50 protein-coding genes (1 of these 50 running past the window's edge) are annotated in these 57,671 nt (G+C 26.2%); 19 read left to right on the top strand and 31 right to left on the bottom strand.

The window, feature by feature from the left end:
- Window positions 1-270: 270 nt before the first annotated feature.
- Window positions 271-1,356: a hypothetical protein gene (locus tag BRSU_RS13335; protein ID WP_048596077.1), complete on the top strand. Its 1,086-nt coding sequence runs from the start codon at window positions 271-273 to the stop codon at window positions 1,354-1,356.
- 182 nt (window positions 1,357-1,538) lie between these two features.
- Window positions 1,539-1,916, top strand: a complete 378-nt coding sequence (locus BRSU_RS13330) for a hypothetical protein (RefSeq protein WP_048596076.1) — start codon at window positions 1,539-1,541, stop codon at window positions 1,914-1,916.
- Window positions 1,917-2,019: 103 nt separating this feature from the next.
- Here the strand turns inward: BRSU_RS13330 and BRSU_RS13325 are convergent, their stop codons facing one another.
- Both BRSU_RS13325 and BRSU_RS13320 read right to left on the bottom strand, forming a co-directional pair.
- Window positions 2,020-4,197, bottom strand: coding sequence for a peptidase U32 family protein (locus BRSU_RS13325; RefSeq protein ID WP_048596075.1), 2,178 nt, complete (start codon window positions 4,195-4,197; stop codon window positions 2,020-2,022).
- Window positions 4,198-4,529: 332 nt separating this feature from the next.
- Window positions 4,530-5,498, bottom strand: a complete 969-nt coding sequence (locus BRSU_RS13320) for an HTH domain-containing protein (protein ID WP_048596074.1) — start codon at window positions 5,496-5,498, stop codon at window positions 4,530-4,532.
- A 148-nt stretch (window positions 5,499-5,646) separates the two neighbouring features.
- Between BRSU_RS13320 and BRSU_RS13315 the strand changes: the two genes are divergently transcribed.
- Window positions 5,647-6,240, top strand: a complete 594-nt coding sequence (locus tag BRSU_RS13315; RefSeq protein ID WP_048596073.1) for a thymidine kinase — start codon at window positions 5,647-5,649, stop codon at window positions 6,238-6,240.
- Window positions 6,241-6,645: 405 nt separating this feature from the next.
- Here BRSU_RS13315 and BRSU_RS13310 read toward each other — a convergent pair whose 3' ends face one another.
- The gene (locus BRSU_RS13310) at window positions 6,646-7,707 is read right to left on the bottom strand and encodes an NAD(P)-dependent alcohol dehydrogenase (RefSeq protein WP_012671365.1); all 1,062 of its coding nucleotides are present in this window, start codon (window positions 7,705-7,707) and stop codon (window positions 6,646-6,648) included.
- A 214-nt stretch (window positions 7,708-7,921) separates the two neighbouring features.
- On the opposite strand from BRSU_RS13310, the gene BRSU_RS13305 reads away from it, so the two are divergent.
- Window positions 7,922-8,893, top strand: a complete 972-nt coding sequence (locus BRSU_RS13305) for a CobW family GTP-binding protein (RefSeq protein WP_048596072.1) — start codon at window positions 7,922-7,924, stop codon at window positions 8,891-8,893.
- Between the two features lie 600 nt (window positions 8,894-9,493).
- Here the strand turns inward: BRSU_RS13305 and BRSU_RS13300 are convergent.
- From BRSU_RS13300 to BRSU_RS13235, 13 genes are all read right to left on the bottom strand, one after another.
- Entirely contained in the window at window positions 9,494-11,125 is a 1,632-nt protein-coding gene (locus BRSU_RS13300) for a Na+/H+ antiporter NhaC family protein (RefSeq protein WP_048596071.1), read from the bottom strand.
- A gap of 290 nt (window positions 11,126-11,415) precedes the next feature.
- Window positions 11,416-12,246 carry a hypothetical protein gene (locus BRSU_RS13295; protein WP_048596070.1) on the bottom strand — a complete coding sequence of 277 codons (831 nt, stop codon included), beginning with the start codon at window positions 12,244-12,246 and terminating at the stop codon, window positions 11,416-11,418.
- 119 nt (window positions 12,247-12,365) lie between these two features.
- Complete coding sequence (locus BRSU_RS13290; protein WP_048596069.1) at window positions 12,366-14,216, bottom strand: methyl-accepting chemotaxis protein; 1,851 nt, start codon at window positions 14,214-14,216, stop codon at window positions 12,366-12,368.
- A gap of 237 nt (window positions 14,217-14,453) precedes the next feature.
- Window positions 14,454-16,292: a methyl-accepting chemotaxis protein gene (locus BRSU_RS13285; RefSeq protein ID WP_048596157.1), complete on the bottom strand. Its 1,839-nt coding sequence runs from the start codon at window positions 16,290-16,292 to the stop codon at window positions 14,454-14,456.
- Between the two features lie 381 nt (window positions 16,293-16,673).
- On the bottom strand, window positions 16,674-17,036 hold the full coding sequence (locus tag BRSU_RS13275; protein WP_245158118.1) for a hypothetical protein: 363 nt from the start codon (window positions 17,034-17,036) through the stop codon (window positions 16,674-16,676).
- The gene (locus BRSU_RS13270; RefSeq protein WP_048596067.1) at window positions 17,023-17,280 is read right to left on the bottom strand and encodes a hypothetical protein; all 258 of its coding nucleotides are present in this window, start codon (window positions 17,278-17,280) and stop codon (window positions 17,023-17,025) included. The genes BRSU_RS13275 and BRSU_RS13270 overlap by 14 nt, the downstream gene beginning before the upstream one ends.
- On the bottom strand, window positions 17,277-18,131 hold the full coding sequence (locus BRSU_RS13265; RefSeq protein ID WP_048596066.1) for a hypothetical protein: 855 nt from the start codon (window positions 18,129-18,131) through the stop codon (window positions 17,277-17,279). The genes BRSU_RS13270 and BRSU_RS13265 overlap by 4 nt, the downstream gene beginning before the upstream one ends.
- 12 nt (window positions 18,132-18,143) lie before the next feature.
- On the bottom strand, window positions 18,144-18,737 hold the full coding sequence (locus tag BRSU_RS13260; RefSeq protein ID WP_048596065.1) for a glycoside hydrolase family 19 protein: 594 nt from the start codon (window positions 18,735-18,737) through the stop codon (window positions 18,144-18,146).
- Window positions 18,738-18,751: 14 nt separating this feature from the next.
- Window positions 18,752-19,351: a hypothetical protein gene (locus BRSU_RS13255; protein WP_048596064.1), complete on the bottom strand. Its 600-nt coding sequence runs from the start codon at window positions 19,349-19,351 to the stop codon at window positions 18,752-18,754.
- 23 nt (window positions 19,352-19,374) lie between these two features.
- The gene (locus BRSU_RS13250; RefSeq protein WP_245158117.1) at window positions 19,375-21,987 is read right to left on the bottom strand and encodes an autotransporter outer membrane beta-barrel domain-containing protein; all 2,613 of its coding nucleotides are present in this window, start codon (window positions 21,985-21,987) and stop codon (window positions 19,375-19,377) included.
- 79 nt (window positions 21,988-22,066) lie between these two features.
- Entirely contained in the window at window positions 22,067-22,921 is an 855-nt protein-coding gene (locus BRSU_RS13245; protein ID WP_048596063.1) for a hypothetical protein, read from the bottom strand.
- A 56-nt stretch (window positions 22,922-22,977) separates the two neighbouring features.
- Entirely contained in the window at window positions 22,978-23,268 is a 291-nt protein-coding gene (locus BRSU_RS13240) for a hypothetical protein (RefSeq protein ID WP_209435159.1), read from the bottom strand.
- Window positions 23,268-23,624: a hypothetical protein gene (locus BRSU_RS13235; RefSeq protein ID WP_048596061.1), complete on the bottom strand. Its 357-nt coding sequence runs from the start codon at window positions 23,622-23,624 to the stop codon at window positions 23,268-23,270. The genes BRSU_RS13240 and BRSU_RS13235 overlap by 1 nt, the downstream gene beginning before the upstream one ends.
- A 343-nt stretch (window positions 23,625-23,967) precedes the next feature.
- On the opposite strand from BRSU_RS13235, the gene BRSU_RS13230 reads away from it, so the two are divergent.
- Window positions 23,968-24,285, top strand: a complete 318-nt coding sequence (locus BRSU_RS13230; RefSeq protein ID WP_048596060.1) for a hypothetical protein — start codon at window positions 23,968-23,970, stop codon at window positions 24,283-24,285.
- A 1-nt stretch (window position 24,286) separates the two neighbouring features.
- On the opposite strand, the gene BRSU_RS13225 is transcribed toward BRSU_RS13230, so the two are convergent.
- The 13 genes from BRSU_RS13225 to BRSU_RS13170 form a co-directional block, all read right to left on the bottom strand.
- Entirely contained in the window at window positions 24,287-25,684 is a 1,398-nt protein-coding gene (locus BRSU_RS13225; RefSeq protein WP_048596059.1) for a hypothetical protein, read from the bottom strand.
- A gap of 348 nt (window positions 25,685-26,032) precedes the next feature.
- Window positions 26,033-26,305, bottom strand: coding sequence for a hypothetical protein (locus tag BRSU_RS13220; RefSeq protein WP_048596058.1), 273 nt, complete (start codon window positions 26,303-26,305; stop codon window positions 26,033-26,035).
- Window positions 26,289-26,846: a hypothetical protein gene (locus BRSU_RS13215; RefSeq protein ID WP_012671347.1), complete on the bottom strand. Its 558-nt coding sequence runs from the start codon at window positions 26,844-26,846 to the stop codon at window positions 26,289-26,291. Before BRSU_RS13215 ends, BRSU_RS13220 begins: the two co-directional genes overlap by 17 nt.
- A gap of 181 nt (window positions 26,847-27,027) precedes the next feature.
- Window positions 27,028-27,411: a hypothetical protein gene (locus BRSU_RS13210; RefSeq protein ID WP_048596057.1), complete on the bottom strand. Its 384-nt coding sequence runs from the start codon at window positions 27,409-27,411 to the stop codon at window positions 27,028-27,030.
- Between the two features lie 76 nt (window positions 27,412-27,487).
- Window positions 27,488-27,784 (bottom strand): hypothetical protein, encoded by a 297-nt coding sequence (locus BRSU_RS13205; protein WP_048596056.1) that lies wholly within the window; start codon window positions 27,782-27,784, stop codon window positions 27,488-27,490.
- A 261-nt stretch (window positions 27,785-28,045) separates the two neighbouring features.
- Window positions 28,046-29,089, bottom strand: a complete 1,044-nt coding sequence (locus BRSU_RS13200) for a hypothetical protein (protein ID WP_048596055.1) — start codon at window positions 29,087-29,089, stop codon at window positions 28,046-28,048.
- Between the two features lie 316 nt (window positions 29,090-29,405).
- Window positions 29,406-29,774: a hypothetical protein gene (locus BRSU_RS13195; RefSeq protein ID WP_048596054.1), complete on the bottom strand. Its 369-nt coding sequence runs from the start codon at window positions 29,772-29,774 to the stop codon at window positions 29,406-29,408.
- 215 nt (window positions 29,775-29,989) lie between these two features.
- Window positions 29,990-30,949 carry a hypothetical protein gene (locus BRSU_RS13190; RefSeq protein ID WP_048596053.1) on the bottom strand — a complete coding sequence of 320 codons (960 nt, stop codon included), beginning with the start codon at window positions 30,947-30,949 and terminating at the stop codon, window positions 29,990-29,992.
- A 1-nt stretch (window position 30,950) separates the two neighbouring features.
- Window positions 30,951-31,529: a hypothetical protein gene (locus BRSU_RS14535; protein ID WP_157031497.1), complete on the bottom strand. Its 579-nt coding sequence runs from the start codon at window positions 31,527-31,529 to the stop codon at window positions 30,951-30,953.
- 151 nt (window positions 31,530-31,680) lie between these two features.
- Window positions 31,681-32,316, bottom strand: a complete 636-nt coding sequence (locus tag BRSU_RS13185; protein ID WP_083997919.1) for an ImmA/IrrE family metallo-endopeptidase — start codon at window positions 32,314-32,316, stop codon at window positions 31,681-31,683.
- 6 nt (window positions 32,317-32,322) lie between these two features.
- Window positions 32,323-32,565, bottom strand: coding sequence for a hypothetical protein (locus BRSU_RS13180; RefSeq protein WP_048596052.1), 243 nt, complete (start codon window positions 32,563-32,565; stop codon window positions 32,323-32,325).
- A 166-nt stretch (window positions 32,566-32,731) separates the two neighbouring features.
- Window positions 32,732-33,964, bottom strand: coding sequence for a hypothetical protein (locus tag BRSU_RS13175; protein ID WP_048596051.1), 1,233 nt, complete (start codon window positions 33,962-33,964; stop codon window positions 32,732-32,734).
- Window positions 33,965-34,056: 92 nt separating this feature from the next.
- Window positions 34,057-35,010, bottom strand: a complete 954-nt coding sequence (locus BRSU_RS13170; RefSeq protein ID WP_048596050.1) for a sugar-binding transcriptional regulator — start codon at window positions 35,008-35,010, stop codon at window positions 34,057-34,059.
- Window positions 35,011-35,184: 174 nt separating this feature from the next.
- On the opposite strand from BRSU_RS13170, the gene BRSU_RS13165 reads away from it, so the two are divergent.
- The 3 genes from BRSU_RS13165 to BRSU_RS13155 are packed head-to-tail and all read left to right on the top strand — an operon-like array spanning window position 35,185 to window position 38,365.
- Window positions 35,185-36,486, top strand: coding sequence for a PTS sugar transporter subunit IIC (locus BRSU_RS13165; protein WP_048596049.1), 1,302 nt, complete (start codon window positions 35,185-35,187; stop codon window positions 36,484-36,486).
- 32 nt (window positions 36,487-36,518) lie between these two features.
- Window positions 36,519-36,836, top strand: coding sequence for a hypothetical protein (locus BRSU_RS13160; protein WP_048596048.1), 318 nt, complete (start codon window positions 36,519-36,521; stop codon window positions 36,834-36,836).
- Between the two features lie 29 nt (window positions 36,837-36,865).
- Window positions 36,866-38,365 (top strand): sulfatase, encoded by a 1,500-nt coding sequence (locus BRSU_RS13155; protein WP_048596047.1) that lies wholly within the window; start codon window positions 36,866-36,868, stop codon window positions 38,363-38,365.
- A gap of 58 nt (window positions 38,366-38,423) precedes the next feature.
- Here the strand turns inward: BRSU_RS13155 and BRSU_RS13150 are convergent, their stop codons facing one another.
- Window positions 38,424-39,923, bottom strand: a complete 1,500-nt coding sequence (locus BRSU_RS13150) for a DUF2828 family protein (RefSeq protein WP_048596046.1) — start codon at window positions 39,921-39,923, stop codon at window positions 38,424-38,426.
- Window positions 39,924-40,488: 565 nt separating this feature from the next.
- A complete protein-coding gene (locus BRSU_RS13145; protein WP_048596045.1) occupies window positions 40,489-40,908 on the bottom strand; it encodes a DUF3592 domain-containing protein in 420 nt (139 codons plus the stop codon).
- Between the two features lie 221 nt (window positions 40,909-41,129).
- Here BRSU_RS13145 and mnmL point away from each other — a divergent pair, with 221 nt between their 5' ends.
- From mnmL to BRSU_RS13090, 11 genes are all read left to right on the top strand, one after another.
- Window positions 41,130-42,101 carry a tRNA modification radical SAM protein MnmL/YtqA gene (gene mnmL / locus BRSU_RS13140; RefSeq protein WP_048596044.1) on the top strand — a complete coding sequence of 324 codons (972 nt, stop codon included), beginning with the start codon at window positions 41,130-41,132 and terminating at the stop codon, window positions 42,099-42,101.
- A gap of 436 nt (window positions 42,102-42,537) precedes the next feature.
- Window positions 42,538-43,719, top strand: coding sequence for a dicarboxylate/amino acid:cation symporter (locus BRSU_RS13135; RefSeq protein ID WP_048596153.1), 1,182 nt, complete (start codon window positions 42,538-42,540; stop codon window positions 43,717-43,719).
- A 654-nt stretch (window positions 43,720-44,373) separates the two neighbouring features.
- Entirely contained in the window at window positions 44,374-44,802 is a 429-nt protein-coding gene (locus BRSU_RS13130) for a DUF3592 domain-containing protein (RefSeq protein ID WP_048596043.1), read from the top strand.
- Window positions 44,803-44,924: 122 nt separating this feature from the next.
- Window positions 44,925-47,699: a TreP protein gene (locus tag BRSU_RS13125; RefSeq protein ID WP_048596042.1), complete on the top strand. Its 2,775-nt coding sequence runs from the start codon at window positions 44,925-44,927 to the stop codon at window positions 47,697-47,699.
- 294 nt (window positions 47,700-47,993) lie between these two features.
- Entirely contained in the window at window positions 47,994-48,353 is a 360-nt protein-coding gene (locus tag BRSU_RS13120; RefSeq protein WP_048596041.1) for a hypothetical protein, read from the top strand.
- A gap of 141 nt (window positions 48,354-48,494) precedes the next feature.
- Window positions 48,495-48,839, top strand: coding sequence for a hypothetical protein (locus tag BRSU_RS13115; protein WP_048596040.1), 345 nt, complete (start codon window positions 48,495-48,497; stop codon window positions 48,837-48,839).
- A gap of 3 nt (window positions 48,840-48,842) precedes the next feature.
- The gene (locus BRSU_RS13110; protein ID WP_245158116.1) at window positions 48,843-51,899 is read left to right on the top strand and encodes a tetratricopeptide repeat protein; all 3,057 of its coding nucleotides are present in this window, start codon (window positions 48,843-48,845) and stop codon (window positions 51,897-51,899) included.
- A gap of 264 nt (window positions 51,900-52,163) precedes the next feature.
- On the top strand, window positions 52,164-53,324 hold the full coding sequence (locus tag BRSU_RS13105) for an iron-containing alcohol dehydrogenase (RefSeq protein ID WP_048596039.1): 1,161 nt from the start codon (window positions 52,164-52,166) through the stop codon (window positions 53,322-53,324).
- A gap of 265 nt (window positions 53,325-53,589) precedes the next feature.
- Entirely contained in the window at window positions 53,590-55,773 is a 2,184-nt protein-coding gene (locus tag BRSU_RS13100; protein WP_048596038.1) for a methyl-accepting chemotaxis protein, read from the top strand.
- A 599-nt stretch (window positions 55,774-56,372) separates the two neighbouring features.
- On the top strand, window positions 56,373-57,167 hold the full coding sequence (locus BRSU_RS13095; RefSeq protein ID WP_048596037.1) for a hypothetical protein: 795 nt from the start codon (window positions 56,373-56,375) through the stop codon (window positions 57,165-57,167).
- 14 nt (window positions 57,168-57,181) lie between these two features.
- A protein-coding gene (locus BRSU_RS13090; RefSeq protein ID WP_048596036.1) for a hypothetical protein crosses the window boundary here: on the top strand, window positions 57,182-57,671 show its 5' portion. The gene runs 1,103 nt beyond the window's last position; only the first 490 of its 1,593 coding nucleotides appear in the window; it begins with the start codon at window positions 57,182-57,184; its stop codon lies off the right edge, out of view.

Below are 57,671 nucleotides of genomic sequence, written 5' to 3'. Positions count from 1 at the left end.
TATTACTTTCACAAAGCACGCAGAGAAAAGTTTTAAACTTATGATTAATTAAAAATAATAATTTAAATAAAAAATAAAAATTGGTTCACCGTGCGTTAATAAAAATTTTAAACCTAATTAAAACTTGGGTGGGGGCTATAATTTATCATCAAGCAATAAAATAATTTTAAATGATAGTTTTACTAATAAAAAATAAATTATGTTTATAATTAATAAAATTTTAATTTTCATAAAACTATATCCAATTATAACAAAAATGAGGAATATAAAATGGGTTTCAAGGAATGTTTAGTAATATTTATAGATATTTTAGGTACTAGAAACAATAATAGTTTTGAAAGCTTATATGATATTAATTTGTTTTTCAGATATTTAACAAAAGAGCAAGAAAAAATAGATGATTATAATATTAATGCTCATAGAATATATAAAAGAACTGTATTTTCATTTTCGGATTGTTGCTATATCATATATGATTATAAAGAAGGTATAAAAGAAAATATAAAAGATAATATTAAACTTTCTTGGATTGCTTTGTATAATACAAATGTTATGCTTGAAAAACTAATATCTGAAGGATATGTATTTAGAGGAGGGATAACATTTGGAAATGTTTACTATGATAAGGAAAAAAATATAGTTTTTGGACCAGCTGTCTCAGAGGCATATGAATTAGAAAGTAAATATGCCAAACATCCAAGAGTTTTAATAGAGGAAAATTTGGCAAAACAAATAATATCTTTTCATAATAGTAATGATGAAAACTTGAAAATAGTCAAAGAAGAAATAAAACAAATTTATCCAGGGTACATTCTTTCAGATAATGGAGAAATAATAAAGCAAGATATTGATGATAAAAAATACTATCTCCACTACTTAAATTATATTGATAATTTCATGAATAATAAATATATATTTTTTAATATTGCAGATATGATTATAAAAAATATGGAGAAATGTTATTCTAAATCTAATTTTTATGTTTTGGGGAAATATATATGGTTATATAAATATATATACAATTTAGAGTACACACAAAGAATTATCAAAGAAGATATAGAAAGTGCAATTGAAAAAAGTAAAGTTAATTTATTAGCTGCTGGTCTATATTTAGAATATGATTTTAAATATTATTATTTAGGAAAAGATATTTATCCTTTAGATAATATAGAAAAATATTTTATAAAATGTGAAAAATTATGCAAATGGATTACTGATTATAATGACTATATAATAAATAATAATAAAGTTATATTAATTCTTAATGAAAAAGAAAATAATTTTATCAAAAATAATAGCAAAAATACCGTAGAATATATAAAAAATCTCATAAAAGAAAAAATACCTAATCAATAAATTATCTAAAATATAAATATTATATATACATAAAATAGTCTAACTAGCTTAATAATTACATATTAAATCTTATAATATTTTTATACAAAAATTATTAAAAAATATAAATCATTAGGAACTTTTATTTGTATAATTCGTCTAATAAAGCAAATACAACATTTAATTAAAAAGGGGTTATTATTATGAGACGTATTTTTAGTATTATTTTATTTACAGTTATTTTATCAGTATCAGTATATGCAAAAGAAAAAAAATATGACTGGAAAGATTATAACGGAAAATGCAATTATGAATATTTTATTTATAATGAAGCAGGACTTACACAGGAACAATTAGCAGAAGTTATGAAATTAAAAGCAGAATATCAATCAAGATTCCATGACTTAAAAGAAAAAATTTATTTAGAAAAAACTAAAATGGATTTAGAAATGTCTAAAAAGAATTCTGATCCTAATGTTATAAGCAATTCTATGAATTTAAATATTCAGTATTCAAAAGAACTTCAAGATTTAGCAGATGAATTTTTAGCAAAATATAATGATATAAAAAATAATAAATAAATACTTATTAAAAAACTACCTTAAAATAAAAATAGAGATGTAATTAATTTTATATCTCTATTTTTATTTTAAAAAATTTTAATCAAAATTCGTACTATTATATTTAATATATACTGTAATAAATATTTCCATTTTTGTTTTTTATTTTTTCTAATATAAAACTTGTTTTGTTATGCATTCTCACACAATCAAATATTACAGTATTTCCCCTATGATCAATAATATCTTCTTCTTTACATTTACTGCAACCTACAGACATACTTTTCGGACAGAATGCAAAGTTCATAGCAGGAATAAAACCTTCTTTTACAGATAAAGTATGTTTTAAATTTTTACCTGCTTCTATAGCCGATATAACAGTATCAATTCCTAATTTGTATAAAAGATTCACACTGTAATTATTAATCGCATTAAGACCAATTCCTGCCCATAATATAGCTTTTCCTTTTAATGCTTCAATATGTCCCAAGTTATTGCATATTACTATCATGTTATTTGTTTTTTCTACTATGCTTTTTATAACCTCAATATCTTTATCAAATGTTACATGAGGTAGAAGTATACCGTCTATTTTTTTAGCCTCAAAAAGCTTAATTATATTTTCATCATAAACATTTGGAAATAATATTTTTTTATCATAATGAATATCAGAATATAAATTAATTTTCTCTTCACTGTTTGCGATTAAAACTTTTATATCAGTGTTTGGATAATTAATATTTTTTTCACAATCTTTATTATAATTAATTTTTTTAGACTGCATTAAAATACTTTCAAGTTTTTCAATTATGCATCTTCTAGCTTCATTTAAAATTTTTACTGGTATAAAAGGATTTTTAAAATTTTCCTCTATATTAATATTTTCAAATTCAAATACAGTTCCGCCAGTTTTTGAAAGAGAATTAAAAATATCTTCTTTGGTTGTTGCTTTAGTTTTAGCTTCCTGAACTGTATAATCGCTTATATATTCTATATTGTTTAGTCTTTCATCATATTTACTGTTGACTATTAATTTTATTTTTTCATTATTGAATCCAATTATACAATTTAAATCGAGCAAATGTTTAAAATGATCGCTTTCAATTATTTTATCTGCTTCGTCCATTTGTAATTTATCAGTGGTTCTATAAACTTCATCACCAATATTTACATTTTTTAAAACAGCTGAAAAACTTAAATTTCCTTTCGCTCTTTTTACTCTTACATTATCTTTATATAAATCAGAAATCTGCATTCCAACTTTTCCGCTATCTCCAAATGATAACCCATCATAAACATTTAATTCTTTTTCTGCTTTTATATATATTTTATTTTTCTTGTATGCAGTAACTTCTCCTATATATTCACCGTCATGGCTAGGCTTATAATTTTCAAATATATCTTTTGAATTATAATAATAACCTTGAGAAAATCCACCTCTATTAAAAATTTTCATTAAATCTTCTCTGTATTTTTGGGTAGGTATATCTTTATTTTCTAAAGCCAAATCAATAGCATGCCTATATATTGAAGTGGCAACTGCAACATATTCGCTTCTTTTAGCACGCCCTTCTATTTTAAATGAAGTTATTCCGCTTTCGAGTAAGTTCGGAATTATATCAATAGTCATTAAATCTTTTGTACTCAAAGGATAATCCGTTTTCCCTCCAGTGTATTCCATTCTGCAAGGCTGAGCACAGGCTCCGCGGTTTGCACTTCTTCCTCCATGCAAATAAGAATAAGCACATTGACCTGAAAAACTTACGCATAAAGCTCCATGCACAAAAGTTTCAAGTTCCATATCCGTATTATCTCTGATATATTTTATATTCTCTAAACTCATTTCACGTGCCAACACTACCCTATCAATACCAATACTTTTAAGAAGTTTTACACTGTCTAAATTATTACAAGACATCTGTGTGCTTGCATGCATAGCAATATTTAAATTATTTCTAACAATATCAATAATACCTAAGTCCTGAACGATAATAGCATCAGCTCCAAAATCAGAAACAGTTTTTATTAATGGAAGCACTTTATCAATTTCATCATTATAAACTAAAGTATTAACTGTAATATAAACATTAACATTTCTTAATTTTGCGAATTTTATATTTTCTTCAAGTGCCTTTTCATCGAAGTTTTCAGCTGCCCCTACCCTAGCATTAAAACTTTTAGTACCGAAATATACAGCATCAGCTCCAGCATTAACAGCGGCCTTTAATCCTCTTTCATCTCCTACAGGTGCGAGCAGTTCTATTTTTTTGTTTTGTGTTTTTATATTCAATTTGTTTTCCATTTATTTTAATTAATATTTAAACTATAGCATATAAGAAAATGAATTCAAGTGTTAAATAATTTTTATATAATTTATATTTAAGATATATTTTTTAATATATAATTTATTCAACTTTTTCCCGCCGCAAAAAGTTGCTGCCGCAGGCACGCTTCGCGAAAATGCAAGTAATTAATATTTTATAAATCATTATAATATATTAATTAGAAACTCTTTTAAATCATTCAAATAAATATTATAAAAATCAACATAAGGCGTTAAATCAAAATCTTCGGCTTTAATATTGTTCTTAAAACCAAATTCACTCATATAGGCAAATACTTTTGATTTTTTAGTTAATGAGGATTATTGAATCTCCCGCTATTTATCAAACTTGATATTATATGATTTTTGGATTTATCTTTAGCTTCTAATATTTCATTAACATCATTAATAAAATGTTGAAAATCTTTATTATTATTATAAAGTTTATTCATAGTGTCTATATCCAAATAATTTCTTTTTTTAGCTGAAAATAGTATTTCTGAATCTTCAGGATTATCATAATTTAATTTTATTATTCCAACACCGAAAGACTGATTTAATATTTTTATTTCTTCCATTAAGTATCTATCATTTTCATCTATTTCCATAGCAACCAGCCAAGCCTCATTAGCCCAGCCTGAATTTGATAATGCTTGAAAATAATATTTTGTTAAAGTTCCAAGTGTAAGTTTTAATTTTAATTCATAAGCATAAAGCTCTGTAGTTGGTAAATTTATATGATTGAATAATTGCAAAACTGATTTATTAATATAATCTTTAAAAGTAACAGACACCATATCTGGATTACTCCATTTCATTTTTCCTTTTAAACCCGTATTAGTAGAATTTATTGTTTTAGAGTATATTCTCATCGAATATAAATATTTTGTAAGAGGTGCATGCAAATCTTCTTCTAATATTTTTTTATTTGTAATTGTATTTTCAATAATATCTTCTGTTTCTTCTTCTTCACTTAAATTATCAATTTCATTTATTATATTTTGATTTGAATTATTTATTTTATCTTTTAGGAAAAATTTACCTTTACCAACTTTAACAAATATTGTAGTATCTGGATTATATTTTATATCTGTATAAATACTAGAGCTTAAACTATAAGTTGGAGTTTTACTCATTTGATAATCAGAATTTTTTTTCTTACCAGTTTCTTTTATTTCTTTATCATAACCTAATTCGCAAGCCTTCTCCCATATTTCATCAACTTTCATGGGAACATCGCTTTGCTCTAAAACTTTTTTAGCTGCATCATAATATGTCATAATTAACTCCTAAACTTCATCATTGTATTATAACATATCTACATAAAAATTAAACTAATTATAATATACTTTTTTACAGCATTTATATTTGATATATACATTTTTTAATGATATAATATTATAATTCACTTAAAAATATTGGACTTTTATGAATCATTTAATTACCGGACCTATGTTCGCAGGAAAATCAAAATATCTAATTAAAACTTTAGATTATCTTTTACTTGAAAATAAAAATATAAAAATATTATTCATATATCCAGCAATTTCTTTTAGAGGATATTTTTGCCGTGATAAAAATGTTTATTTAGATAAAAGAATAGATATAATCACTGAAGAAGAAATTGAAAATAATATTGGAAAAGATATAGAAAATATTTATAATTATATTGCAAGATATGATATTGTAGGAATAGATGAATTTTGTTTTTTAAATGATACTTCCATTTTTATAAAACTCATAAAAACATGCACTCAAAGAAACTGCAAAACCAATTTTTGTATAGCTTCTCTTGATATGGACTATAAAAGAAATTATTGGGAAAGTGTATCGGCATTAATAGAAGAAGATTTGATTGATATACATACAAAAGTTTTCGGTAAATGCGACTGTGGAAGAAAGGGAATATATTCAAAGAGAATAGTTAAAGATGTTGACAGAGTTGTAATAGGAGATGATATATATAAATGCGTGTGCAGATATTGTTATGAAGGCGAAGATGAAGTAAAATTTGATTTATAAAATTTTAATTACATACGCCCGCCCTTTATATTTATTGTTACAATTTGAAATTTTGATTTAATTATTTTTTTAACTTGATTAGAAATTAAAGCACCCGCCCAAGATTTATTTAAATTTAGAATATCCATTCCGCACGCTGAGCCGAATAATAAATATAAGATTGCATATTAATTAAAATTTAAATTATATCTAAAAATACATTCACCGTGCGTCTGAATAGATTAAAAATGTAAATAAAACTTTTGGCTGGAACCTTCATTTCTAATTAGTTCAAAAATATAGATAGAACAAAATTAAAATTTAAAACTATAAATATTGAATGGCGGTTTTTTATTAATAAATTAATAAAAATAAAAACTGGCAGATATTTTTAATACCTACCAGCTTTTCTATTAGATAGAACGATTATTTCTCAATTCTTACTACAGGTTTAATTAAATCAGCAGGTTTATCTCTCATCATAAATAAAGCCTTTTCAAGATTTTCCCAACCCTCAAATACATGAGAAACTAAATGATGAACATTTAATTTTCCAGAAGCTACTAATGCACCAAGTTTTTCCATTCTTAGTCTTCCGCCAGGCATAAGTCCGCCAAGTATAGCTTTATGCCCCATACCAACACCCCATTCAGCTCTAGGAATTTGTATATAATCACCTTTACCTAAATAGTTAACATTTCCGATTTTACCGCCTGGTTTTAAAGAACGAACTGCTTCAGCAAAAGTTTCAACACCGCCGCCAGCAATAATAACTTTATCAACACCTTTACCATTAGTCATTTTCAAAACTTGCTCATCAATAGTTCCATTTTTATAGCTAATGAACTCTTCAGCACCATATTTTTTAGCAGCTTCAACACAATTAGGTCTAGTACCAACAGCAATAATTCTTGAAGCTCCTCTTAAAGCAGCGCCAGCAACTCCCATAAGACCAACAGGTCCAATACCAATAACAAGTACACTATCTCCATATTGTACATCAGCTAACTCAGCACCATGGAAACCAGTAGGCACCATATCAGAAAGCATACAAGCATCTACAGGATCAATATTGCTAGGTAAAAGAGCCAAGTTACCATCAGCATCATTAACATGGAAGAATTCTCCAAATACACCATCTTTAAAGTTAGAGAATTTCCATCCGGCAAGCATACCGCCTGAGTGCATAGAATATCCAGCCTGAGCTTCTACACTATTCCAATCAGGAGTAATAGCAGGAACTAAAACTTTATCTCCAGGTTTAAAGTCTTTTACTAAACTTCCAACTTCTACAACCTCACCACAAGCTTCATGACCTAAAATCATATTATGTCTTTCACCTATAGCACCTTCCCATAATGTATGTACATCAGAAGTACATATAGCAACAGCAAGAGGTTTCACAATAGCATCAGCAGGACCGCAAGCAGGTCTTTCTTTCTCAATCCAACCTGATTCACCTATTTTTAACATAGCATATCCTTTCATATTTACACTCCTTTTTTTATTTTATATATGATTTTAAAAGTAAAAAACTATACATTTTATTTAAAATAAAATTTTATTATTATAAATTTATTTTGTAATAAAATACCGTCATATAAAAAATCTATATATTAGTACTCTATTTATCATTACTAGCTTTTATATACAAAGCATTATATAATGATTATATAACAGTATTAATGGAGAAATGTAATATATGAAAATATTGATCGTTTCAGGATTTTTAGGCGCTGGAAAAACTACACTCATAAAAGAAATGGCCAATAAAACCAAAAGAGATTTTGTTGTAATGGAAAATGAATATGGCGATGTCGATATAGATTCTAATATATTGAAAGATGAAGGCATGAATATCTGGGAACTTACAGAAGGATGTGTATGCTGCACTATGAAACAAGATTTTGCTTCTTCTATACTCACAATAGCTAATTCTCTTGATCCTGAATACTTAATAGTGGAACCTACAGGAGCTGCTAAACTAAGCAATATTATCAACAATATAAAACAAATTGAATATGAAAGAATAGTACTTTTGAAACCTATAACTATAATAGACGGAAATACATTCGACTCTTTTATTAATTCCTATGATGATATTTATACTGATCAAATTTTAAACGGATCAAAGATAATAATATCTAAAATAGAGTCAAAAGAAGAATATGAAAAAGAAGATCTTATAAAAAAAATAAAGTCATTGATTATGAGAAACAATTTACCATTAGATAATATAGAAATACTTGAAGAACATTATTCTAATAAAGATAAAAAATGGTGGGAAAACATTTTAAATTCATTTTTAGATGATAAATATGCTATAAAAGAATTGGAAAAACCAAAAAATGAAGAAATGCCCGACTCTATAAGTATGAAAGGATGCTGTGTGGAAAGTGAAAATAAATTTATGACTTTACTTGAAGATATTATTCACGGACGCTTTGGATTCATAGCAAGGTCTAAAGGTTTTATAAAATGCGGTAGTAATTATTTTAGATATGATGTTGTAGGAGAAAGATATGCTGTTACAGGAGCAAATGAAAATGATAAGCTTGAAGTAGTATTTATAGGCAAAGATTTGAACAGAAAACTTTTAAGGGAAGAATTTCAGCCTGTATATAGAGATAATATCAAACATAAAGAAGAACATTGTGAAGACTATAAAAAATAGTTTTTTATTTGATTGCATTTAGATTTAATGAAAAATAAATAATTTATTTTTTAAATTTTACTTACATTCGCCCGCCCTTTATATTTATTGTTCAATTTGAAATTTTGATTTAATTATTTTTTTAATTTGATTAGAAATTAAAGCACCCACCCAAGATTTATTTAAATTTAGAATATATTTAACGCACGGTAAGCATAATTATAAATATAGTTTAATTTCTATTTAAAATATAACTATATATTTAGCTTAATTAAACGTGCGTTTAGTGATTTTTTAAATTAAAAAAATACTTGGGTGGGCAGATATAATTTCTAATTAAAACATTAAATATAATTATATTGTAAATACATAAAAAGTGATAAATCTAAAGGGTAGGAATTCTAATTAATTTTTGTTTTAAAAAATTAATCACATACCACGCCCTTTTTACTTTTTGAATTCATACGTAATAAAAATACAAAATTTCTTTTTTATGAAATTAGAAATGTTAACACCCGCCCAAACGGATATTAAATTTATAGAATTTATATAAAATAAAAAATCCTTTAATATTAAATGAATAATATTAAAGGATTATTTTTTAATTATATTTTTATTTAATTAGCTTTTCTTAAAACTTGAAATTTTATCATAAAACTTAGGAGCAAGTAAGGCAAGTACACACATTACTATGAAACCTATTAATAATGCAACTATAGGATTTAAAGTTATACCTCCAACTATTACTCCAATAAAAGCAGATATAGCAACCAAACCAGCATAAGGGATCTGTGTTGCAACATGCTCAAGTAAAGGACAGTTACTTCCAGTAGATGAAAGTATTGTAGTATCAGATATAGGAGAACAATGGTCTCCGAATACAGCACCCGAAACAACAGAACCAACATTTATAAGAAGAACATTAAGAAGAGCGTTATCAGTATAACCATTAGCAGCAGCAAGCCCATTAGCAATAGGTATAACTATAGGAATAAGTATAGCAAAAGTACCCCAGCTTGTACCAGTAGAGAAAGCTATAACACATCCAAGTAAATAACCTATAGCAGGAAGAATCCAAAGAGGGAAACCGCCGCCTTTTACAGCTTCAGATAAGAAAGCAGCAAGTCCAAGTCCACCATCTGCAGGAGATGATTTGATAACGCTTCCTATAGACCAAGCTAATGCTAAAACTACTAATGCAGGAACCATAGATTTAACACCTTCCATAATAGAGTTTCCAGCAGAACGAACACTCAATAATCTTCTAGCTACATAGTAGATGTACATTATCATAAGAGAAATAACAGCACCATAGAATAAAGCTTTAGAAGCGTCAGTATCCAAAAATGCCTGATTCAAAGATATGCTTGACATAGCTTGAGAGAAAGTTGTTATTCCATCACTTCCTACTAATCCCATATATGTAGTAACAGGGAACATCACTATACAAACTATTATAAGTACAAGTATAGCTATAACCATGTCATACCATTTAGCCTGATTGTTTGAAGAAGTTTCCATATTACCAGGACAAGCTCCGTATAATTCCTCATCAAAAAGTTTTCCATTTTGAGCATTGTCTTCACTTCTTTTCATAGGACCGAAATCTTTAAATACCAAAGAAATAAGAACTACAAAAGCTAAAGCAAGAAGCGGATAAACAGAATAAGGTATCATCTTTATAAAGAAAACAAATTCACTTATATTCAAAGATTCAAAACCTTCTGAATCTCTTATATAACTCATAACTGTTACTACCCAAGTGGATATAGGAGCAAGTATACATACAGGAGCTGCAGTAGAATCTAATATGTATGCAAGTTTAGCTCTTGAAATTTTATTCTGATCTGAAACTGGACGCATAACAGTACCAACAGATAAACTATTAAAATAATCATCTATAAATATGATAAGTCCGAAAAACCAAGTAAATATAAGTATACTTTTCTTAGTTTTTAAATATTTACTAGCCCATAAACCGAAAGCCTTAGTAGCTCCTGTTTTTGAAAGCATACTAACAAAAGCACCAAGCAAAGCACAGAATAAAAGTATTCTTATATTCCAAGCGTCCCCGCTCATCTCTGCTACCTTATCAGTAAATATTGTAATAGCAGTAAATACATTACCATGAGCTATTATTAAAGTTCCAGATAGTATACCAAGCGTAAGTGAAATAATAACTTCTTTGGTTACTAAAGCAAGTATAATGGCTAAAAGAGGCGGTATAATGCCCAACAGACCATAATGTTCCATAAGTTACTCCTAATTAATATATACACCTTTATAATCTTGAATCATCTATTAAAATAATCGTTAAAATATAAAAAAGCCCCCTTATTTAGGGAGGCTAAATATTAAAAAATTATTATATTTGTCAAAATATAATAATTCAACACTCCCAAAAACAGAAGGTTTCTTTTAGCTTTTTATATAAAAAAGAATTATTCATAGAAAATATCCAAAATTACTCTTACTTTTTGTAGTAAGAATCATTTTATATTAAAAATATTACTTTGTCAATAGTACTTATCAATTAAAGAATGTTAATTAAATTCATAATGTAAAATATATCTATCTGTTATATATTTATCTCCATAACATACTAATGCTATATAATACTTTTTATTAGGAGCAAATCCTGTATTCAATTGATTTATAGCCTGTTTTAAATAATTATAATTTTCATCAAATAGAATAATATCTATATCTTTTGAATATTCTAATTTAATATTTATAGAGGTATTTATATCTGTATCATTTTTTATCTGATAAAAATCTATATCTATTAATCCGGATTTTTTTATATATTGTTTAATATATTCATCTAGATTAAAATAATTCTTTATAAAATATCCGTAAACCATTTCGTTAGGATAATGAATACTATTAGCTTCATAAATAGTATTATTAGGTTCGGCTTCATTTGCAGGAATATAATCATCATTAAATATGAACTTCAAATTATATTTGCATTCTTTATCCGAATTTAATTTTAAATAATAAGCATCATCATTAAGAAGAATATCTTTTAACTCTATAAATCCTTTATAATTAGCAATATCTTCAGAATTAATACTAAATATTGTATCATTATTAGTAGAAATAATATTCATTGATATATTAGCATCAAGATTATAAACAGACATAGAAAAATCCATAACAAAACCATTAGTAGGATTTATCTGATAAAAATCTACATCATCATAATCATCAATATTTCCGCTTATTACAGTATTGCAGTCTATATATTGAGAATATTCTAAAGAGTTATTGGGTTCTATTTCCTCTCTCTTTAATGTATTTTCATTAGCTACATTATTATTATTTCTACAAGATATAAATAAAATTATCAAAAGTATTAATTTATATTTCATTTTTACTATTTCTTTTAATTTATTATATAAAACAATATATATTTTTTTATAAAAGAATGCAAATATAAAAAAGCCTATAGAAAATTATCTATAGGCTTAAAAATCGCATAAATAAATATTTAATACACTTTAAAGAATGACATAAGCTCTTCCAAATGATTAGCCTGATCTAATAAAGCCTTAGATGCTGCTGTAGACTCTTCTACTAAAGAAGCATTCTGCTGAGTTATGCTATCCATTTTAGATACCGCACTATTAACTTGATCTACTCCGGCTTCCTGCTCCACTGCTGTATGACTTATGTCTCTCATTATCTTAGAAGTCTCTTCTATTTTTGATTCTATATCACTGAATATCTCTTGCGAATGTCTTGCCATCTCTGCTGATTTATTTATCTTTTCATATATATCTTCTATAAGAACTGTTATATCTTTAGCTGAAGTTTGTGAATTCTGAGCTAAGTTTCTTACCTCGCTTGCTACTACTGCAAAACCTCTGCCCTGATCTCCTGCTCTTGCTGCCTCTACTGAAGCATTCAAAGCAAGTATATTTGTTTGAAAAGCAATATCTTCTATTACTTTTGTGATATTTTTTATCTTAGCACTGGCATCATAAACATCTTCTATCATTTTAGTAGTATTAGCTATAACACTTCCGCCTTCTAATACTGCATTTCTTGAAGCCATCATTACCTCATTACCGTCTACAGAATTTTGAGCTGATGATTTTATAGTAGAAGCCATCTCTTCCATAGATGAAGCTGTTTCTTCCAAACTAGATGCCTGATATTCTGTTCTGCTAGCCAAATCTTCACTGCCTTTATGAAGTTCTGAAGCAGCGCTTGCTATTTCTTTAGAGGCATTAAGTACTTCAGAAATTACCTCTACAAATCTATTTCTCATCATATCAAATGACTGTGATAATTCTCCTATTTCATCATGTCTGCTAGTAAATTTAGACTGAAAAACAAAATTTCCATTAGCCATTTCATGAGCTTCATCAACTATATTTTTTATAGGTTTTATAGATTTACCTATATAGAATCCTGATACTATAGAAGATACAATAATACCTATTACACCCAATAGTATTCCTATTATAGTCATTTTTTTACTTTCTGCATACAATAACTTCTGTGTAATACCAGCCATCATAAACCAAGGCTGTGTTTGCATTCTTTTGAAAAATGCTGTTCTAGTAACATCATTAAAAGTATATGTGAATATTCCTGAAGCTTTTCCTGCAGGAGGCATAAGAGATTCATTTGCTTTAATACCTATTGTAGAATCAATATTATGATATACGCACTGTAAATCTGCCTCATTTACAACAAATATAGTTTTCTCTTCTGATAATTCATTTCTTGTATCTTCTAAAGTGTCATTTATTATTCTGCTCCAATCCACAAAAGCAACAAAACTGCCTATAAGTTTATTATCTAAATTATATATAGAATGCAATATAGGAAGTACAAATCCTTTATTTATGTCTGATTTATATATGTCATCACTAGTAGCATGATCATATCCTGAATCAACAAACTCTTTCCATAATTGAGGATATGCTGCTGCCATATCTAATCCGGCATTCTTATCATCTCCATTATAAGCTTCTATTACTTTTCCATCTAAGTCTATTAAATCTAATGTAACTATATAATCATTATTATCAAATAAATTGATCATAGTTTGTATGGCTCTATCTTTTACATATTCGCTTCTTGTTTCCATATACTCTATTATCGTAGGTATTCTTGAATATGCATCCATTATAAGAAGCTGATCTTCAAGTATTGTATCAAGCAATGTTGAATAGCCATTAACAGAAGTTTCAAATCCTGAATATGTAGCATTATTTATTGCTTTGCTGGCTATTCGAATAGAAGAAAATATAATTGTAAATGATAATACAACTATAACTATATTAACAATTAAAGGAATTTTAAAAGTTATACTATTAAACCTTTTCATAAAAGACCTCTATAAATAAATTACTTAAATATTTAAAACTAGATATTACTTTATAATAAGAAAACTACCAACACTACACTTGCATAAAGTATAATTTAGTTAATAAAAAAAGTCAATTAAAAAAAACAATAATATAAATTTATTATTATAAATAAGTTCCAAAAAAGTTTTATATATTAATGAAAAAAACAAATATAAAAACAAAAAATATTACTTAATTTTCACTCATAAAGCTGCTTAAAGTCTAAAAAATGACATTAATTCTTCCAAATGTTTAGCCTGATCTAATAAAGATTTAGATGCCGCTGTAGACTCTTCTACTAAAGAAGCATTCTGCTGAGTTATGCTATCCATCTTAGATACCGCACTATTAACTTGATCTACTCCAGCTTCCTGCTCCACTGCTGTATGACTTATATCTCTCATTATCTTAGAAGTCTCTTCTATTTTTGATTCTATATCGCTGAATATTTCCTGAGAATGTCTTGCCATTTCTGCTGATTTATTTATTTTATCATATATATCATCTATAAGTAAAGTTATATCCTTTGCTGATGCTTGAGAGTTCTGCGCTAAGTTTCTTACTTCGCTTGCTACTACTGCAAAACCCCTTCCTTGATCTCCAGCTCTTGCTGCCTCTACAGAAGCATTCAAAGCAAGTATGTTAGTTTGAAAAGCAATATCTTCTATCACTTTAGTGATATTCTTTATTTTGGCACTAGACTCATAAACATCTTCTATCATTTTAGTTGTGTTTCCAATAACAACAGCGCCTTCTTCAACTGCATTTCTTGAATCTATCATAACATTATTTCCATCAATAGAATGCTGAGCAGAAGATTTTATAGTAGAAGCCATCTCTTCCATAGATGAAGCTGTTTCTTCCAAACTAGATGCCTGATACTCTGTTCTCTCTGCTAAATCCTCTCCGCCTTTATATAATTCAGTAGCAGCATTAGCTATTTCTGTAGAAGCGTCTAATACATCTGTTATGACACTTACTATTTTATCTCTCATAACCTGGAATGAATGAGATAATTCACCTATTTCATCATGTCTATTTTCTATAGTAGCACTCAAAGCAAAATTACCCTCAGCCATATCATGTGCTTCTTTTACTATAAACTTTATAGGTTTAATAGTACCATTTATATAGAAAATCGTAACAACAGCAGAAATTATTACTCCAATAATTCCTATTATAATGCCTATTAATATCATCTTTTTACCTGGTGCGTACAGTAAGTCATCAGTTGTTCTTTCCACCATTATCCATCTAGTTGTAGATAATTTCTTGAAAAATGCTGATATTCCTACTCCCTCTCTTACATAACTAAGAAGTCCTGATACTTCATTTTCTGGTATTATAAGAGAATCTGTAGCTTTAGAAAATAATCTGTCTTTATTATTATGATAAACTATTTCTGAATAATCATTGATAATAAAAAGTGTTTTTTCTGTTGAAAATTGATTTTTTGAATCTTTTAAACTTTCATCAATTATCTTTCCCCAATTTACATAAGCTATAAAAGCTCCAACTACAGTATTATTATTATCCTTAACACCTTGTAAAACAGGAAGTATTATATCATTTCCTTCTTTGTATATGCTATATGATAATGTAGTTTTATAATTTTGATTAACAAATGCTGTCCATAATCTATTGTATTTTGTGGATATATCTGTACCTGTTAAATCTTTACTTCCGTCATAACTTTCAATTACTTTTCCATTCAAATCAAGCATAAGTAAATCTATTATATAATCATTATTATCAAATAATACTGTCATAGTTCTTATTGCTCTATTTTGAACTTCTTCACTATGGCTTGAAACATATTCTTTTATCGTAGGAATATTTGCATAAGATTCTATAAGCGTAGACTGATAAGATAGTATGCTATCTATTAGGGACGAAAAACCATTAACAGAAGTCTCAAACCCAGATGCTGTTACATTATTTAATTCTTTAGTTGCTAAACTGATTGAAACGCTTATAATTGTTACCGATAATATAAGTATCATTACTATAACCATTAATGGTATTTTAAACATTATACTATCAAATTTACCCATTTTAAAAACTGTACTTGCTTTTGGCAATTTTACCTTCTTCATAATAAAAATTTACCTCATATATTTTGATGCAAGTATTCTATACAAAAAACAATTATATGTCAATATTTTGTTCTAAAATATTATTTTAATATAAAATTTTATTAATTAATTGTAAAATTAATTTATATTTGTTTGAACATTATACCAATTTTGCCATTCACTTATTTTCATTAAAGAGCGTTTATATTCTCTGATTAAGTCCTTTTCAGTATATACTATACCTGGGTTATATATACCTGGAGAATCTATCAACGGAACGGTAATGTACTTAGTTGAGCAACATCCTATCACAAAAAAATAACATAAAAAAATCAAATATTTCATATATTTTTTATAATCCTATTCTAATGTTTTTCTATAATCATTAATAATAATATTTAAAGCATTTATACTATCATCACTTAATTTTTTATTTTTAATATTTTGTATAGCATTATCACTATTTGTAAAAGTGTCTAATATAATCAACTGCTTATGTTTGAAATTAATATCCTTATACAATAAGAAGTTAGTAGCTTTAAGATTGATTATATTATTATTTAATTTATCTATTTCTTTATTTTTATTATTCAGACTAATATTCAAAAATAATATATATATAGTTATACAAGCTATTATAATAAATAATAAAAAATATTTTGACTTTACAAAATCAATAAATTTAGATTTAAATAAATTAAAAAACATACTAATCATTATCATTTTTTTTATTATCCTTATTTTTTAAAAGCTTTATAAATCCTCTCAAATCACTCCCAAAACTTACAGCATTAAGCCCCAAAAGAATTATAACTACGGCTATTGATTCTTCTTTAGTTATTATTCTGCCTCGCCAAATTAAATTAACAAATACCCAAATACAACCAAGTAAAAAACTTATTATGCTTGTATATATAGAAAGTTTTTTATTGGCATTATGTTTGTCTGTAAAATTAAATATACTCATTTACTATTCCTAACATTATTTTTTAACATATTCAAAAAATTGCCTAAAATAAATTCTTTCAATTCTTTTATATCTTTATTTAATATGCTGTCTTCTATTTCTCTTAAAGCCTCATTAAAATCATTAATATTCTCAAGCTCACTTTCAATAATTTCTCTGTTGTCATAATTATCTTTTATTGCGGAGAGATTAATTTCTTTTCTGCTGTTTTCTGCATCTATATGTCTGTTTTTTATATCATCAAATATTCTATTAAGCTCCATATTAAAAAGAAGCATATTAGTATTAAGTATTATTTTTATTTCTTTGTTTTTAAGACTTTTTATTTCGCTTCTTTGTAATAATTGATTAAAAGCTAAAATTATATTATCAATATATTTCTGTTTATACTCTGAATATTTATGCCCTTCATATTTACTTATTCCATTTTTATAAATTACTTTCCTGAAAACTTTACGTGTATAAGCCTCCCAATTAAGAACTATATACAAAAAAGCTATATATATAGTTTTACTGATATATTTATTTTTAAGATTATATATTTCTGCCTGATATTTTTTTATAGCTTCCTGATAATTAAATTCTTTTTCAGTAGGCACTTTAATATTTAAATTATTAAGAAGTTTTTCTTCATTTATTTCATCATTATTTAAAATTTCTTTTTTTACTTCTTTTATTTTATTATCAAAATTGGAATTGATATTAAATTGATGTCCGTCTTTATGTTTAGCTTCTATATTAATATCTTTCATTTTATCTTTAACATTTCCAAATATATAATAAAGAAATCTTAAAAATAAAATAAAAGCTATAAATCCAAGCGTTATAGAAACAAAAGTATATAAATCCATATTATAATTTTATTAACCTTGTAATATTTTAAGAATACTATCAAATCTTTTCTGCCTGTCATCAAGTCCGTTGTAACCGCTGTTTATGAGTTTAGTTACAGTTTTCACATCTCCTAATTTGGCATATAATCCGCATTCTTTTTCTTTCCAAAAGAGCAAAGCTACTTCTATTGCTGTATCAGGTTCTTTTGCTAAGTGAGGATTATTAACTAAATCAATATTTAATTTTTCTCCGTAATATTTATAATTATTTTTTCCTGTAAGCTGAATTATGCCTCTGCCTCTGTATTTATATCCTTCATCTTTGGCATTTCCTAATCTTCCTCCGTAAACAAAATCAGCTATAGCTTTAGCTCCTTCATTACATAATTTTTTAGCATTCTCTAAAGATCCAACTCTTTTTCTAAATACTTCAAATAATCTTTTAGGACTGTAATTAAAACTTTCTTCAAGTTTTTTATAATCATTACTTTCATGAGTAGTTTGAGCTAAAAACATAGCTTTTTCATTGATGTCTGTAATATGATATTTTATGAAAGCATTATTCAAATATTCAAGCCATTTTTCTTCTATTCCTATTTTTAATAATTGATTTTTAGTAAGCATGACAACTCCTAATTTTATTTTGGGTACTCTTGTTTTATTTCCTGTCTTTTTGTTTGTAAACTTTCAAGCTGTGATTTCTGTTCTTCTGTTAATAAGTTTTGACTAGCTAAATTAGATAAAACACTTTCTAATAATTCAGCCCTTTCACCGTCAAGATTAGTTTGGTACTGTCCTTGTCTTATTTGAATTACATATTGATTATATTCTTCTGCTGTAATTAGATTTTCTTTGAATAATTCTTCATAAGTTTTTTGAGTTATATATTTTTCTCCATTTTCAGTTGTAACTATTTTTTGTCTTTCATCTAATTTTTCAAGTTCTTTTTCTATCATAATAATATAATCATCTTCATAATTTTTATCTAATGTATAAACTTGATTATCTTTTATAATCTGATTTTCTTCTAAAGTTATTATTTTTTCTTTTAATTGCTGTTCTAAACTTTTAACCGTACCATCTTCGTTATAAGATCTTATATCAGTTTGTGAATAATCTTTTATATTCCCATTATAAAAAATTGATTCATTTTCTTTTATAGATATATCTTCCTTTTTTAAAGCCGTAACAACATTTTTTACTTTATAAGTATTTTTATCATATACAATAAAAAGCATATTATTCTCCTTTTATTTACCTATTATTTACCTAATAAATCCTTTACTAAAATTCCGTTTATAGATTTTAATTTCCACTTCCTAACCAAGTAATTGTCCATAACCAAGTCATCAGAATAACTTTTTATTTGATTATTACTATTAAAATCTATCAATGTCCAAGATTTTCTATCTTTCATAGAATCAACTAAAGATATATTATAATCAGTACCACCAACGGTAAATACACCGCTAGCTCTACAAAAAATTCCTGTTGGACCGCCATCACTATATCCACCTGTTACATTTCCTGTTAATGGTTTGATACCATAAGGCTGTAAACCATTGACACGCGATACACTTGCTTTTGTTCCTTCTGTTCTATAAACAATGGCTTTTGTATTATGTACTAACTCCCAAGTAGTAACTACATCATATAAAGCTAGATACCAATTAGCAGGCTCTTCTTCTTCCAAAAAATTACCATTATCATCTGGAAGCTGTTCATAATAGCAAGGTATCATATAACGTCTTGCCAAAACTTCTCCTAACTCCTGAACATTACTAACTTCTGCATAACTTGGATCCACTGTATAATTTTTATCTGGGGTAAGATTAAAAGTAAATACATCATCGGTACTAATTATACTGCCGTCCTGATATGCTATAACTAAATCTACAGCATTTTTATATGAGGCATTTTGCATAAAATAATATTTTACTGCTTTGCCTGTACTTGATGTAATTTGAGTTGTATTTATATAATTTTCAGCTGAAACTAAATTAAAATAATTCGATAAAGTATTTAAAAAACTAAATGTAGCTGAAGTACCGATGCTTGTATTATTTATAGAGCCTACTAATTTAACAAATCCATTATTATTTTGAAGATTTAAATATGCTAAATATATACTTAAAAAAGATACATTATCATCTACACCTAGAAAATAAGTATCAATAGAATGATACTGTCTGTTTTTTATAGTTAATGTAATATTATATGTTTTTTTCTCAAAATTACTTAAATCTGTTTTTGATATACCTAATGATACACCTGCTAAGCTTCCTGAAAATTCAAACTGAATAGGATCAGTTATTCCTTCTATTTGTATATCTCCATTATTGGCTATCCAGTCATCAGTGCCAACATACTTCCAAAATATATTTAGTATGTTCATTAGCAATAAGTTATTTGTTTCATTTTCTATACTTTTTATGACAAATAATATTGCCTTATCTCCATATAAACTTTCAACATTGCTAAGACTAGCATTTAATATATAACTTCCGTCTGCCTGCTTGGTAATTGTAGCAGGGTATTCTGTGGTTTTATTTACATCTGTTAATATTAAATTAATAGTATCAGGAATTGGAGTTTTAAACTTTGGGAAGTCATAGCCTGTTATATATTCTAAATTAGTTTTGCTATTATCATAACTTACATCTATTGCCTCAGTTGATCCTCCGCCTCCGCCAGAACTTATTAAAGTAAGTTTAGCTCTATCTGTACTCCAATCTGTGGCAGTGAAGTTTTCATTAACTTTATATAATTTGCTGTCATATATTATTAAATCATCTATATAATAATTATTACCGGTAACGTATTCTTTATTAGTGCCGCCTATTACACTTATAGTATTACCATTTAAATCAATATTATTTCCAGCTCTTAAACTATCCTGCTTGCCTGATTTTAATTTCTCTATTGCTTTTTGAACTGTATTTGTATTATTTCCAAAGCCTGAATTAGTATCATCATAAAAAGTATTTTCTGCTTTATTAAAATAATCTAATTTACTTTGAATATTGTCCCAAACAGGATTTTCTATATCTTCAAGAACTATGTAAGAAAAATTATCTTTTATTATTATTTGATTTTTATATATTTTAGCTATTCCGTCAAACCAAACTACTATATCTTGTAATGGTTTCAATAAACCGTTTAAATTAGTTAATGGTCCGCTTGATTGATTATATGAAAAATCTTGCTGAACTATAAAAAAATTATTTTCATATTCTATTAATTCATTAGCTTTATAATCAGTATCTAATTCTAATTTTTTAAAAGGTGTTATTAAACTACAATTACTTTTTAAATAATAATCTGTACTGTCACTTGTAAACTCTTTAAAAACTCTATAAAGATAGCCGTTATTTTTTATGATGTCATTAACTTTATAATCTGTATTTTCATAATAATTTTTAATAGGATAATTCGTATCTAAACTGTTTAATTTTTTAGCTATTTCATCAAACATAAATGCTGAAAAAGTACTGCTATATGTTGTGATGTTAAATTTAAAGTTTTTATTTAAATCACTTGGCGGAAAGAAAATTATACTCTTAAAATTAATGTCATTATTTACTAAATATATTTCATTGTCTTTAACATCTACAGTTTGTAAATCTTTTAATTCTTCAAGCAAAATAGGATAGACTTTTATGTCATCAATTAAGAACTCCATATTCTCTAATGGACCATCAACGGCATAACCTATATCAGCACAAAAAAGTCTTTGTCCGGAAAAAACTTTTACCTGAACATTATTAGTATTAAGTTCTAATTTTCCATTTCTTTTTAATAATTCAAAACTATTTTCGCTTATTTTATATTGAAACGGAGCTTGTATATTATTTTCATTAAGTATGATGCTCATCGATATTACCTTAAAAATAAAATTAATTGAATATAATTTTTGATTTAGTATTTATATTTGAATTAAAAAAATAGTAAATTTAATTTTTATATCTTACTAAAAAATATAATTCAGCTGTTATAGTCTGTTCTGAAGCATTCTTTATAGCTAAAATAGGCTTAGTACTAAGTATTGGAAACCATTTAATATTAGGAACTCCTGCCTGCCAATTAGCATAAGAAGTTTCAAAATCTCCGCCATAATAATAATTACTAACCCAACCTATAAAAGGAGCAGAATTATCCATACTTTGATAAAGTCCGAATGAACCTGTATAATTTTTGCCCCATACATATCCAGACACCTGCAAATATTCTAAATCATCTCTCCAATTTAATTCCCAATTTTGATTGCCGCTTCCTGATTTTGTAATAGTCTCTTTTATTATGAAAGTAGAATTATTTTTTATATCATCAATCATATTATTAATTTCCTCTATATATGAAGGCACTCCTACAGTTCTTTCAAACATATCATTAAGCACACCGGATGTTATTGAAGTAGTTATATATCTTCCGCTTACTAATTTTAATTTCTTACCAGCATAAACACTATTTAAAAAATAAGTTCCCCTTAAACCGTCTTTATTAAACCAAAATATTTGATTTTCTTTAGGCATATATTTATCATTTCCAATTTCACCTATAACATTCTGTAAATCTGCAATTTTTGTATCATTATCATATATTTCAAATATACAGTCATTAAGAAATGAAAGTGAATTAGTTAAAAGTCCTGTAGATACTGCAACATAATTAGAATTTTCAAATGGCTCAAGCGGTATTTCAAAATATAAATTCTCTGCTACCTGCAATGCATTTTCATCTTTAAAAGGATTATATGTATTTGAAAGTCCGAAATAATTTAATATCGTTCCTTTAGTACTAGAAATCATGATATCTCCAAAATATATAATGAATTGTATTAAATAAAAAATGCTAATATAAAAGATTATTTATTATTGTGAATTGATTTATCTATTAAAATTTTAAATCTGAATACTGCATAATTAAGTCCAAGCCTCAAATAATCATCTTCATCATAAACACAATGAACAAATCTTCCGCTTATTATTTGATACCAAGCCTCAAGTATTATTTTATTCCAAAACAAAGAAGCTGTATACAAACTTATAATACCATTATTAAAATAACAAAAATCATCGTATTTAACTTCTCTATTATTAAAAGCATAATTCACAAGATTATCAATTTCAGTCTGTTCTATTGCAGAAAACTTTATTACATAATTCGTCTCTCCAGCAAAAAACTTTTTATTACCTGAGCGAATTCATTAATATCTTTTGTACTCCATTCATCAAGAAGACTTACAGCAAGATCATTATTTATTCTCACATCAAGCCATTTAAAAATATCATCATCAATAATCTTTTCTTCTTTCTCTCTCACATATTTTATATTTTCATTAAAGCTTGGACGATTAATGCTTATAACATCATTACTTTTAAATTTATTTCCCAAAGTAGAACGGCTGAATACTTTAACAGGAACAATATTTTCTCCGTCATCTTTATAAACAATTTCTTCTATAATATATCTATTAAAAAAATCAACACATTTAAATTCAAGTTTTTCCATTTATATACTCCTTAATTTTTTTCGCTAACTGGCTATGCCAATTTTCAATTGTCATAGGCTCTAAAAATATAAGGAGTTTTTTAAATTCTCCTTAATTTTTTCACTAAAAGTTTATGACAATTACATTGTCATAAGTTAAAAAAATATAAGGAGTGTTTTTATATACTCCTTAATTTTTTTAGCTGAATGGCTATGCCAATTTTAAATTGTCATAGGTTCAAAAATATAACGAGTTATTTTATATAATACTTAATTTTCTAAAACTATATTACAATTTATAATATTCTAAAAATAAATAAATCTTTTATATTGATATAATTAAGTTTTGTTCTATAATATTTTTATGAAAAGAAAAGCCATTATATTAATTTTTATTTTTTACTGTTTCAAATTATATTCTTTTAATAATATTTTCTTCTCTGAAAATATAAATAATTATTTTAATATATTTGATACTATATATAATAAAAATATTTCAACTAATGAATTAACTATACATAATCAATCAAACATATATTATAATTTATATTCATTATCAAAGAATACTTTCAACTTTAAATACAAACCTAATAAAATTAATTTTGAATATTCAAACAGCACATTCCTATCAAATATGACAACATTAGAAAAAGATAAATATAATTCATTAATAAAAAAATAAATTAAAATAAATCTTCTCTGTCTGTAAATGCAATCAAATAATTACTATTCATATCATTTGATTGTTCAATAGCTTTAAAATTATTCAAAGATATTGAGAGTTCTTTAGGTTCTATTGCTGGGAACGAAGGATTTCCTCCAACATCTGTACTTATGAATATAAAAGGATAATCTTTATTTTTAAATCTTGTCTTTGATGATATTATAAATGATTGTATGTTACCATTTAAAACCCTATCATAAAAAAGTTCTTTTGACTGAATATTAAAAACAGCATTTCCTGAAAAACTCAATGTAAATTTAGAATTTGGAAATCCGTATCTTTTTGCTGAAATATTAAACTTTTCTTCTTTAGTCCATTCAAAAGCTAAAGCAACATCACTCACAGAAGTAGCTTCAGTGCCATTAATAAAAAGTTTTGTAGGATACTTTGAAGTCTGAGCCATAACAACATCTCTTTCTTCTGCTCTATCCTCATACAAAATAGAATCTTTATCTATTGTTACTTCATCTAAAGCCCATAAAGAAGAACTAATTTCAGTCATAGCCTTATTAGCAAAATTGAAATTCATAGATTTACTTTCACAGCCTATATATTGATTGCCGTCCATATTTTTTGAACTGTCATACAAAGCTATATTATAATATTGTGCCTCTCCGAATCTTGGGGCTATAATGCTTTGATATTTTGGATATTTCTTTTTAGCCTCATCATTAAATATACCGCTTTCAATAAGTCCAACTCTTTTAAAGCTTAGCAAATATTCTGTTTGATTATTTTCGCTATTATACTCTTTTAATTCATTTATTATATTAGTAAAATCAACTTCATCTTCTTCGCTTCCTGTTATTAAAAATGCTTTCATGTCTTTTATTTTATTTATAGATTCAATTAAATCTTTCTGCTTCATTGAATCATACACATCAATAAAATTACTATTATAACCTTCTTCATCTTCGATTATAATTTCAAGCATATTAATACTTTCATCTTCTGAAGATTTATTAAACCTCACAGCAAAATTATTAAAAGAATTAATACAAAGTAAATTACCTGTAGTTTCTTTTGTATGAACATTAGCCCATATTAAACTAGCATAATATGCATTTGTATTTGGGAAAGCTCCATAAGAAATATCTCCTGCATAAGTAGTAGCACCTGCATAACTTTCTGAAGAAGGAGCACCTACATACTCTTTACTCATTGATTCTGTAGTAGGAGTAAGTCCCACTGATGAAGGATATATTAAATATTTTCCTTTAACATCATTGGAAGTAAAATCTACTTTTTCATTTCTATTTTTTGTTTTTGCTATTCTAACTTTATAATTAGAACCGCTTACAACAGTTAAGCCGTCCTCATCATTCATTAAATTACCTTTCAAATCAAAAATGCTCATTATTTTGCCTCTGCATATATAAACAAAAGTTTATTGATTAATTTATTCAACTTTTTCCCGCCGCAAAAAGTTGCAAAAAGTGCAAATTTATAATCTAATTATTTAATATAAAATTATTATTGTTATGCTAGCCTACGCCTAAAAGCTTAACTTAATTTATTAAGTTAAGAGCTTCGGACTCGCTTTTTAAAATATTATCCCCCTGCCTGCCCACCCCAAGCTTTAATTAGATAAACACTATAATTAACACGCGTTAAACTCATACAAAATATAAATAAAAATTTTAATGTAATTTAAACTACATATAAAATTTTATTCACCGCGTGCTTAAAAAATTAATATATTAAATCAAACACTTTCTAAAACTACATTCTCTAAAACATCTCTATTATCAACTGTTATACTTCCTTCTTTTGTTTGATAGCCTTCCATACTCACTTGATAATTTATAACTTCTCCATTTTTATAAGCACCGAAATATTTTTCTTCTTCATTCATTGTAATGACAGCATTTTCTGGTAAAGAAGTAATTTTTATTTTATAAAGTTTATCTCTGTTTTGAACATAATCATAAACTTTTTTATTAAAAACTTTATTAATTAAATTAGTAAAGAACTTCATTTAAATAACTCCCAGTCATAATTCTAAAATTAATATCAAGAGAAAAACTCACGCCTCTTATAGATGAAAAATCATTAAATTGTCTTTTATTATTTTCACTGTCAAAGGAAGGAGATTCCCATTTAATAACAGGAGATAAAGCTATGCGTTCTCCTTCATCATTTAGTTTTGATATCCAATAACGAGAAGCCTGATTGAGTGCTAAAGGAATCATAGTATATGCAAGAAATGATTCTCCTGCTTTAAGCTCTTTATATACTGTAGCTTTTAAAGATATATCATCTGCAAAACCTGCTGAATCGCCTATATATGAATTGCTCCCTCTGCTCTCTCCTTCGGATATCGTAGCCCAAAGAAATGATTTACTCATAGATTTAACAGCACCTAAACTGAAACAATCTATTTTTAATTTATCATCTAATAGGCTGTTTAAATTATTTTCTCCCTGAACTTTATTACCTGAAAAATCTATATATTCATCAGCCATAAAATTCATGAAATTATCCAAAACATATATAACACTATTTTTGAAATGTATCATATCATAACCTTTTTAATTTTTATTTTTTATATATTGATATTTCTGCTTAAACTTATTAAGTTTATAATTTTTTATTGTTCTTTTTCCCGCCGCAAAAAGAACCAAAAAGTGCAAGTTAAAAAATAATACATAACCATACTAATTATGTTTTATATGTAATTATAAAATTTAAAATCATTTACTAAGGCTTCTTTATATCGCCGTCCAAACGAACACTGTTATAACTATTTTCTCCAACTACAATACTTGATAAATCTTTTATAGCAAGCTCTTTTAAACGCAAACTTTCTGTACGTATAAAATTTATTAAGTCGCTGTTTGAAACAAAATTAACTGTTAAAAGTCTCGCTGCTTCATAGCATATATAATTTTTTATAGATATAAAAGGAAGTCCGTTTTCTTCCGTAGGTTCTGTATAATTCATATTTAAAATCATTCTTCTAAATTGAATAGTATAATTTTTAAGCTGCTCTTTTAAAAATTCTGTATCAATATCATCATAGTTGAACATTTTAAATATGCTTTTAAAATAATCTATATCAGGCTCATAAATATATTCCTGCATATTAATTCCTTTTTAGTTTTAATGTACTGTCTCAAATATAATGAAATATAATTTAAGACAGCACATAAAAAATAAATCAAGCCTCAAGCTCTTTTATTTTCTCTTTTAATTTTTTGTTTTCTTCTTTAAGATAATTTATTACATCATTAGGCTTCATCTTTTCTCTTATAAGCTCCTCTGCTTCCTCTTTGCTTATAATCAAAAATGAATCGCTTAAAGATATATTTAAATCGCTTTCCACTATAAGTTTGCATCTTCTCTCATGCACATCTCTAAAGAAATAACCCACTCTTGATACAACATAATCATTAGCTTTTATTTCTTTATTTGTAATACTGTTTTCTAAAAAGAATAATAAAGATTTCTTTGACATATAGCCTCTTAATTATATTTATTAATGTACTTTTTTGTCGCTCAAAAAAGTACCAAAAAACGCAATACTATAATCCATATAAATAGCAAGTCCATAATTTATAATTGAAGCTTAAAATATATATTTAAATTATTTTCAAATGATAATTTATATAAAATGCACTTCTTTTGGTTCTTTTATACCAATAAAAGAACTGGGGGTGCGGGGGCTAGTCCCCGCAAACATTAAAATTTAAAAACTTATTTTGACAAAATATAATTGTTAAGACAAGCTCAAATCTATTTTGCAGAAGCCGTAAGGGTTGGAAGCTACTGTGCATCTCTTTGTTCTTGTTCTCCACAAATTATTGCCTAATATATCAACCTCTCTTATATCATGATTTAAATATACTACCTCTTTTATTGAAGCCATATCTAATATATTAGATGAAGTTGTAAACATATAAATTGATGAGCCTGTCCATATATCTGTAAGATTTTCTAATTGATACTTTTGATCAACTTCATGATCATCAGCAACTCTGAATGCAGTTCCTACAACAGTAATTCCGCTTGTTACTGCATTAAAAATATCTGGTCTGAATGCTTTATATTTTCCATTAGCATCATTTCCTATCATTGATATATAATTAGAAAATAATCTGAATAAGCCTTGAAGTTTTATATATACATCTATTGGAATAACTATATAAAGTTTCTGTCCATTATCCTGAAGCTCCATTTTATCATTAAATAAATTTCCGCCTACAGCATAATTCAAATATTTTGCTAAATCTATAAATGAAGAAAAGAAATTATCAATATCAGCCTCTGTCCAAGTACTTATTGGCTTAGCAGTTAAATCAACAGTGTTTGTGCTTCCGTAAAGTTCTGCATCTGTAACTTTTGCCGCTAAATTTCTTTCTCTTAAAAGTCCAAGTCTTGAAACAAGTTTTTGTGCAATATAATTTAAAATTTCTTCTCCTGCTTTTTTCTCATCTCTTGCATAAAGCTCATTGATTTCCTCTATTCTGTTAATATCTATTCCAATATAATATTCTTCAGGCTCCATTTTAAAAACTCTGGCCTCATGTTTAGGATACTCATTGAAAATATTTAAATCTCCCAATGAAGTACCGCCATACATATTTTTTAAATTGAAAGCGGTATTATCTAAATCGCCTCCAATAGCTCCTTGAGAAACACCGACAAAAATTTCTGGTATATATTTACTTACGAAATTAGTTTGTCCCATATATCTAGGCATTTCTCTATTGATTATTGGAAAAAGTTTATTTTGTATATTTTGTAAATTAGGCATACTCATATTTGAATCCTTTATAAATTAAATTTTAAGTACCTTTGGTTATACACGCCGCAGGCACATCCCACATACAGCAAGAAACAAAAAGACTTATTTTTATATTAAAAAATAATAATTAGCTATGAATATAAAATACTCAATATAATAAATTCTAATTTTATATTTGCACTTTCGCCGCAGGCGGACTTCGTCTGGTTCTTTGATGCTGTCCGCCTATGGCGTGCGGTGGGAAAAAGAACAATAAAAAATTAATAAAATATAGTTGTTTAGATATATAAAAAATAAAAAACTATATTTAATAAGTTATAAGAAATTAATATTATAAACTTTTTAAAAGTATCTCTGCATAATTGCTTCCGCCTCTTATAACTATTCCTACTCCATGTCCGTCTAATGATTTTTTGAATCCTTTATCTGATGCCGTTACAATATCACCAGCTATAACACTTTCAGCTACAACTGCATTCACTATTCCTTCATAGCATACTGATATTGTATTTGGCTTTAATCCGAATTCTTTACAAGAGAATGCATCTTCCAAAGCAACTCCTACAAATACTGAACCTTCACTATAAAGTGAAAAAACGCCTTTCCCATTATTATCTTTTATTGATATAGGAAATCCTCTTTTTGGTAAATTAGCTTCATCGCTATGAATACCAGCTTTTATTATAGAACCTTGTGCCACTATAGACTCCTATTATTGCTAGGTTCGCCTTCGCCTTGAGGCTTGACTTAATAAATTAAGTCAAGGGCTTCGGCTCACCATTATTTATTAATGTGAACACTTGCTATATACAATATTCGCCAACCTTTTTTAATAATAACTCTCTGATTACTTTTTATTACATCAAATGTGTAAAGCAATGTATAATGTATGTCACACTTTAATATTTATAATTATCATTTAAAAAGTTTTGCTATCTCGCTGTATTTGTTTTCTTCGCTTAATGCTGATAAATTAATTTTCTCTCCGCCTCCTACTCCGATAGGTACTAAATCATTTCTTACTATTGACATTATTTCTTCTTTGCTTAATCCTGCTTTGAAAAGTTTTCTTGCCTTTATAAATGTAGAGCTTTCTGATTTTGAAGAACATCTTACAGCATTCTGACTCTCTGCATATTCATTACACCAATCTCCGTAAGTTATAGCTGATAGATTTAATTCTTTATTTCCGTTATCTAAATTATTTAAATTTTGTTTATATGCATTGCTTGATTTATCATTCTCTTTTGAATTATCCTCTTTTAATTTCTTCACTATCATATCAATAATAATATTTTGAATCTCTTCATCATTTCTAAACAAATAAACAAACTCATCTCTTGCTTGCTTTTCTATTTCTTTTTCTTCGCTAATTAATTTTTCTAATACATTTTTTAATTTTTGCATATACTCTCCATTAATGTTTTCTTCATTACTGATAATTGCACTGGCACAAAGCAAATCAACATTACGGCTTGCAGGATATTCTACAGCAGCAACAGCTTTGATTTCGCAATTTTCCCAGTAAATAAAATTTTCATCTTCATAAGATTTTTTTCCAACCATCTCAATAGAAGGATAAAAAGATTTTTTCTCTGTTATACTATCATCAAACCATTCTATAACAGCATAAAGTCCCACATCCTCATTATCTTTTTCTAAACTTACAACTTTTCCAATAGCCTCTCTTTCCTCATCTTCTTTATGTCCCTTATAGACAAATATTTCTATTCTGCTTTTTTCAAATGATTTGATTAGCTCATCAATATTTTTCTCTGTAATTTTATTAGTTTTAGTTTCAGCAAAAGTATTTTTTGAAAGCGGTATATACTGCTTGAAACTATCACCTAAAATTTTATATTTCTTTTTAATCATTTTATCTCCTTAAAATATTAATTATATTGAAATGATTTTTAATTATCTCTATACCTATAGCAAAAAAGTACTCGCCGTACTGACATCCCGCACGGTAATACTTATTATTATACAAATCCAAAAATATGTGCGGTTTAATACAAATCATTATTTTATTTAATGTTCTAATCAAGAAGAGATTATTTATTATCTCTATATCTATAGCAAAAAAGTACTCACCGTACTGGCATCCCGCACGGTAATACTTATTATTATACAAATCCAAAAATATGTGCGGTTTAATACAAATCATTATTTTATTTAATGTTCTAATCAAGAAGAGATTATTTATTATCTCTATATCTATAGCAAAAAAGTACTCACCGTACTGGCATCCCGCACGGTAATACTTATTATTATACAAATCCAAAAATATGTGCGGTTTAATACAAATCATTATTTTATTTAATGTTCTAATCAAGAAGAGATTATTTATTATCTCTATATCTATAGCAAAAAAGTACTCGCCGTACTGGCATCCCGCACGGTAATACTTATCATTATACAAATCCAAAAATATGTGCGGTTTAGTACCTAACATTATTTAATTTAATGTTCTAATCAAGAAGAGATTATTTATCATATCTCTTATACCTATAACAAAAAATATAAGTGATTATAAGTTCTTGCAAAATAAAAAAGGCTCAGTAAATTAATACCAAGCCTTTTATTTTAATTTTATTTAATACAATTTATTTTCTATATTTTTTTAATATGCTGTTTCTTAATTCTTTCAAATCTAAAACATCTGTAATTACATAATCTTCAAATTGTGCATTTTTATAAAAAAATGATTTATCTAAAAGTATATAGCACATTAATATATTTGCTAATTCTTCCTCATTAAGATTATCAAAATCCATATTAGGAATTATATCTATATTCTCTTTTAATATCCTATCTATGATTATATGTGCCAGTTCATGAGCAACCACACATCTTTTTTCTTTAATACTCATTTCCTCATTTATAACAATTACATCAACCCAATTATATTTATCTTTTAAAGTATATCCATATTCAAAAAGCTTTTTCTCTTTTATGAATATTTTATAAAGTGCCACATTCATTATTTTTATTACTTTTGGATTTGTATATGAAGTTTCTCTGCAGAAATTTTTAAATTTATATTGTCTTGTTTCTAACACTATACTTTCTACTGCACTTTTCCAATGTGAAAGTAAAGATTTTGTTATATATCTATTTATAAGACTATCTATTAAATTATTCTGCAAACTATTTAATAAAATCGATTGTTTTTTTGCCTCATTATAAACTTTATTATATCCGCATCTGTCAGCTATTTCTTGTAAATTTAATTTATCCATGTCAAATTAAAATCCCCTATACATTCTAACTTCTTCATCTAAAAATATACTTAATATATCTTTATATCTATTTTTTAAAGAAGTTTCTGAAAAACATTTAATCTGTTGGGATTCTAAAGCCTCAGTCAAAGCATTTATTTTTTGTTCATAATTTTCTTCATCGATACCCAAAGAATCAAAATATGCATCTACTTCTTTTTCTGTAGTGCATTTTTGCAATTCTTCTTTACTGAAAAGTTTAACTGCCATAAATGCCTCCTTAAAATGTATTTTAGAAATATTATTAAATTTTAAAATTTAGAAAGTAATTCATATATAAATATAGTATATTCAAATTTTATAATTAACAAGTGTATATACATATAAAAATGAAATATTAATAATATTTAGTATATAATTACATAATGATTATAAATTATTTTTCTGCTATTACAGAATGAGAAATCCTAAAATAATCGCATTGTCCTGACAGTCTTAAACTTTTAAAATTCAAATCAAAATATCTTTTAATAAAACTATTATTTATATAATTGATTATACCAGACACTATATCACTTGCCATAAGAAGTGCATTGTCCTGAGTAAGTTCAGCTAATGATTTAGTAGCTCCTTTGTTTAGACCAAGTGCTTTAATATCTACACCTTTATTTTTAAATAAGGCTGAAAGCATGCTGTCTCTAAAATTATACCATTCATTAGCATCAATACTTTCTATTTTTTCAATCTTTCCGTACTTAGAAATAAAAATTCCGCCGCCGTTATTTATAAAATTTCTTATCTCACGTTCTGCCTCCTTACGCTTCGAATCATTAAGTTCAGTGTTTGCTATAAAATTAAAACTATGCTCTCCTATATTTTTTAAATTGCGGTTGAAACTATTATCCATAGATTCTAAAATCTGCCAAAGTGAATATGCACTGTATAAAAATGGCTTACCTATAACATCGCCTTCAATGCTTCCGTAACTTGCATATCCTGCTAAAGCTAAATCAAAATCTATATCTATAATACTAGCTTCATCATAAGAACCATTAAAAATTTCTTTATGTCTTTTTATAATGCTTATACTTTTTATTTCATCGCTGTCTTGTTCATCAAAATTGAATCTGTATATTGAAGAAGGATCATAATATTTAAATCCTTTTAAACCGTCAAGTCTTCCTTTAAATCCATAAGCCCTAGCAGGCAGAACTTCTAATTTAGGAGTAAAAAAACAAAAGCCGTAAACTAATGCATTATAAGAAACATTAACTATTAAGTTTTTAAGTCCGCCTGCTCTTTCAAATTGGCTTATAAAAAAGTTATATGCATTATTTACTTTTTCATTATCTTCGCATTCTTTTGGCTTCTCTACAAAATAATTAAAAGAATTAAAAACTCCTCTGTAAAACTGAAGTATAGGCTCAAGATAAATAGAGTTCTCCATTCTCTTACAAGTTAATGCCCATTTATGAGGAAATGAAAAATCATCGCTTTCATCTCCCCTATTTGATATCACATTTGGAATGCCTGAATTATAATTATTAGTAGATACTCTGTTTAATTCATCATTTAATTTTTCTATCTCTCTGTTTTTATCTTTCAATTTATTATCATATTCTTCAATAATTTTTTCTATTTGTGACTGTTTATTTTCTATATTTTGCATAAATAAAAACCTTTTTAACTTATATTAAAAAATTAATCTTTATATTAATAATAAAAAATATAAGTGATTATAAGTTTTTATTAATGATACTATTATAAATATGATATTAATTCTTTTGCTAACTCTTCATTTGTTATTAATGTATTTATAGCATTAGTCTTTAAAGCACTTAATACTGATTTTGCCTTATTTTTTGATATAGCACATAAAACAACATTGTCAATATTTTTTAAATCTTCTATACTAATTCCAATTATTGACTCTTCCAAATCAGGATTCATTAATGTACCATCTTCTTTTATAAAATGAGCAAGCATACATGCTGATAAATTATTTGATTTCATTAACTCTATTTCATTTTTCTCTAAATACCCAGACCATGATGAAAGATTAGGATTATTATATTTTATAGCTGATATACCGGTTAAAACTATATCCACATTTTTTGCTTCTTTCAAAGTTTTTTCTATTAATTTATCTTCACAAATATACTTCCTTGCCATCTCATTTCTTATATATAATGGGGAGTATAATAAATTATAATTAGCATTTAACTTTTTTGATAAATACCTAATTAAGATTGGAGAATCATATTTATAATTTTTTTCTTGATGAGCCATGCCTTTTAATTGTACTATATTAACAGATTTCTTCTTTACATATCTCATTTTATCTATTATTCTATACAATGTTTTTCCTGATCCCATTCCTATTTTCATTCCATTTTTTATTAATTTAATTAAATAATTTGATGCCATTTTTGAATATCTTTTTTGCAATAAATATTCCTGACTATAATAATCTTTTAATACTAATACATCTTTAAGTGAAAAATGTGTTTTAATTCTCTCTTCTAAAAAACTTACTCTATCTAGCGGATAATTTATATTAATTTCCACTATACCGCAGTCCAAACATTTTTTTAACATCCTAGATACTTTAGACCTAGAATAACCAAACATTTCAGATATTTGAACTTGAGAATACCTCTTAATATAATATAATTCCCCAACTTCTATTAATCTAATTAATTTTTCATCTTTCATATATGCCTCCAAAAATTAATCATATATATAGTATATTCAAAAAATAACAAAACTGCAATTAATTTCATTTTTTATTCTAAAAAAGTATAATTATGTGAAAAATATCATTTTTGATTGACAACATTTATAATACTTACTATACTGAAAATACATTTAATTAAGGAGCATTTTCAAATGGAAATATTAAAAAACATTCTTAATGGATTACTAACATCTCCTGTAATAATGATAGGTGCTTTAATATGTGTTGGATATATAGCATTAAAAGAAAAACCTGTAAAAGTAATAACAGGCACTATCACATCTATGGTAGGAATTAGCCTAGTTATATTTGGAGGAAACCAATTTACAGGATTATTCAAACCTATTACCGAAGCTATAAATAATAATTTTGGAGTATCCGGTTATATAATGGATTCTTATGCCATGAAATCAGCTACTCAAGAAGCTTTAGGATCTAATTTTGGTTTAGTTGGATACGTTTTTTTAATAGCATTTATTGTAAATATCGTATTAGTATATTTCGGTAAATATACTAAAGCAAAAGGTGTATTTTTAACTGGAAATGCTGGCATAGCTCATTCTCAAGCTATATTATGGTTAGTTTTAGTATACTTAGGAAAAGGAAGTATATTTTCTACTATTGTATCAGGAATACTAGTTGGTATATATTGGGCTTATTCTACAACTATAGCATTTGATGCTGTTGAAAAAGTAACTGGAGGATCAGGATTTACTATTGGTCATAACCAGCAGATTGGTATATGGTTCTTCTCAAAATTTGCTCATTTATTTGGAGATCCTGAAAAAGAAGATGCTGAAAAATTAACACTTCCTGGATGGCTAAGCGTATTTAATAATAATGTTGTTTCTGTAGCAGTTATAATGATAATATTTGTAGGGGCATTTATGATACCTCTTGGAATAGATGGTATAGAAAAAATTTCTAAAGGCACTAATTGGTTTATATATATAATAATGATAGGAATTAATTTCTCTATGAATATGGTTATACTTTTAACAGGTGTTAGAATGATGGTTGGAGAATTAACTTCAGCATTCAGAGGTATACAAGAAAAAATAGTTCCTAATGCAATACCTGCTATAGACGTTGCGGCAATATTACCTTTTTCTCCAAATGCCGCTACTTTAGGATTTATATTCACTACTATAGGAACTATAATATCTATGATAATACTATTAGTTATAAAAAGTCCTATAATGGTTCTTCCAGGATTTGTACCTTTATTTTTCTCAGGCGGTCCTATCGGAGTTGTTGCAAATAAATACGGCGGAATAAAATCAATTATAGTTTGTTCTATTCTTTTAGGTATGATACAAACTTTTGGTACAGTGTGGGCTATCAAACTTATGGCATATCCTAGCGGAGTTGGTTGGAGCGGTATGTTTGATTTTGCTACTGTATGGCCTTTAATTACTGAAGGAATTAAATTAATAGGAAGTTTTATAAATTAAAAAATTTATTTAAATAACAAAAAGGAGTAAATATGAAAAACAAAATAAATATTTTATTTGTATGCGGTTATGGAGTTGGAAGCAGTGCTATATCAGAAACTGTTGTAAAAAAAGCTCTAAATGCATGTTCTATATCCTCAGAATTAAAACATACTTCTGTAGGTGAAATGAGTCAATTTAAAGACTGGTCTGATATTATATGCATATCAAAAAAATTAGCTGAAGGAGTAGATTTAAAATCATACTCTGATAAAGATGTGCTAGAAATAGTTAATATAATGGATGGTAAAACTATAGCAAAAGATATAGAGAAAATAGTTCTTGAAAAATATCCTGATGCTAAAAGCTGATTTAAATAAAATATAAATAAAGGTTTTATATGAAAGCTATAATAATTTTTTTTGACAGTTTGAATAAAAAATTTTTGCAGACGTATAATAAAGATTCAAAAATTGATACGCCAAACTTCAACAGACTAGCTAAAAAAGCAATAAAATTTTCAAATTCATATATAGGATCAATGCCATGTATTCCAGCTAGAAGAGAACTTCATACAGGAAGACATAACTTCTTGCATAGAGAATGGGGACCTATAGAACCATTTGATGATTCTATGCCTGAAATTTTAAAAAATAATGGTATATACACTCATTTAATAAGCGACCATTTGCATTATTTTGAAGATGGAGGAGCTACTTTCCATACAAGATACAGCAGTTTTGAAATGGTAAGAGGACAAGAAGGAGATCATTGGAAGGGAGAGGTAAAAAGACCAGACATACCTGAAACTGTTATGGTTCCTAAAAGCAATGATGCTGATAAAGAATCTGCTCTTTGGAGATATGATTGGGTAAATAGAAAATACATTAAAAATTTTGAAGATTTTCCTCAAAATAAAACATTTAAATTGGGAAGAGACTTCATAGAAAAAAATCATAATTCTGATAATTGGTTGTTGCAAATAGAAACCTTTGACCCGCATGAACCTTTTTATATACCTGATTCATATGTAGAAATGTTTATAAATAAAAACTATAATGGAAAACATTTTGATTGGCCTAGAGGCGATGCTTCACAAACTAAAGAAGAAATTGAACATTGTATAGAACATTATAAAGCATTGATTTCAATGTGTGATTATAATTTAGGTTTAATTCTAGATATGATGGATCAATATGATATGTGGAAAGATACATTATTAATATTGGGTACTGATCATGGATTCTTATTGGGAGAACATGATAAATGGGGAAAAAACACTATGCCATATTATAATGAAATAGCTAATACTCCATTTTTTATATATGATCCTATTAGCAAATTAAAAGAAAAAACATTAGATGAATTAGTTCAAATAATAGATTGGCCTGTTACAATATTAAATTTTTTTGGATTGCCTGTTCCTAAAGATATGCAGGGTAAAAATATATTGAATCTCATAAGAAATAATGAAAAACTAAGAGATGAGATAATATTTGGAGTATTCAGCGGACATGTAAACATATGCGATGGAAAATATATATATATGAAGTCAGCTTTAAAAAATAAAAAAGATGATATATATAATTATACTTTAATGCCAATGCATATGAATAAAAGATTTACAGTTGATGAATTAAAAACAGCAGAATTATTTGAAGGATTTTCTTTTACCAAAGGATGCAAAGTCTTAAAAATAAAATCCAAAGAAAAATATGATGTAGCAAAATATGGTGATTTATTATTTGATATAGAAAATGATCCAAATCAGCTTAATCCTATTAAAGATGAAACATTAGAAAATAAATACAAAAAATTATTAATAAAAAAAATGAAGGAAAATGATTCACCAAAAGAACAATATGATAGAATAGGTTTGTCTGATGAATTAAATAATTAGTAATATATGGAGTTATAGAGTACTTTAAAATAAAGGATTCCATAACTCCATATAAAAATTAATCCTTTATATCAATACTATAATCTTTCAAAGTATCAAGTATTAAAAGCATTGATATTTCATCTTGATTTGTTAAATCGTATTTGTCTATATTGATTATATTTTTTATAACATTCTGACTTCTTCCAGAAACAAATAATACATCATCATTTTTTAAAGCAGGCATTATTCTGCTTAATGAGTTTACATTCCAGAAAATTATTCTAGGAAGCTTATAATTATTTTCAGTAAATATTGCTCTCCAATATTCAAAATTAGTTTTATTTTTCAATTCGCATTGATTAAATTCCATATCAGAAATTATTATTATATATTTAGGAAGTTCTTCATTAGGTACATGATTTTTTACAGCAGTATCAAGCAACACTTTAAATACCGAATCTATATTTGTACTGTAATCAACAGATGATCTTAAAACATAATTAACTATATCAACAATATTATCTATATTTGATATGTCATGCATTTTAGAATTGCCGCAGAAATCTATAAAATGATTATGAAATGCAGATTTATTTAATTGCGCTATATATATTCCCAAAGCCACAGAACATATTAAAGGCTCACCATTCAAAACCATTCCCATACTTCCAGATACATCGCATGCAACTATTGCATTTAAATTATTATCTCCAAAAATATTTGGAAGATTTTTCCAAGTTAAATCAAATTCTTCTTTTCTTGAATCTATATCTTCTTCGGCACAGTCTAAAATCTCTCTTATAACATCAAAAGGAGTTAAGACGCTTGTATTTAATTTTACTTTTCCTGACTTTACATCTTCAAAAAAATTATTATATCTTTCTTCATCATTTCTAATAAATGCTTTTGAGTATTTTCTCATAGCAAGCGAAGGAACTGAAGAATAATTAAATGTATAATCTTTTTCTCTTAAATTATTTTCTATTATTTTTATTTTCTTTCTTAAAGTAGATAAAGTTTTTCTATATTCTTTAGTGTTTATATTTAAAAGTTTTATTAATTCTCTTGCAATGCTTCTTGTATTTTTTGATGAAGTATTTTCACTAGGAAGCCATTTAGCAAGAAGCGAAACATTATCAGTAGTTTTATCTTTTTCTAATTGCTCTAATATTATATTTTTTGTAAAGTCAGAAATATTTTTATTTTCTCTATTATCATACCATATATAAATAATATCGTCCCATCTTCCAAGCTCTGGTATAGTTTTTAAAATTTCTATTGCAGTGAGAGTATGATTTTGTTTAATCATAATATTAATATATTTTCTGAAAACTTCTCTCTCACCGATGCCGTTTCTTATATCTCTTAAATACATTATAGATTTAGCTGTAAGTTCAGGACTTTCTCTCCAAGCATCTATAAAATATTTTAATAATTCATCATCTTCTTTTAATCTGCTTGCTCCCATAGTGGCAAATAAATCTATTACACTGCTTAATGATGAAATATTAGTATCAGCAAAATTCTGTGTATAAGTTTTATTAAAAGAATTTTTAAGCAAATCTAAAAAAGACATAAAATTAATTCTCCTATAATAAAAAATATTCTATGCCTATTAAATATATAAGCATAGAATTAAAAAACTAGACACGATATACACCATTAAAAATGGCTAAAGGATTTGAACCTTCTTATGACCAACTTCATTAAATTGCTGTTCGTGTCTAAAAAATATTATTTCAAAATAAAAAACTAGATTCCATTTAACCCAGTCTTTATGGATTTATATTATTTTGCTGTTGGGATCTGCTTTTTATTTTATTATTTAGTATCAATTTTGTCAATATAAAATGCCGCCATAACATTTGAAAATAAAATAATTTGAAGTTAGATTCTTATCTAAATTTGCAGCAAGTCTAATATAAAACTAACCTGTTATATCGGTAAACAGTATCTTAATAATATTTTGCATACTAAACATATATCAGGATTAAGAAATTCAGAAAATATGTATATTAAATTCTCAAATATAAATAAACTGTTATATATTAATTATAATTTAAAAAATTTAAGAAATAAAAATATCATATACTTAATCATAAAGCTAAAAATATAAACTTTATATAATAACAGCAATATAGCTATCTATTTTTATTTACAATAAAAAGTCCAAAATAAATTATTAGCACTCCTATAACAATGCTTAATATATAAGAAATACTATCAGAAAAAGGAAGTTTTATATTTTTTGGTTCATCAGGATCATACCATAAAGGCAATTCATCTCCTACTTTTCTAAATGGATAATGACTTCTTAAAGTAGCATATAATGTTCCATGATTATCAGTTTCATATCTTATTACCATTACCTTTTTATATCCAATTTTTCTAGGGTTATATACTATTTTTTTTCTATCTAACTCTTCAACCACTCCTACAGTATGAATATAATTTCTTGTATTAATAAAAGAAAAGAATCCTACTACCCCATCAAAAGTTAAAACTATTCCTACAGAATATATTAATATTTTTTCTATAATTGAAATTTTTTTTCTATTCATTATTACCCACACACTATTTTTTAATAATTTTACTTTTGTTATTGCTTTAATAAACACATTATCTTTTGAAATAAATTTATCAAAAAACTAAAAATATTCTTTCTTCATAAAAATGTATTTACTGCCTAAATTTATATCAGGATTCTAACATATAAAAACTAAAAATCAATATAAATTATAATACTTTCAGTTTTGAAAATTTATGCTATACTAAAAGAAGTATGCAAAACAAAGATAATAAACAAAATAATAAAAATTACTATTCATTTTCTGATTATGTAAAAAATAAATTCGGAGTGAAAGTAGGAAAAATTTCTATAGATACAGATTTCGGATGTGCTCATAAAGCTAATGATGGAGGGTGCAGATTCTGTAATTTAAATAGCTATAAGCCGCCTTATGTAGCAGAAGAAGATATTAATAATCAATGGATTAACGGATTAAAAAACTATAAAGGAAGATATCAAAAATTCTACGGATATTTTCAGCTAGGCACACCATTATCTCCATTAGCCTCCAAAGAATCTTTGAAATATGCTAATAAGTTAGTTCATTTTGATGAATGTGTAGGCTTAATGTTCGGAGCAAGAAGCGATATGCTTGAAGATGATGTACTGAAAGAACTTAGTGATTTATCTTACTTATCTGGTAAGGAAATTTGGCTTGAAATGGGACTTCAATCTTCTAATGATGAAACTTCAAAATTTATTAATAGAGGCCATGATTACAAATCATTTGCTGAAACGGTAAATCATATAAAAAGTGATTACAGTAATATAATAATATGCACTCATATAATATTCGGACTGCCTAAAAAATTTAATGATGATGACAAAAAAACAATAGAATTGGAAAGCAAATATGATATGATAAAAACTGTTAAAGATGTATCTGCTTTAAAAATTGATGCTATAAAATTTCATCAGCTTGATATAGTAAAAGATTCTTATTTTGAAAATATGTATAGAGATTATAATTTTCCAACTTTAGACGAAGATTTTTATATAGATTTAATGAGCGATGCAATTTCTTTTACAAGGTCAGATATTATAATAGCTCGTTTAATGGGTGATAGTTTAGGGGATAGTTTAATCGCTCCAAAATGGAAAAAATCTAAAGGCGAAATAATAAATCTAATAACAAAAAGAATGAAAGAAAAAAATATCATTCAAGGTATAAACTATATTTTTTAAAAATACGGCAGGAATTAAAAAATTAACTCCTGCCTAGTTTTAGATATTTGGTTTATTTATGTATAAGAGATCAATCAAATTTATATTGTTATAATCATTTTTAAAGTAATTAATAATAGGAGCGCAAGTTTAGAACATAATCTAGTGCACTCGACTGATTATTTATTAGCGGGTAATCCGACTTCGTTAATTTAGTATTGATAAATTAAACTTTACGGTTGCGTGCCAGCGAAGGACTTTCACCCTCATTCCCCCGTATAAAAACAGAATAACATTATATATGAAAAACAAATTTTTATCAAGCTTTTTTAATATAATTTTAAAATATAATATATTAATTAAAATAAAAAAATTTATTAAAAACTTAATTTTATTTGCAAATGCATATAAATTGAATATACTATCTTATAATAATAAAAATTTTGAGGATATTTTTATGGAAGATCTAGAACCAAAAGCTAAAAAAGACTACCTATTAATAAAACTAGCAATAGGCATAGCTTTAGGTATTGTAATAGGCATGATATGTAATGAGGCTGTAATTAATGTCATACAATCTATTAAATATGTACTTAATCAAGTAATATCATTTATGGTTCCATTAATTGTATTGGGCTTTATTGCTCCTGCTATTACTAGAATGGGAAGCAAAGCAAATAAGATGCTTGGAGTTATTCTAGCACTTGCATATTTTTCTTCAGTAGGCGCTGCTTTATTTGCCACTATTGCCGGATATATAATAATTCCTAATTTAAATATAGCTTCAAATGTTGCAGGCGGTAAAGAACTTCCTGAAATAATATTCAAATTGGATATCAACCCAATATTTCCTGTAATAACTGCATTATTCTTGGCTATATGCGGAGGAGTAGCTGTTATAAAAACTAAATCAAAATACTTTGAAAATCTACTAGATGAACTTAATAATATAATATTATTTTTAGTAAATAATGTAGTAGTACCAGTATTACCATTTTATATAGGAACTACTTTTGCTACTTTATCATATGAAGGTACTATAATTAAAAGTATACCTGTATTTTTAATAATTATAGTCATAGCAATAGTAGGACATTTTATATGGCTTACAGTTTTATATTCTATAGCTGGTATTGTATCAAAGAAAAATCCGGCAAGAGTATTCAAGCATTATGGTCCGGCTTATTTAACCGCTGTTGGTACTATGTCATCTGCTGCAACTTTGCCTGTAGCTTTAAAATGTGCAAGCAAATCTGATGCATTAGATAAAGATATTGTAAACTTCGCAATACCTATGGGAGCAACTATACATTTATGCGGATCTGTACTTACTGAAACTTTCTTTGTTATGACTATATCTAAAATATTATACGGTCAGCTTCCTGCTGTTAGTACTATGATTTTATTCGTTATATTACTTGGTATATTTGCGGTTGGTGCTCCTGGTGTACCTGGAGGAACTGTAGTCGCATCTTTGGGAATAATAATTTCTGTTTTAGGATTTAATGATGATGGTACGGCTTTGATACTTGCTATATTTGCATTACAAGATAGTTTCGGTACTGCATGTAATGTTACAGGAGATGGTGCTTTAGCCTTAATACTTCAGGGTATATTTAAAAAAGAAAATATCAGCTAAGTTATAAAATATTTCTCCTATCTTTTTATAAAAATAAGCGAGCTTAATTTTAAGCTTGCTTATTTTTGTATTTTGTATTAACAAAAAATACAAAATTTCATTATACGCACGGTAAGATAATTCTAAACATAAAAAAATTTGAATCATAATTTAAACAATATATAAAGATGCATTTATCGTGCGGTTAAAATATTTTTAAATCTAATTAAATCTTGGGTGGGGGTTTTATTTCATAATAATACTTTAAATATAATTAATGCTAAAATGAAAAATAAAGCAATAAATTTTAAAGGGCGGGGTATGTAATAAAAGTTTTAAAGTTTGATTACATTTGCCCACCCTCTATCCTTATAATTTAAATTTGACATTAAAACTTTAACTTCTTTATTACAAAAATAGAATTTGTAAACGCCCACCCAAGTTTTTTTTTTAAATTAAAAATGCATTTACCGCACGTAAAAATAAATTTAATATATTGAATAATAAAAAATAAATTAATGTAAATTATGTATATATTATATTTACCGTGCGTAGGTATTTGAAAAAAATCAAAATTATAATATACTTTCTATCAATTTTATTAATGAAAAAACAATATCAAATTAAATAGAATGCAAAGTTATTTTAATAAAAAATAATATTGGAGTTTTAATAATGAATAGAAAAAAAATTTCAATTATAAAAATAATAGCAATATATTTTGCAGGAATAGTTTTAACTTTGAATGGTGTAGCAGGATTGTTTTCTTTTATTGATACAAAAAATTATATTCATACTGTAGGAGTAGTTGAAGAGTGTGATAGAAGAAAAAGGATATATAAATCTGGAGAAACTAGATATGAAAAAACAATGGTAATAAGCTATGAAGCTGATAATCATGGAACATTATATGCTACTTTAAGAAGTCATTATCCATTTAGAAAAGTAGGCGATGAATTACCTTTATGGTATGATCCTGATGAACCACAAAAAATAAAACTTCCATTTTCTGATAGTATTTCTTATATATTAAGCATTATTATAGGATTGCTAATAATTTATTTTGGAATTTATATTGTAAATAAAAATAAATATCGATTATGATGATTTAAGTCTAAAATCTTATATTTTTTATTTCTTAAATTTTTTTTTTAATTATAATCAAGTTATATATAACAATTTATTGCAAAAATGCTAAACTATAATATACTATCATCCAATTATTTATGAAAAGACTTCTTCTATATTTTACTTTAATATTAATTATAGCGGCTAATCTCTATCCGCAAGTTTTTAAACCATTTAGAAAACTATATACTATACAAACAAAAAAATTTGAAATAATATTTCCTATAGAATCAAGAAGAACAGCAGAAAATCTAGCAAAAGTAGCTGATGATATATATGAAAAGTATTCAAAAATTTTAAATAGCACAGTAGCAGGAAAAATTCCAATAACAATAACACCAGATATAAATATGTTTAATTCAGTGGCTATGATAATACCGTATTCAAGTTTAATACTATATGATACAAATATGGATGAAAATCTTACAAGCTATAATAATAACTTTGAAACAGCATTTATACATGAACTTACACATTTACTTTCTATGGCCTCAGAAAATACAGGACTTTCCACAAAAGTTTTGGGCAATTGGGCTTCATTTGTGCATATTAATGCTATGCCTTTTATGATTGAGGGTGCCCCTGTGAGCATGGAAAGTTTAACAGGTTTCGGACGTGCTAATGATCCTTTGGTAAAGCAAAGATTAAGGCAAGATATATTTGAAGGAAATTTCAGAACTCCTATTCAAGCTTCTTATGTTTGGACTAAAAGCCCTTATGGAAATGTTTATTATGAATACGGCGGACTATTCTCAAAATATTTACAAGATAGATTCGGAATGGAAAAATATACAGAGTTTTGGAAAAAAATGCAGACTAGTCTTAGCTTTTCATTTCTTATTTATAACTCAGGAGTTTACGGAGCTTTCAAGAAAGTTTATGGAATGGAATTTATAGAAGTATGGGCAGACTTCCAAAATTCATTAGCATTAGAAAATGTTAATCCAAGCGAAGAATTAATAGCAAATAATAAAAAAACTTTTATAAATGATGTTAATTCTTATAATGATACAGTTTATTATATAGACGGAGATATAGGAGCTTTATATTCCTACAAAGAAAAAAGAAACTATCAAAACAATAAAAAAGATTTGAAATTAGAATTCTTAATAGATCAATATTCTGAAAGCTTGGATATATCAAAAGACGGCAATTATGCTTTAATAGTTTCTTATATGTTTAATGGGGGACTTTATAAATATATAGTTAAAGAATATGATCTAAATAAAAGAACTAGAACTAAAAGAAAATGGTTTGATATGCAGTATGCAAGATATTTTAGAAATGGTATTATAGGTGTGTCAAAAGATTTGCATAACTCTATTTTAATATATGTAAACGAAAATAATGAAAAAGAAATTTTATTACAGGCTAATGATAATTTCGGATATAGTTCTCCTACTGTTATAGATGATAATAATATAGCTTTAATAGTTACTGAAAACGGAATTAAACATATAGCAATATTCAATTATAATAATAAATCATTAAGATATATTGATACAAAAGATAATACTTTAAATTATGTAAGAACTTTAAGATATTCGAATAATAAACTTCTTTTCTCATACAATAATAATGACAGATTTTATAAATTAGGTGAAATTGATTTAAATAATAATCAAATGAAGCTTTATACTAAAGACTATTCAGGCGGAGTTTTATCTCCAACCTATGCTAATGGAAGTGTTTATTATAGAGGAAGATTCTCAGAATTTGACAGGCTTATGAAATATTTTGATAATACATTCATAACAAAAAATTTCGCATATACTGACAAAACAATAAGTAAATATGAATTTACTCCTCAAATGGAGCTTGGTAATTATAATGGTTTTAAATATTTTAAGCCTTGGGCTATGTGGGTGCCTCTGCCTCAAATGAGCGATACTTTCCCATTTTTTATCAATGGGCTTGGTATATTATCTGTGGTAGCCTCACCTTCTGCTGATAATATTGCTTCAATTTGGATTGGATATGATATACCTTCTAATTTTTTACAGACTGAATTAACTGTTACTTCTTTTAAATTGCTTTACCCTTTATACTTTGGATTTAAAAGCGATGTAGTATATTCTACTCATAACTATTGGAGATTAAACTCTTATCTTGCTATGCAGTTTATGCTAAATACTGAAAGCGATAAATTATATTTTATGCTTGAGCCTTCGGTTTCAGGAGCTTTATTTTCTGAATTTGTTAATCCTCAAACTAATGCATCAGCAGCATTTAATTGGAAATATTCTTCTTGGACATTAAATGTTTCTTTAAAAGCTTCAATGATATTTAGAGTACAAACTGATAAGCCTTATAGAGATGATTTAGTAAATCTTACTGTTATACCTAAATACTCTATTAGATACAATAAATTTGCTATAGATTTCAGTACAAAGTTTCAAACTAGATATGTACCTATAAGAGCTAGTTTCTATGGTTCTTATGCTTTTGATACTAATACTGCATTCGATGGTGCTTCTACAGTATTTGGATCAAGCGAAGTAAAAGCACCTGAAGAGTTTTACGCTTATGTTCAGAATAAAAAATATAAATCAAATTATTTTTTAGGCGGCGATGTGGAGCTTTTAGGATATTTGAGTTCGCATTTTAATTTGAGCCATATATATTTTGATAATTTCTTCGGTTCTCTTTCATATAGATTTACTTATTACTCAAAAGAATATATGCATTCAGCAGCTTTAAAAGTAGGATTTGATGCCAGCATTCCAGTATCAGGATATCAGAATATTGTAACAGGCGAACCTTATATATTATTAGCTTTAAGGCTTCCAACAAGTTTAGATAAAAGTGTAATAGGAAATTATCCTACTTTAAATGATTTATATATAGGCTTTGGACTTCAAATGTCTTGGTAAAGCAAGCAGTACATTAATAAAAATAAACAAAAAATTAAAATGGCGTTTTGCTTAATTAGGTTTAAAAATATATTTACACTACCCCGCCATTTATATTTATAGCCATAATATGCAATTTATATTTTTTATTTCTATGCTGCCTAATTAGATTTTTTTGCTACCCACCCTAGCTATATTTAAATTGAATATCTTCACACCGCCGATAAAATTTAAAATATTTTAAATATTTGGGAACTTTTAATTATTCAATTCGTCTAATTATAAAATTAAAAGTTAGTATTAGGAGCAAAAACTATGAAACGCATTATTATGGTTCTTTTTATTACGGTTATATTATCTATATCATTATTTGCTGAAAATTATTATTGTACTGATGAACCTTATACCTACTTTATTTATAATGAAGATTCACTTACCGAAAAACAATTAAATGAAATAATAGTATTAAAAAGCGAATATCAGCCTAAAATTTCAGAACTAAGAAAAAAAATGTATTTGGAAAGAACTAAAATAAACTTGGAAATGTCTAAAAAAAATCCCGATGAACTTATTATCAATAATTCGCTAAAATTGAATATGGAATATGCAAAAGAATTAAAAAAGATAGCCAATGATTTTCTTCAGGAATATAATGAAATAAAAAATAACAAATAACTCACATGATAAATAAAACCATATTTTACTAAAGGAGGGATTAATTATCTCTCCTTTTTTTATATAAAATCATTTTTTATATTTCAATAAATTGCTTTTACATGTATAATATAAGCAGTAATTATTTTTTGAGGATAAATTATGAAAAAAATTGCTGCATTATTATTTATTTTTTCATCTTTTTTATTTTCTTACTATTGTCCGTATGATAATTATGATTATTTTATTATAAATGCAGAAGGTTTAACAGAAAAACAATTACAGGAAATAATAAAGTTAAAAGAAAAATATCAGCCAAAATTTCATGAATTAAAACAAAAAATTAGTATAGAAAAAATCAAAATAGATATAGAAATGTGCAAAGAAAAAAGAAATCAAAAAATCATAGATGAAAGCATACAATTAAATATAGAATATAATAAAGAATTAAAAAAAATAGCCAATGATTTTCTTCAGGAATATAATAAAATAAAAACAGAAAACTAGTATATGAATCATTATAATTTTATTCATAATATGAAAGCAGATTCTGCTCTTTCACTTCTCAAAAAACTTGATTTTGAAACATTAGAAAATAATGATTCATTCTTTTATAATTTTACTGAAAAACTAAAAAATGATAAAAGATTAAATATTAAATATAATGATACTGCTATACTTCAATTATTAATAGATTCCTATATAGATGAATGTGCTTATAATGGAGATAATGAAAGTTTTGAAAATGTTATAGGAAGTATAAATTCAATACTCATAAAAAACAGCGGTAATATATATGCAAGAAATAAAGCCGCATTTCTATATTATACTAAATATATTTATGATTATGATGATATCTATTATGATATAGTGTCTGATCATATAGAAAGAATAATTCATCATAATAATGAAATTAGCTATTTTATTTTAGCTATACTAAATCATATAAAATATGTAAGAACTAAAAATAATAATTATTTTAATAAGGCATTAGACTATTATAAAGAAGTATTGAATACAATAGGCAGCGATATAAATTTAAGCTATAATATTTTCTCATTATATAAATCCAAATATTCAAATGCTGAAAAAGAAAAGCATTTCAATATTGCCGCAGAAGTGTATTTAGAAATTTTAGATTTTGATCATGACAATATGTTTGCTTTAGAGCATGTAGCTAAATTATATAAAGAAGAATTTCTTCATACTAAAAACCCTGACTATTATTTACTTTCTATAAATTATTATATAGATTTGTATTATTCCTCTAATGATATTGATATTTTACTTAATGTTGGCTTTTTACACACCATTATGTTTAAGTATAGTAAGTACATACAATTTTCTGATGATGCTGTTTCAGTTTTAAAAAAGATAGAAGATATTAATAATTCTAATAATATATTATATAATCTTTTAGGATATGTCTACAGCATAAGATACGGCTTAACTAAAAACGATGAAGATTTTTCTTCTGCTATGAATTATTATAATAAGGCTAAGGATACAGATAATAATGCTTATTATTTTATTGGCTATCTTTATATATTATGCTATAAAAATACGGGAGATGAATTATATTTCAACGCTTCTTTATCAGCATTCAATCATTTATATACAGATGATATTGATATATTAAATTCTATTGCTTATATATATGAATGCAAATTTTCAATAACTAAAAATAAAGATGATTTTAATAATTCTTTATTTTATTATAATAAAGCACTTGCCATAGATTGTGATTATCTTTACACATATATTAATAGATTTGAATTATATAGATTAGCATTTTGCTATTTTGATGATGTAAATTATTTTAAATTTGTTATTAATGATTATGAAACTTTATTAAATGACGGGCAATTAAATAATGATAATACATTAAGCTATTATATGAATTATAATTTAGGATGTTTTTATCATTTTTTATACAGCAATAGTTTGGAAGATAATTTTTCAAGCTCAAATAATAATTTGAGAGATGAATTTTTTAATAAGGCATTATTATTTTTCAGCCATTCAAATTCTCTTATTGCAATAAGTGATCTTTACAGACTTAAATATATTGAAGATCATAACAGCAATAAATATTTTAATTTATCTCTATCATATATAGAAAAACATTTTAACAGTTTTAGATATGATATAAAAAATTTATCCCAAAAAGCAATACTTTATTATGAAGCATACAAAGTAGAAAAAGATATAAAATATTTTAATACCGCTTTAGAAAATTTAAATTATGCTTTGGAAATAAATGAATATGATAAAACATTATATTATAATTTAGCCATTCTTCATCATTTACAATTACTTGAAAGCAGTTTTGAAAATTATCAATCAGCAGAAAAAAATTATCTTAAAGCTATTGATATTGATAGTACATATTATATTGCAAAAGAGAATTTAGGTTTTTTATATAATAATCTTTACAGCAATTATAATGTTGAAGAAATATTTAATAATAGTTTATCCTGTTTTGAAACTGTACTATATAATAATAAAAAATCATTGATATCATTAGAAGGATTGGGAGATATATACAATTTAAAAATTCATAATAATGATTTTGATAAAGAAACTAAATATGAATATATAATGAAATGTTTAGATTATTATAATGAAGCTTTAAATCTTGGTGTAGGCATAGATACTATTTATAAAAAATTAAGCAGCATTTATTTTTTATTATTTAGTGAATATGATAATAAAATTATAATAAATGATTATTTCGATAAGTATATAAATCTTATGCATGAAAATAGAATACTTGCAAATAAATATTTATTTATTTTAAATAATGTTATGTATGATATTCATAAAAATAATAAATATCTTATAAAGGCTGGTAAATGCTTAAGTAGTTTGAATATAGATATATTTTCTATAAGATTATGCATAGATTTTTTTAAACATTTATTTGATATTACAAAAAGAATAAAGTATGCATTATTCTCATTATTTTATTTGGAATATATAATAAATATAGAAAAAAATAATATAGACTATTATTTTGATATGGGAATTCTGCATTATAAAATATTTTTAAAAACTAAAAATTATGAATACGCTGTAAACTCTTTTCATTGCTACAGCAGAGTTTTGGATATAAATCCTAAATATCCTAAATGCAATTATAATAGAGCCTTAATATTAAAACATTTATTTGAAAAGACTTCAAAAATGTATTTTATAGAAAATGCTTTTGATAATCTTGTATGTTCTGTTAAACTTGGAAATATAGAAGCCTATTCATTGATGGGAGATATATATTTACTTTTATATAAAAAACATAAACCAGATGAAGAATATTTAGACAGAGCAATATACAATTATAATATGTCTATAGAAAATAAATATTACGGTAAAAATAATTATGAAATTTATTTTAATCTGGGAATATGCTATTATTTTAAATATAAAAAACACAGAGAAGTAAATGAGTATTTCAATAATTCTTTAGACTATTACAAAAAAGCATTGAACATAAATAAAAGAAATGTAAAGATAAGAAGATTTATTAAGTATCTTCAAATAATAAAGAAACTTCCTCGTTCCTCATAATCATAAATTTTATATATACTGAAACGATTTAATTTTCAGGCTACTGTACATCATATATATGTTGTCAACTTTTTGTCGCACACGCTTCGCGAAAGACTGCATTTGATGAAGTCCGTCAAAAAAGTTGATAATACATTTTCAAAATATCAAAATTGATAAAATATAGTTGTTTAGGCATATAATAAATCAATTTGATTTAAATGAATTATAGATATATAATAGTAAACATAATATATTGGTATTAATTTCATAAGGGGTAGTAATATGAATTTTAATTTTTATATGCCTAGTAAAGTAATATTTGGATGCGGTTCATTAGAAAAACTTCATAAACAAAAATTACCGGGTAAAAAAGCATTAATAGTTACAGGGGGTACATCTGTAAAAAAATACGGATATTTAAAAAGATTGGAAGAACAATTAGATAAAGCAAATATAAATTATTGTTTGTTTGATAAAATACTTCCAAATCCTATTAAAGACCATGTAATGGAAGGTGCTGCTTTAGCAAAAAAAGAAAATTGTGATTTTGTTATAGGAATAGGCGGCGGAAGCAGTATGGACTCATCAAAGTCTATTGCTATAATGGCTACAAATGAAGGCGATTATTGGGATTATATATTCGGCGGTACAGGTAAAGGAAAACCTATACCAAATGATCCTTTACCAATAGTAGCAATAACTACAACTGCAGGTACAGGAACAGAAGCAGATCCTTGGACTGTTATAACTAATGGAAATGAGAAAATAGGTTTCGGATATGAAAAAACTTATCCTTATCTTTCTATAGTAGATCCTGAACTTATGAAAACAGTTCCTCCAAAACTTACAGCTTATCAAGGTTTTGATGCATTATTCCACAGTACAGAAGGTTATATAAATAAAATTGCTAGCGAGATGAGCGACTTATTCGCTTTAAAGTCTATAGAGCTTATAGGCAAAAGTTTAGCTGATGCTGTTAAAGATGGAAACAATATGGAAGCCAGAGAGAACGTTGCTATGGCTAATACTTTATCCGGTATAGTAGAAAGTACTTCAAGCTGCACTTCTGAACATTCTATGGAGCATGCTATGAGTGCTTATTATCCTAAACTTGAACATGGTGCTGGACTTATCATTATCAGTAAAGAATATTATACAGTTATTGCTAATTCTCATGACTGCGATGAAAAAATGATAAATATGGCGAAAGCTTTGGGTAAAAAAGATGCTGATAAAGCTATGGATTTTGTTGATGCATTAGTAGAACTTCAAAAAGCATGCGGTGTTGATAATTTGAAGCTTTCAGATTATGGAATGAAAAAAGAGGATTTACCTGCTATAGCTAAAAATGCTAAATTCGCTATGGGCGGATTATTTGAATGCGATCCTCATAATTTTACAGATGAAGAAGTTTTAAGCGTATTAGAAAAATCTTATAGATAATTTCATATTTTAATTTTTGTAAAAATAAAGGCTATAGTATGTTTTACTATAGCTTTTATTTTTGCAGTTTTTACATACTCCATTATAATTAATTTTTAACTTACATATTGTTTATTATTAATTTTTGATAAAATAGATTGTATTTTAAAAAAAAATTGTTAAATTTAGCAATTTATTTATCAAAAATTATAATTATTTGTTACTATATATATAATAATATTTATTTTATTGTAAATAAATTTTTATTTTGGAGAATAATAATTTTATGAAGAAAATAAACAGTTTAGCATTTAGAATGCCTTTCGTTATATGTGTTATGGTTGTAGTTATAATAATAGCAATGCTTATATCCTCTATAAAAATAGGAAGTAAGGGAATAAGCGATAGTAAACTTGGAGGCTTTAATAGCACCATAGCAGGATATGCTTCTGTTTTAGATACTTGGTTCGGACTTGAAAGCTCCTTAGTAAATACTTATGCTGTAACTCCTGTAGTTATCAGATATTTAGAAGGTTATCAGGATACTTCATTAGAATTATTATTAAACACAATAAAAAATTTCAAAAACAATAATCTTTATATAATAAATATGGGACTTGCTGATATGAACGGAAATATAATTGCTGATTCCGCATCATCTGCACTTGTAGGTAGGAATTTAAAAGATTATATTCCAAATGCTTGGTCTCAAGAATCTGCTAATAAAGAAGAAATTATATTTTCAGATACTTTAATGCAATCTGAAGTTACAGGCAAATGGGCTATGCCTGCTATAAAACTTGTGAAAGACAGTAATAATCAAAATGCAGGATATATATATGTTCTATTTGATTGGTCTATACTTCATCAAACACATTTTTCTAATATAGATTTAGGAACTACAGGAGGACTATTCATAACTAGTGAAAACCTTTACAATATAATGGATTCAAAATATGAAAATATAGCTAATATGAAGATTAATCCTATATATAAACAAGCATTCACTGGTGCTGGAAGCGGAATAATTACTTATGATGTAAATGGAGAGCAAAGAACAGCTGCTTATTATAAAATGAAAAGCAGACCTTGGATAATAGCTCTTGCTATGATGGATTATGAAATATTTGCTCATAATCAAAAATTAATAATAGCAACAATTATTATTGGAATCATATCAATAGTGGCACTTGCAATATTTGTAAGTTTATTTATTGGAACTATAACCAAGCCTCTTGAAATAGTTGTTGAAGAAGCTCAGGAAATAGAGAGAGGTGATTTAAGCAATATCAAGCAGCGTATAAAACCTAGAAAAGATGAGATAGGTGTCTTATCAAAATCTTTTGTCAGTATGAGAAGAAAACTTGCTGAAACTATTACAGATGTTAATACCGCTTCTAATAATATAGTAAAAGCTGCTCAGGAATTATCTCAAGGAAATACTGATTTATCAAGAAGAACTGAATCGCAGGCAGCAAGTCTTGAAGAAACTGCAAGCTCTATGGAAGAGATGGCTTCTACAATAAAATCATCTACAGACCATGCCGTTGCTGGAAATAATATGATGGTTGCTTCAAGAGAGGCTGTAGAAAATGCCGGAAAAATCATTGCTGAAACCACAACAAATATAGAAGAAGTATATGAAGCAAGTACTAAGATTAAAAACATTACTAAAATAATTGAAGATATAGCATTTCAAACTAATATACTTGCTTTGAATGCAGCAGTAGAGGCAGCTAGAGCAGGAGATCAAGGTAAGGGTTTTGCGGTTGTTGCTTCTGAAGTTAGAAATCTAGCTCAAACTACTCAGTCATCTGTTAAAGACATTACTGTTTTAGTTGACAACACAAATGAAAAAATTAATAAAGCCACAGAAACGGCCCGTCAATCTCAAGACATATTTATAGACATTCAGCAGAAAATAGAAGATACTGCCAGAATAATGCAGGATATTAGTGCTACTGCTATGGAACAGCAGACAGGAGTAGATCAGGTTAACAGAGCCGTTGCTGAAATGGATACTGTAACTCAGCATAATGCTTCTTTGGTACAGGAAAGTGCGAATACTTCTGAATCACTTCTTGCACAGGCTCATGTTCTTAAAGATACTGTAAGTTTCTTTAAATTAAGTGAAGACGACTTAAAAAAAGATAATACAACAAAAGTAAAAAAAGAAGTTAAAAAAGAGATAAAAGAAAATATAAGCACTAAAAAAGAAGAGATTAAATATGAAAGTACAAAAAAACAAGATTTTTATATAAAAGATAATGTTAAAAGAGAAACTCCAAAAAAAGAAAATATAACAAAAGAAAATAATAAAAAAGAATTAAAAGTTCCGCCTTCTGTAGAAAGAGCAAGAGCTATGGAATCTCAAAAGCAGGATAATACTACAGTAAGAAACGATGAATTTGGAGTTACATATTCTTCTACTTCAAATGGTATGACTGATGATGGTTTCGCTTCATTCTAAAATCATTTTATAAAAATTGAATTCAAAGCATCAAGTATTTTTATTACCTGATGCTTTTTTATTTCTTAAATTCTCATATATCGCACGGAGAGTAAAGCCAAAAATATAAATTTATTTCGATTTCAAATTATTCATTGAAATTAAATCTTAGTTAAACGTGCGTTGAATATATTTTTAATCTAATAATCACTTGGGCGGGCGTTAACATTTCTAATTCAGCATCAAAACAAATTAAAATTATAATTTCAAAACTAAGCAGAAAAAACAAAAGGGCGTGGTATGTAAATTAAGTTTTAAAATTTAATTACACTCGCCCACCCTTTATGCTTTTTAATTTATTTTGTTATTTTTATTTTCAACTTCTTTATTGCTTCATTAGAAATTATAGCACCCACCCAAGTTTTTATTAAAATTAAAAAACTACAAACGCACGATAAACAAAATTTAAAATATAAGTTTATTGATAATTCTAATTTAAATAAAAAATAGAAATATATTCACCGTGCGTTTAAAGAAAATTTTTTAAATCATAGAATTAATAATGCTTATAAATCCTTATATTTTTTACTATTAGTATAAATATATGAGGAGTTTTTATTATGGCTTTTGATTTTAAACTGATAGTAAGAGATAAATATTCAGAAGAGATTTTTGATATTATAAATACAGTAGAAAGTATAAAGTCTGATGATATAAAAACTGATTATAAAGTAAATGACGGAAACAGATCATACTCTATAAAAACAGGTATAGGAAATATCGTAAGCGGAAGAGCTTTTAATATAGGAATTCCTATTTACGAATATAAAAATGAATTAGGTTCTTGGGTAAGAATAGAAGAACAATATGCTAAATATACAAGCATGATTTTGTCTAGTAATGTTAAAAGATATTTCATAAGAACTATATTTGAAGATGAAGTTTATGAAGCAGAATATATTATGAAATCAGTTGGCGGATATAATATAAAATATATAAATAATTTGGGGGTGATAGATATTTCACTTGAAGCATTGGACAAAGTTTTTTTAAGACAAAAAGAAGAGGAATATGAATTACCTATTACAGAAGAAAATAAACAGGATATAAATTATAAATCATTAAGTTTAGTACCTGTTCCTGTGAATTTTAATTTAGAGTTTATAGTTGTAGGCGGGGCATTGGAATTCTTATTTGCTAATAGACAGAACTTTGGAATACAATTTAATGCAGAACTAAGAAACGGAGTTTATAATATTGATTTTGACGGTGAGAAATTAAATGTAAATGGAGTATCTTATAATTATAAAGGAGTTCAGCCTGAATTAAATGTTGGTAATAATATATTTTATTTGGAAAGCAATCAAACTTGTGTTAAGGCTTCTATAAGTTATAAAAGGGGAATATTAATATAAAAGGAATTTTTAATATGATGAAAAAAATGCCTTATCATTTTTTGAGAAATAAAATATATAAACTTCCTCCATCTCCTTATATTAATTTTGAAGAGTTAGGTACTTATATAAAAATTAATGGAAATATATATTCAGAAAATGGCTATAATACTTATTTAAGTTATGAGTTTAAAGTTAATAAAAGAGGAGGCGATGTAAGCAAAGTAAGTTTTAGTACGCCTCTTAATTATTTTAATATAAATGATAAAGTTGAATATTATTTAAACGGTAAAAAAAGATTTGCAGGATATGTGGAAAGTATAGATAATGCAGGACTTAATTTAAGTATTATTCCAATATGGGGAAAACTACTTCATCAATATATACAGGGAGATTTAATATTAGAAGCAACTAAAGGAGCATTGGATATAGTTTTATCTTTAAGAGAAAAAATTGAAGAGATGGGTATAATATTCGATGAAAAAAATATCACTCTTAATAATGATAAACAAATAACAATGTCAT

It is taken from the genome of Brachyspira suanatina, assembly GCF_001049755.1.
Classification (GTDB): Bacteria; Spirochaetota; Brachyspiria; order Brachyspirales; family Brachyspiraceae; genus Brachyspira; species Brachyspira suanatina.
This window is presented reverse-complemented; position numbering and strand designations above follow the sequence as displayed.

Excerpts from the sequence above, each read along its gene's own strand:
- BRSU_RS13335 (WP_048596077.1), top strand. The coding sequence starts at position 271 with ATGGGTTTCAAGGAATGTTTAGTAATATTTATAGATATTTTAGGTACT.
- BRSU_RS13330 (WP_048596076.1), top strand. The coding sequence starts at position 1,539 with ATGAGACGTATTTTTAGTATTATTTTATTTACAGTTATTTTATCAGTA.
- BRSU_RS13325 (WP_048596075.1), bottom strand. The coding sequence starts at position 4,197 with ATGGAAAACAAATTGAATATAAAAACACAAAACAAAAAAATAGAACTG.
- BRSU_RS13320 (WP_048596074.1), bottom strand. The coding sequence starts at position 5,498 with ATGACATATTATGATGCAGCTAAAAAAGTTTTAGAGCAAAGCGATGTT.
- BRSU_RS13315 (WP_048596073.1), top strand. The coding sequence starts at position 5,647 with ATGAATCATTTAATTACCGGACCTATGTTCGCAGGAAAATCAAAATAT.
- BRSU_RS13310 (WP_012671365.1), bottom strand. The coding sequence starts at position 7,707 with ATGAAAGGATATGCTATGTTAAAAATAGGTGAATCAGGTTGGATTGAG.
- BRSU_RS13305 (WP_048596072.1), top strand. The coding sequence starts at position 7,922 with ATGAAAATATTGATCGTTTCAGGATTTTTAGGCGCTGGAAAAACTACA.
- BRSU_RS13300 (WP_048596071.1), bottom strand. The coding sequence starts at position 11,125 with ATGGAACATTATGGTCTGTTGGGCATTATACCGCCTCTTTTAGCCATT.
- BRSU_RS13295 (WP_048596070.1), bottom strand. The coding sequence starts at position 12,246 with ATGAAATATAAATTAATACTTTTGATAATTTTATTTATATCTTGTAGA.
- BRSU_RS13290 (WP_048596069.1), bottom strand. The coding sequence starts at position 14,216 with ATGAAAAGGTTTAATAGTATAACTTTTAAAATTCCTTTAATTGTTAAT.
- BRSU_RS13285 (WP_048596157.1), bottom strand. The coding sequence starts at position 16,292 with ATGGGTAAATTTGATAGTATAATGTTTAAAATACCATTAATGGTTATA.
- BRSU_RS13275 (WP_245158118.1), bottom strand. The coding sequence starts at position 17,036 with ATGATAATGATTAGTATGTTTTTTAATTTATTTAAATCTAAATTTATT.
- BRSU_RS13270 (WP_048596067.1), bottom strand. The coding sequence starts at position 17,280 with ATGAGTATATTTAATTTTACAGACAAACATAATGCCAATAAAAAACTT.
- BRSU_RS13265 (WP_048596066.1), bottom strand. The coding sequence starts at position 18,131 with ATGGATTTATATACTTTTGTTTCTATAACGCTTGGATTTATAGCTTTT.
- BRSU_RS13260 (WP_048596065.1), bottom strand. The coding sequence starts at position 18,737 with ATGCTTACTAAAAATCAATTATTAAAAATAGGAATAGAAGAAAAATGG.
- BRSU_RS13255 (WP_048596064.1), bottom strand. The coding sequence starts at position 19,351 with ATGCTTTTTATTGTATATGATAAAAATACTTATAAAGTAAAAAATGTT.
- BRSU_RS13250 (WP_245158117.1), bottom strand. The coding sequence starts at position 21,987 with ATGAGCATCATACTTAATGAAAATAATATACAAGCTCCGTTTCAATAT.
- BRSU_RS13245 (WP_048596063.1), bottom strand. The coding sequence starts at position 22,921 with ATGATTTCTAGTACTAAAGGAACGATATTAAATTATTTCGGACTTTCA.
- BRSU_RS13235 (WP_048596061.1), bottom strand. The coding sequence starts at position 23,624 with ATGGAAAAACTTGAATTTAAATGTGTTGATTTTTTTAATAGATATATT.
- BRSU_RS13230 (WP_048596060.1), top strand. The coding sequence starts at position 23,968 with ATGAAAAGAAAAGCCATTATATTAATTTTTATTTTTTACTGTTTCAAA.
- BRSU_RS13225 (WP_048596059.1), bottom strand. The coding sequence starts at position 25,684 with ATGAGCATTTTTGATTTGAAAGGTAATTTAATGAATGATGAGGACGGC.
- BRSU_RS13220 (WP_048596058.1), bottom strand. The coding sequence starts at position 26,305 with ATGAAGTTCTTTACTAATTTAATTAATAAAGTTTTTAATAAAAAAGTT.
- BRSU_RS13215 (WP_012671347.1), bottom strand. The coding sequence starts at position 26,846 with ATGATACATTTCAAAAATAGTGTTATATATGTTTTGGATAATTTCATG.
- BRSU_RS13210 (WP_048596057.1), bottom strand. The coding sequence starts at position 27,411 with ATGCAGGAATATATTTATGAGCCTGATATAGATTATTTTAAAAGCATA.
- BRSU_RS13205 (WP_048596056.1), bottom strand. The coding sequence starts at position 27,784 with ATGTCAAAGAAATCTTTATTATTCTTTTTAGAAAACAGTATTACAAAT.
- BRSU_RS13200 (WP_048596055.1), bottom strand. The coding sequence starts at position 29,089 with ATGAGTATGCCTAATTTACAAAATATACAAAATAAACTTTTTCCAATA.
- BRSU_RS13190 (WP_048596053.1), bottom strand. The coding sequence starts at position 30,949 with ATGATTAAAAAGAAATATAAAATTTTAGGTGATAGTTTCAAGCAGTAT.
- BRSU_RS14535 (WP_157031497.1), bottom strand. The coding sequence starts at position 31,529 with ATGTTAGGTACTAAACCGCACATATTTTTGGATTTGTATAATGATAAG.
- BRSU_RS13185 (WP_083997919.1), bottom strand. The coding sequence starts at position 32,316 with ATGGATAAATTAAATTTACAAGAAATAGCTGACAGATGCGGATATAAT.
- BRSU_RS13180 (WP_048596052.1), bottom strand. The coding sequence starts at position 32,565 with ATGGCAGTTAAACTTTTCAGTAAAGAAGAATTGCAAAAATGCACTACA.
- BRSU_RS13175 (WP_048596051.1), bottom strand. The coding sequence starts at position 33,964 with ATGCAAAATATAGAAAATAAACAGTCACAAATAGAAAAAATTATTGAA.
- BRSU_RS13170 (WP_048596050.1), bottom strand. The coding sequence starts at position 35,010 with ATGAAAGATGAAAAATTAATTAGATTAATAGAAGTTGGGGAATTATAT.
- BRSU_RS13165 (WP_048596049.1), top strand. The coding sequence starts at position 35,185 with ATGGAAATATTAAAAAACATTCTTAATGGATTACTAACATCTCCTGTA.
- BRSU_RS13160 (WP_048596048.1), top strand. The coding sequence starts at position 36,519 with ATGAAAAACAAAATAAATATTTTATTTGTATGCGGTTATGGAGTTGGA.
- BRSU_RS13155 (WP_048596047.1), top strand. The coding sequence starts at position 36,866 with ATGAAAGCTATAATAATTTTTTTTGACAGTTTGAATAAAAAATTTTTG.
- BRSU_RS13150 (WP_048596046.1), bottom strand. The coding sequence starts at position 39,923 with ATGTCTTTTTTAGATTTGCTTAAAAATTCTTTTAATAAAACTTATACA.
- BRSU_RS13145 (WP_048596045.1), bottom strand. The coding sequence starts at position 40,908 with ATGAATAGAAAAAAAATTTCAATTATAGAAAAAATATTAATATATTCT.
- mnmL (WP_048596044.1), top strand. The coding sequence starts at position 41,130 with ATGCAAAACAAAGATAATAAACAAAATAATAAAAATTACTATTCATTT.
- BRSU_RS13135 (WP_048596153.1), top strand. The coding sequence starts at position 42,538 with ATGGAAGATCTAGAACCAAAAGCTAAAAAAGACTACCTATTAATAAAA.
- BRSU_RS13130 (WP_048596043.1), top strand. The coding sequence starts at position 44,374 with ATGAATAGAAAAAAAATTTCAATTATAAAAATAATAGCAATATATTTT.
- BRSU_RS13125 (WP_048596042.1), top strand. The coding sequence starts at position 44,925 with ATGAAAAGACTTCTTCTATATTTTACTTTAATATTAATTATAGCGGCT.
- BRSU_RS13120 (WP_048596041.1), top strand. The coding sequence starts at position 47,994 with ATGAAACGCATTATTATGGTTCTTTTTATTACGGTTATATTATCTATA.
- BRSU_RS13115 (WP_048596040.1), top strand. The coding sequence starts at position 48,495 with ATGAAAAAAATTGCTGCATTATTATTTATTTTTTCATCTTTTTTATTT.
- BRSU_RS13110 (WP_245158116.1), top strand. The coding sequence starts at position 48,843 with ATGAATCATTATAATTTTATTCATAATATGAAAGCAGATTCTGCTCTT.
- BRSU_RS13105 (WP_048596039.1), top strand. The coding sequence starts at position 52,164 with ATGAATTTTAATTTTTATATGCCTAGTAAAGTAATATTTGGATGCGGT.
- BRSU_RS13100 (WP_048596038.1), top strand. The coding sequence starts at position 53,590 with ATGAAGAAAATAAACAGTTTAGCATTTAGAATGCCTTTCGTTATATGT.
- BRSU_RS13095 (WP_048596037.1), top strand. The coding sequence starts at position 56,373 with ATGGCTTTTGATTTTAAACTGATAGTAAGAGATAAATATTCAGAAGAG.